Source organism: Psychrobacter sp. van23A, assembly GCF_030845275.1.
Classification (GTDB): domain Bacteria; phylum Pseudomonadota; class Gammaproteobacteria; order Pseudomonadales; family Moraxellaceae; genus Psychrobacter; species Psychrobacter faecalis.
Genome location: NZ_CP132595.1, coordinates 288,358 through 346,028, shown reverse-complemented (window position 1 = coordinate 346,028; position 57,671 = coordinate 288,358). Strand labels below are relative to the sequence as shown.

The following is a 57,671-nucleotide window of genomic DNA, read 5'->3' as shown; positions in this document are numbered from 1 at the left end:
CTGGTAGAAGAATATATTACCGTGCGTACCGACTATCAAGACGTACAGAGTCAGGATTTACTATCAGGTGATTATGATGATAAGGACATATTGCGTCATGTTGAGCCGTCGCTAGATAGTAAAGCAGTCGTGACCATCAATGGCAAGCAGGTTGAGATTGGTGACGCGCCGATTGAGATTATCTTATCGCGTCAGGTAGCGACGATTACCAAAGACACTCATGTGATCCAAGAAATAGAGATTAATAAAACCACGCATACCCATACCGATAGCATTCAAGTAGCGCTCCAACACGAGGAGCTAGACGTTAAAGAAGAAGGTTATCTAGCCCATGAGCAACAAAGCAATGCCGCTGATAAAAAATAGCGTTTATAAAAAATAGGCTGATAAAGCATTTTTGTAAGCAGTCGTAAGACCAAACCAAAAAAAAGCAACGTTAACGTTGCTTTTTTTATGCGAGGTATTTGTTGTTAGGCGGCTGTTTCTGCCGTTTTAGTTTCAGACGCTGGTGATGTTTTACATTCATAGGTACTGACGTTTTCTGAATCGGCACCAGCAGTACGCATCACACCAGTTTCACGATCTTCGTGCGCCACGCGCCACTGGATAAAGCCTTCACCACCGTCAAACGCTGTATCTAGATTGAAAACTTCAGGGTTGGTCGCATCATTGGTTTTGGTCAGAGTTACTGTACCTTGAGCAGTCTCAAGAATCACTTGTTTGTCAGCGTCTTTGTAAGTGGCTTCGACGGCTAGTGCCGGTGAACATGAGTAGCTCATTTGCTTGACGCCAGAATTAACAGACGCTACGGTATCCTCTTCCACATCGCTGACTGGCGCATCTACCACCACATCACTTGGCTCGGCAGGCTCAGCGGACATAGGCACCGATTGCTCTTCACTGATGCTGTCTTCTAGACTTGGTTCTGGCTCTTGCTGTTGTTGACAAGCACTAATTGTCATCGCGCCAGCGAGCAGACCGGTAACAACGACAGAGGTACGAAATTGTTTTAATAATTCTATATTCATGACACTCTCCAAAAAAATATGTTAAACACTATAGCGTGTATGTAAATTCACGCCTATGTTGAATTTGTAATTAATCACTACAAAAGCGCTGTTACTTTTATATTCTTAATAGTTAGACTATTTATTAATAGAGTTACAGTCACTTAAAAGTGCTAAAAAGAAAGGTAGAAGATATCGCCCGATAATTTTTCCTATCGAAATTCTTATGGCTATAAATCTTATCGCTATAAAAAAGTCCCTATCTAAATAAGACAGGGACTTTTTATCATAGCTTAACAATTTTTGATTATCAATATTTAGATTTTACCGTGACATTGTTTATACTTTAGGCCTGAACCACAAGGACATGGTGCGTTACGGCTGATATTCATCCCAGCGTATGGGTCAGGCTCACTGGCATTGTTGCTACCACTGCTCGCGATAGACCCTGCTGTTACGCCAGCAGCAACGCTACGGTTTTGCGCCGCTGGTCGCTCTACGCCGCCATCCATATTGTCGATATCACTGTGTTCAAACTGCATTTGCATATGCGCGGCGTTTTCACGCTGCTGAGCTTCTAACGCTTCTAACTCTTCTTTGGTTGGGATATGGACGCGTGATAAATCTTGTACGGTTTCAGATTTAATCGCACCAAGCATCATTTGGAACAGCTCAAACGATTCACGCTTATATTCTTGCTCAGGATTTTTTTGCGCATAACCGCGCAAATGGATACCTTTACGTAGCTGATCCATTTGGGTTAAATGCTCTTTCCAGTGCTTATCCAAACTTTGTAGCATAAAATGACGCTCGAGCTGGGCGGCATCTTTTTCGCCCATTTGCTCACGGCGAGCATGATAGCGATCCAGCGCAGTTTGGATAATTTTGGCACGTAAACCTTCTTCATCTAGGCGGCGGTCTTCATCCAGCCAATCGTTAATCGGCATGGAAATTTTAAACTCATCTTCAAGCTCGTCTTCTAAGCCGTCGATATTCCACTGATCATCAATAGAGCCTGGCGGGATAAACTGATCAATCATGGCATTGTAGACTTCATGATGCATGACTTCGATGGCCTCCAATAAATCCATCTCTGCCAGCAAGTCATCGCGCTGACCATAGATAACTTTACGCTGCTCATTGGCGACGTCATCGTATTTCAATAGGTTTTTACGGGCATCAAAGTCACGACTTTCGACTTTACCTTGGGCATTTTCAATCGATTTTGAAACCATTTTATGCTCGATGGCTTCATCTTCTTTTAGACCCATCGCCCGCATCATATTAACAACGCGGTCACCGGCGAAGATACGCATCAAGTCATCTTCAAGCGATAAGAAAAAGCGCGACATCCCAGGGTCACCTTGACGACCGGCACGACCACGCAACTGGTTATCGATACGGCGTGATTCATGACGCTCAGAACCAATGATATGTAGGCCGCCAGCCGCAACGACTTGGTCATGCTTGACCTGCCATTCTGCTTTTAGGCGCGCCATCTCTTCCGGACTGACCGCATCAATGTCTTCGATAAACGACTGCCAGTTACCGCCCAAGATAATATCGGTACCACGACCTGCCATATTGGTGGCGATGGTCACCGCTTTTGGACTACCTGCCTGCGCGATAATTTCTGCCTCACGTTCGTGCTGCTTGGCGTTTAGGACATTATGCTTGATGCCTTCTTGATCGAGCAGATAAGACAACTCTTCACTGGCTTCAATCGTCGCCGTACCAACTAAGACCGGCGCACCTTTGGCTTGGATCTCTTTAATCTCGCGAATGATACCTTTGTACTTTCCTAACTTGGTTAAGAAAATCTGGTCATCCATATCGATACGAGCAATCGGCTCGTGCGTTGGAATCACGATGACGTCTAAATCATACGTTGATTTAAACTCTGCTGCTTCGGTATCGGCGGTACCGGTCATACCGGATAGTTTGTCATAGAGACGGAAATAGTTCTGGAAAGTCGTCGTCGCAAGGGTTTGGTTCTCTGCTTGAATCTCGACGTTTTCTTTGGCCTCTACCGCTTGGTGCAAGCCTTCTGACCAGCGGCGACCGGGCATGGTACGACCGGTGTTTTCATCGACGATAATCACTTCGCCGTCGTCAACGATATAATGGACGTTTTTGACAAATACATGATGGGCGCGGATTGCCGCTTGTACGTGAGCGAGTAGCGGCAAACGACTCGGGCTATATAAACTTTCGTTTTCACCAAGCTCGCCCACTTCGATTAAGAAGCGCTCAATTTTCTCATAGCCTTTTTCGCTGATTTCGATTTGACGATTTTTTTCATCAATCCAAAAATCTTCGTCTTCATTATTTTTATTGGCTTCTTCATCTTTTGAGCGTTTAAGCCGTGGAATAATGGTATTAATCAGCGCATACATACGTGATGAATCTTCTGCTTGACCCGAAATAATCAGCGGCGTACGCGCCTCATCGATTAAGATAGAGTCAATTTCATCAATAATGCAATAATTTAGCGGACGCTGTTTTTTCTCAGCCAGGCTAAAGACCATGTTATCGCGCAGATAATCAAAGCCATATTCGTTATTGGTACCGTACGTGATATCCGCTTGATAAGCGTCGATTTTTTCTTGTGGTGGCTGCTGCGAATAAATAACGCCGACCGTCATACCCAAAAAGCCAAATAATGGGCGGTTTAACTCGGCATCACGCGCCGCCAAATAATCGTTGACCGTGACCAAATGCACGCCTTTGCCACTAATAGCGTTTAGATACATCGCCAAGGTACCCATTAAGGTTTTACCCTCACCGGTTTTCATCTCAGCGATTTTGCCTTCGTGCAAGGTGATACCGCCGATGAGCTGCACGTCGTAGTGACGCATACCATTGACGCGTAAGGAAGCCTCGCGGCAGACGGCAAACGCTTCTGGTAATAAGGCGTCTAAGCTTTCACCGTTTTGGTGTCTTTCTTTAAATTCTGCGGTTTTTTGTTGTAATTGCTCATCAGACAGGGCTTGAATGTCAGCCTCATATGCGTTGATTTTGCTGACCACTCTACGCATGCGCTTGAGTTCGCGGTCATTTTTGGTGCCAACGACACTGCCTATAATCTTTGATAACATAATTTTTTGACCTATGGAAATATTCGATAATTAGTGCGCATTCGCCAAGGGTTTATATACTGCCGCTTGGTCATTTCAATGCTGACAATCATCACTGACTAAATACCTTTTAATAACTTACTGATTAATAACGCCCTGATTGTCAAAATGCGGATTAACAAAGCACGCAATAATAAGGTACTGCCTAATGATGAGTCGCTTAATGAAGTATCGCCCAATTAAGTGTGCCGTCATTATATATGGTTATGACGCCGATGGATACAAGGGCAGCGAGTAGATATTTGCCGACGTAAAAAGGTCGCTGAACGTGTTAAAATAGTGCCTATATCCTTCATTTAGCAGCTGTTTCGCGATATCAATAAACGCAAATAACTGCCAACCTGCATCCCTGATTTATTCTAAAAAACAGCCATTGTTTCTAAGCAAACCCAATTAAGCAACATAAGAGATTCTGCATGACCGTAAAACCATCCGCGAAAAACCCTAACGCTTTAATATTTGATACATCTAAAACCTTAAAAGCTAAGCACGTAAAAACTGAGCATTTAAATAACGATCAGTTGCTAATCGGCGATGCTATTTATCATTTAGCCGACCATACGCCGATGATGGTGCAATATCTAACCATGAAAGCCAACTATCCACAAGCGCTACTGCTGTACCGGATGGGTGATTTTTATGAGTTATTTTTTGATGATGCTAAGCGCGCGGCGCAGATACTCGATATCACGCTCACTCGCCGTGGTACGGATAAAGCCGGCAATACCATTGCGATGGCAGGTGTACCGTTTCATGCGGCTGATAGCTATATGGCGCGGCTCATTGCAGCTGGGCAGACAGTGGTCGTTTGTGAGCAAATTGACGAGTCAGTTACTAGCAGCCCGTCCAATACACCGACAATGGGCGATAAGCAAAAGAAAGATAAAAGTAAATCTGCAACCGGCACTATCATGCGCCGTGAAGTAGTTAAAACCCTGACTGCCGGTACGATTACTGATGACGCCTTAATTGCACCCAACCACACCCCGACTGTCGTTGCCATTGATATCGAAACTCCTAAATCGAACAGCAAACAACCTATGCAAGCTGCTATTAGTCAAATGGATTTAGCCGCTGGAACCCTAACCACACAAACACTCAGCGCGCCTCATGGTGATATTGAAGGTTTGCAAACTCAAATACTGACGGTGCTGGCACGTTTTGCGCCGAGTGAATGTATTATTAGCGAGGTGCATGGAAACAGTTTTGACAGTAGTGGTAGTAATGGCGAAGATTGGCTGCTGTGGCTACGGCAAAATCTCGACTGTCCTATTATCGAAGTTGCGGCTAATGACTTTCATCGTGAGCATGCCAGCGAGACGCTTTGCCAGCAGTTTGACGTCCAACGCCTCGATGGACTTGGTATTAATGACTCGCCACTTGCCCAATCTAGCTGCGCCGCCCTTATTCATTATGCACGGCAAACCCAGCAACGCCACGTGCCACAAGTGAATCAGCTTATCGTTGAATATAATGATGATTATTTAATCATTGATGCCAATAGCCAGCAAAATCTTGAGCTGTTTACCCCCGTTAGTAGCAATGGTACATCATTAATATCAGTGCTCAATCATTGTCAAACGCCGATGGGACGTCGTTTACTCATGCAGCAAATGAAGCGCCCACTGCGTCAGCATTCACGTATTAATCTGCGCTTAGATGCAATCACTAGCCTTTTGCAGTCAGACAATAATTTTGGCGAAAATAAGCAGGTTAATGAAAATTTAGAAAAACATTCATTGGTCAGCAGTTTACGTGAAACCTTAAATGCTATCGGTGATATCGAACGTATCAGTAGCCGTATCGGTCTAATGAGCGCCAAACCGCGTGACTTGCGTAAATTGGCTGATGGTATTGCTAGTAGCAAGCTGCTTAATACCCTACTGAGCAATGCAGGTATCAGTCATAAGCGAGCAGGATTATTGCCCATGCTGATGCAGCAATTGCCAGACCAGCTACCGGCGGTGCAATCTGTCGCCGAGCTGATTGAGCGTGCCATTATCGCAGAACCGCCGGCGCATATCCGTGATGGTGGTATGCTAGCAGTTGGTTTTGATGCTGAGTTTGACCGCCTCACCCACTTACATGACAATATCCAAGTAACGTTAGATGAGATGCTTGAACGCGCGCGTCAAGACTACCAATTACCTAGCTTAAAAGTAGGCTTTAATAAAGTCAGCGGTTTTTATTTTGAACTGCCCAAAATGCAGGCAAAAAATGCCCCTGCGCATTTTATCCGTCGGCAAACGCTCAAAAGCAGCGAGCGCTTTATTACCGATGAGTTAAAAGCAGTCGAAACCGAATATCTAAGCGCACAAACATTAGCATTGACTCGTGAAAAACAGCTGTATAATGAACTATTGACCATATTAGGCGGTCATTTAGCGGAACTACAACAGCTGAGCGCGGCTATCGCGCAGATAGATGTGCTTAGCAATTGGGCACAGCTTGCGACCCTTTATAATTGGCAACGTCCAGTCATGAGTAATGATTCACAAGATGGCAATTATTCGAAAAATGGTAGCCAAACCAGTATTGATATTAAACAAGGTCGTCATGTCGTTGTCGAAGCGGCGCTCAACCCCGCCAACATTAACAATACTACTCAACAGAGCAGTACGAAACCTAGCAGCCATTTTGTCGCCAATGACTGTGCGCTCGGCAGCGATGCAGACCCTGAAAGACTTCTGATGATTACTGGCCCTAATATGGGTGGTAAATCCACCTATATGCGCCAAACTGCACTCATTGTTCTACTTGCGCATTGCGGTAGTTTTGTCCCAGCATCAAGCGCTCATATTGGTGATATCGACCGTATCTTTACTCGTATTGGCTCAGCGGATGACTTAGCAGGTGGCAAATCGACCTTTATGGTTGAGATGATTGAAACCGCGAATATCCTTAATCAGGCGACCAATAAATCGCTGGTACTAATGGATGAAGTCGGACGCGGCACCGCAACTACGGACGGTCTAGCAATCGCTCATGCTTGTGTCAATCGATTGGTCGAGATTGGTTGCCTGACATTATTTGCCACCCATTATTTTGAATTGACGCAATTGGTCAACCCTGCTGAGAGCCAACACGCCAGCATTCGTAATGTGCATGTCGCCGCCAGTGAAATCGATGGTCAACTACTACTACTCCATCAAATCCGCGAGGGCGCAGCAAGCTCTAGCTTTGGTTTACATGTGGCAAAAATGGCAGGGATTCCTACGCAGGTATTAAATGATGCCAAGCGCTATTTAGTAGATAACTTAGAAACTGAGAGTACCAAGACCATTGATGATAAAAATGAATTAGCTAAGTCGTTAAACGATAAACAGCAGCAAAATCATTACAATGAAGTAGAAAAACCAAGCTTACGCGACAATGTTCAACCTCAATCGATAAGTAATATTCCACAACAAAATCAATTGTTTAGCTTGCAAGATGAACTGACAGCAATTAATCCTGATAACCTGACGCCAAAGCAGGCGCACGATTTACTGTATCATTTAAAGGAAATCATTAGTCATTAAAGGGATTTGTCAAATAGTGGCAAAAGCGCTAAAATATGTCTTATTTTCAGCTATAGTACTTACAATTGTACTTTGCCAAACCAATAACAGGTAGACCACTATGACCTTTGTCGTTACAGATAACTGCATTCTTTGCAAATACACCGACTGTGTGGAAGTCTGCCCTGTGGACTGCTTTTATGAAGGCCCGAACTTCCTTGCTATCGACCCTGATGAGTGCATCGACTGCGCGCTATGCGAGCCTGAATGCCCTGCCAATGCGATATTCTCAGAAGATGAAGTACCAAAAGGCCAAGAAGTGTTTATTCAATTGAACGAGGAGCTGGCGCAAAAATGGCCAAACATCACTGAGATGAAAGGTCAGCTGCCAGAAGCGGCGAAGTGGGACGGCGTCGAAGGTAAGATTCAGTATTTAGAGAAGTAGCTAGTGTTTTAAAGCCGAACAACGTTGAGACAATAAAAAACCACCTATCTATTATTTAGATAGGTGGTTTTTTATGGCAAACGAATCTTTATAAGGACTTTAAGGTAATACCACACATGGCGTACCTTTAGGAATATTACATTCGATACGCGCGTTAGAAGGCGCTTTTGTAATTGCTTCAATCTTTTGCCAAGTGTTTAATGTCCAACCTGTAGCATCCGTAATAGATTGACAGGAATTCAAGATTAGTGATCTTGGAGTTGAAGCAGAGTCTTCATCGTTTAATACAATGAAAACTTCGTTACCATAGCTTTTTACTTCTGATAGACAAGCATTAACTTTTGCTTTATTTGAGTAAACCTGATACGCAGGTGTAGCAATGGCTGCTAATATGCCAATGATAGCAATCACTATCATCAACTCTATGTTCCACCCATTTTAATGCCATTCATATTGTTTTTAGATTTATCTGTTTGCGAGGCACTAACTAGACTAGTATCACTGGTCATAATCACACCAGCTAAAGGAGTGAAAGGGTTATTGGAGTCCGCCATACCTAAATTACTAAGCCTGATACTTTTCTCAATATTTTGAATACCAAAAATACTCGCTTCTAATATATCTGTACCACCGGACTGCACGCTACTGGTTTTTATACTTGTGAGATAAACCTGCATAACTGCTGCTGATATGAGAAGCCCTAGTGTGAGGGAAATCATGAGTTCGATTAATGAAAAGCCATCTTGAGTATGTTTAGCTTGCATTAGTATGACTCCATAATCAAACAGTCAGAACCTGCATAATAGACGCCAGATGTATCAGCACAAGCTTTATTACTGTCTGTATTAGCACCAAAGACTGGTTTAGTACCACTCCAGGAAGTAATAATACAGTGGCGTAATTGTTTGTTTGCTGTACCAGGACAAGTAACCATATTTAATAAAACACCATTATCACAGGCTTTTTGCATGGCATTCGAGCTATTATATTTTCCTAGTTCCTCTGCAGTGCATAAATCATTATCACAATTTTTTGTGACACTCGCAGCTTTATATGCTGCAACAGCAGTACAATAATCTTTTGTATCAGATACACTGCCTAAAACACTTTGAATATCCTGTTGATAAATTAATATATTGTCAGGATTCAATCGTAAGTCTTCAGATAAACCACGCATTACTGTATTGGCATTGGCAATTAATACACTATCATCTGTGGCTTTCACTGAAACCATATTTAATGCGCTGAATCCTAAAACCGCAACCGCTAATAATAATAGAGCTACCATAACTTCTATTAATCCTACACCACTTTGAGAGTTTGAATTCTTCATTAACATGTTCCTCCCAATTTAGTAGTGATATTAGCGATTTTATTAACCTCAATCTGGCGCGGCGTCGCATTATTACTGCTATCACAGATTGTGTAAGTACGTGCCGTGTTAACCCGTTTACTTGGCTCAAAGACAATAGTTACGGGTGTGTCTGGCTTGATAGTACTTTTAACGTTATAACTATAATTTGCGATAGTGTTTGAATCAGGGGCAGTAATCGTAATCACTTTAGGTGTGCTAGTATTGTTATAGCTCAAAGTAAGGTTCTGCCGACGAATAATGCTTTCAGCTTTCGCTTCTTTTAACGCATTAGCCAGTGTAGCCGTCGTCGACTTTACGCGCTGATTGGCAAGCTGAGTACTGATACTAGGTGCAGCAATACTGACAATAATAGCAAGCACGGCAATCGTTACCATCAGCTCAATCAGGGTAAATCCTGAGCTGGTCATTTGTAACTTTTGTGCTACCTTATTCGTAGATGCGTTCACATCAAATCCCTATCTATAGCTGTCATTGTCTTTGATAAATGCTAGGTCTGTCATAGTAATAATTACCGTACCTAGCCCTTCTAAAATCTATTCTCAGCTTATTATTTTTTAACTATATCCATTAAGATACATGCAATTTTTGTTCCAATAGAAACAATCGTCATACAGTAACGATACTTTTGTCCAATGTATTTTTTGATTTAAGCGTTTAGAACACGAATCGGAGTTATGGGATTTTATTTAAACGATAAAAATCGAAATATGTAGGTAAAATGTGTCAATAATATAACGTTAAGGCAACATATTAGCAACATATTAGCAACATATTAGTTATTTTAAATGAATAGAAGCAATTTTTTGATAGGAACAGATTTTACAATTGACTGCCGTGTGCTAACGCATAGGCTGATAGATGATATTGATGAGAGTTCTTAGAATTAATGACTGACAAGCCTGTAGATTGACTGCTTAAAGCATGACCTAATGCTTGTAGGCTAGCACCTGTAGTCGCGACATCGTCAAATAATAATAAGCGTTTAACCGGAGGGTTTTCGCTTAAAGCAAAGGCGTTTTCTAAGTTGGTTAAGCGTTCGGCACGTGTCAGCCCTTGTTGACTGATAGCATCATCGATACGTTCTACGCCTTGCCAAAGTGGAATGTGCCAATGCTTAGACAATTGCGCGACTAAAATACTGACCGGGTCAAAACCTCGTTTAATAAGGCGTTGCTCCGTCGTCGGCATCGCAACAATGACACTATTATCCTGATGACAGCCGTGCGGCCTAGGCAATTGACGTAATACATGTAGCAATAACGGCAACTTGGTCATATCTTCATGATGCTTAAAAGCACGAATAGCTTGACGTATCGGATAATCGTAATAGGTCGCTGCTTGAATAGAGAGAACAGTACCCGAAGCGATATCAACCTCAAAGGGTTTGGGTCGCCATGCGATACTGTTATGACAATCGGAGCAAAGCAAGCCGCTGTTAAAACGGTTATTAACTTGCTGGCGCAGTTTGGCAAAAAATGAATGCTTATTTGGCGGACTTGGTGAGGAATGAGTTGGTAGGTGTTGTGATTGCGACGCACTGCGATAAAGACGGCACAACTGACAGCGTATGTCCCCATACTCTGCCAGCCATAATCCAGTTTGATAAGGCGCTAAGTGTCGCATCACTCGATGCCCATCGCTGCGTTTATTCTAAAAACCTTTCCAGTCATTTAGCACGATACCAAAACCAATCGAAGTATTTTCATGGTTATAATCAATAATAGATTCGCCATAACCTTGGAATAATTGAATATAGCCGTTGACGTTTTTGGATAATGGATAGACATAGTCGATTTGGGCAGCACCCTTGTTGGTACTCGGATTATAACGCAAAGTACCGCTTAGGCTTTGCTGATCAGGCAAATCATATAAAAATTTGATATCGCCATAGCCCATGTAATCTTCGATATCTGGATTGTCCTCACTGCTAGAGCTCTCGTTATTGACGCGCGCCCATAGACGCGGTATGACCGACAATTTGCCCCACTCTGCCCCTGCCATCAGATAAGCACGGTTCCACGAGCGCGATAAGGGATCATCTTGCCCATTAGAGTGGTGAATCGCACCCGCTCCTAACATGCGCAGACGGCCACCAAAAGGCAGATCAGCTGTGACAGGCTGGGTCAAAAATATCTCTGGCTGATAATCAGTGGCGCGAAATGGTCGTGAGTTGTCTTCGTTATAAACCTGCCAGTGCGACTCTTGGGTATAACCAAACCATAAATCGGCACTGGTATCAAACAAATCCTCCATCACTTTGGTCTTTAGTGACAGCTGGAACTTTAGCTCTGTATTACGGGTGTCGTTAGAGGTAAATTCTTCTTTATCTTGCGACGGCGTGCTTGGTCCTAAATTGGGATCAAAAGTATAAAATAGCGGTAGCAAATAAGTTGGTCGGTGTGGTCTGACTGTCCAGGTACCTCGCTCGCTGTTTTTATCCAAATCATAAGCCAAACTTAACGGCGTGTATTTCTCGATATCAGCTTGGGTGACGCCGACGTTTTCTAATACTTCCGCCTCCCTTTGCGTCAATCCAACCGTATCCAAACTCTCGCCATTACCAGCTTCGTTATTTGCTGTATTATTACTGTTTGCAGAAATGGTGGTATTTTCTTCTACTAGGACAACTTGCGGATTACCAGCAAGGGTACTTTGTAGGGTTTTTGCCAAATCAACTGGTTGTTTAGTCGTGGTGTAACTCGGCGTTTTGCCTTGCTCGGCAACTTTATCAAAACAAGCCAAACGCGCACCACTGGTTTGTACTTGTGTACATTCATAAAACAGTCTTGCTTGTTCGGCGACAAACTCCTTACTAATCACCTTGTCGCTTTGAGCCGCCGCATTTGGATTGACCACGCGCTTATTGACAACTTTTGCCGCCTCATCAGTATCATACTCAAATGCGATACTCTCTACCGGTAGCTCTTCATAGCTTGGAGTGCCATTAGCGGCGTTGGCTTGTAAGGTAAAACAAGCAAGCGCTGTCCCAACCGCCATGGTTAAATAGCATTTGGACCGCTGACTGTTATTATTTTTGCCTGCTTTGTTAAGCGCTAAAGAGGGACGCTGCGGCGTAATAGGAGAAAACATAAGTGTCCTTTATCTAACTGGCATGAGCGCCAGCAGAGTCTATGAGATAATTGATATAACCATTAGCATGATTGCTAAAATAGAGTAAAAACCAAAGAAAACCAATAAATATGGACGTGTCAGGTAGCCATTACTCGTGGTAATGCGCCTTTCGCAATGTTGCTTTATTGTAATGAAAATAAGGGCACTATACTAGCGTTATTGCGAGCAAATTCTGATGTAAATAATAAGGTAAGTAGTTAAATGAATAGTAATAAATAACGTTAAACCAAGGATTTAGCGTCTATATTAAAAAAGCTATTTAGTAAGATTGAAAAAGCCAACGTCCTATTATCAAAGGACGTTGGCTTTTTAATGGGTAGAAATGATGTGGAATTTATCTACATTTAAACGATTAATTTAGCGCGGTTAAGGTTTGCTCAAACGCTGCGTGCCCGATTTCACCCACTTGCTGATTGACCAATTGCCCGTCTTGATAATACAGCAATGCTGGCGGACCAAATAGTTTATAACGCGCTAAGATTGCTTTTGAATCAGCCGTAGTCTCCGTGATATCAAGTCTGACCAATTGCCAATCTTGCATTTGCGCAGGGCGATTATGAAATAAGTTTTTATCCATAATCCGGCACTCAATACACCATTCGGCGGTGACATCGACCAGCACTTTAGGGTTGGCGGCGACAATAGCATCTAATTCAGCGAGCGTCGTGACCGTCTTATCGGTTGCATTACTGCTGGCTGGTTGACCAGCAGTCGTCTGCATCACTGGCGCGGCGCTTAATGACGCGAGCGGATGTAAGCTGTCGTCATTACCCAATGCGGCGCCGACGATTAAACACGTCGCCCAAATACCAGCGATTAAGCTTAATGCTTGGGTCAACATTCGACCTTTGCCTAGCCAGCTCCATGCCCACATCGCCACGACCATAAACCACAGGGCCCACACTATCAGCATTACAGGCGAGATAAAGACGCGCTCAATTAATAACAACGCCACGGCAAACAGCAGCAAAGCAAAGCCTTGCTTGACCCAGTTCATCCACTCGCCAGCTTTAGGCATGATTTTACCTTGGGTCGCGCCGATTAAGATAAGCGGCGCTGATAAACCAAAACCGAGCATAAATAAAGCGGCAAAGCCAAGGAGCGGACTGCCAATCGTCGATACGGCAAGCAGCGCCCCAAATAAGGGTGCCGAAACGCATGGCGATACCACGAGCGCCGATAAGAATCCCGCAATTAAACTGCCACCCGTACTACCAAGTTTGCTATCCCCCGCTTGGCTTAGACCCTGCATTTTACTACTGATGAATCTTGGCAGACGAATGCTAAATACGCCCAACATATAAAGGGCTAATAAGACAAAAACGATGGCAAACCCAATTAAAATAATCGGATTTTGTAGCCAACCGATAATGCCTAACGATTCGCCAAATACCGCAATGACCGCGCCTAAAATACCATAAGCGATGGCAACACCAATAGCGTAGCTGGTCGTTAAAATAACACCGCGTTTTACCGTTGGATTGTCTTCACGCGCGACGATATTGGCAACAATCGGTAGCATCGGTAACACGCATGGCGTCAATGCCAAGCCCAACCCTGCCAAGAACAATAACACCAATGCCAACCACGGATGCGAAGCTAAGCCAAAAGGGTCACTATTAATGGCGTTATCAACGACAACGGTATTGTTTGTTGCAGTTGTAGCGCTATCGTTTGCTGGCATATTACTTGTGACATTGTCGCCTACAACTTCTTCATCGGCACCAGAGATGGTATTGCTAGTACCAAGCTCTGCATCTAATGCTTCATCATCTAACAAAGCGTAATCAATCACCTCGTCATCTGGCGTAGTTTGCTCTGTAGCAAGACGATCAGTATCAGTCGCCTCTGTAGATGCTTGCGCAGTTTCTGCATTGCTGTTATTGCTCGCAGAAACTGTAGCAGTGCTACTTGAACTATTGGCTGCCGATTGTGACGCAGCAGCAATTTTGACCGTGGTTTTTATTTTCTCCGGTGGATAACAAAGTCCTGCTTTGGCACAGCCTTGCCAACCTATCGTCACGGCGGCATTATTTATCGCCTTGCCATTACTACTCAATATAGTGCTAGCAACCATATTGGCTTGGTCAAATACCAGTACTTTTCCAAAGGTCGGATCATCAATGGAGACAGGCTTTTGGCTAAAGGTAAAAGGCGCGGCGGTCACGCCAGCAGGCAGCGTTAGCTTAATTTGGTCTTTATAAACATAGTGCTCAGGCGTAATGTCAAAGTTAATCGCTAAGCGCGTGCCATTATTGGTCGGTTTGCTGCTACTGCTAACTTGAAACGCTTCGTTAACGGGTAAAAATTTCGGTTGGGTCGCGCTTTTATCACTGCTAAATAAATCGCCCAACCCTGCCGCTTGCGATGCCACTGGCACGGCCATCAGCCCAGTCGCTGCTAGCCCTGCCAATAATGAACCAGCGCTTAAAGCGAACGCCAACAGATAAGATTTTTTTGACGGTTTATTTTGCGTTAATGACAGAGACTTTTCTGCGCTCTTAAGGGACATGAAGGGCTACCTATTATTACCAAAATTCGAATTGACCAATTCACTGTCTGTATGGACTTTTCTATTTACATCATTATTTATTTACGAGCTGTGCCAATATTGACCGTGGTTTTAATTTTCTCGGGCGGATAGCATAAACCCGCTTTAGCACAGCCCTGCCAGCCGATGACAACGGGTACATTTTTGGCGCCTTTACCATTATTGGTACTCAGGGTGGTGGTAGCGATGATATTTTTTTGCGTAAAAACAGGCACTTTCCCAAAGGTAGGATCATTAATAGAAATTGGCGACTGGCTAAAGCGAAATGGCGTCGCACTGATGCCCTTTGGAAAGCTTAGCATCAGCTTGTCTTTATAAACGTAATGGCCGGGCGTGATATCAAAGGTAATCGATAACTGCGTGCCTTTAGACGTCGCTTTGGTAATACTATCTACTTTAAAAGCTTTATCGACTGGCAAAAACTTCGATTGTGCTGCATTATTATTGCCAAACAATTCACCAAGCCCTGCTGCCTGCGCGCTCATTGAAATTGTTGATAAACCTGTCATCAACGAAGTGCTTATAAGCGCCATTGCCAATAGATGAGGTTTTTTAGCAAGGCGTTTATTGATAACTGGGGTGGCTGTTTTGATAAACATAAATAACTACCTTTGATAGCGGGTTTTAAAGGTTACTTTTAACAACTGTTTGTAATGACTTTTAATTAAAAAGGCTAAACGTATATGGTGGCCGTCTGTTTAGCATGGTACTTACTAACATAGTACTTATTTTATGCTTTCATAAAAAATATCAACCAATAAAGCCTTATTGGTTGATATATAGAAATTTTAACGCCGCTTTAATCAGTAAAGTGTTAGAAAATGCTATGTTGCTCAGCGCTAATCACTTTAATCTAATCACTTTAAATCGCAGCTTACAACTGAGCATAAATATCAGCATCTTGCCCTTCGCCGCCTTGCTGCCCATCAGCGCCTAATGAAAATAAATCATAAGGACGACCTTCGCTACCTGGCGCAACATATTGCAACTCGTTTTCCCAACCATCGGTCGGATAGCCACCTTTGATATAACCGCCATCGGGATAGTTTTTGGCGTCAGCAGGCGGTGTGGTTAGGGCTTCTAAACCTTGCGCCGTCGTCGGATAACGTGAATTATCAACTTTGTACATATCAAGCGCATTGGATACCGTTGCCAGCGCCGTTTCTGTGGTTTTGACGCGCGCTTTATCACTTTGTCCGACCACTTTTGGTACGACTAGACCTGCGAGAATGGCCAAAATCACAATCACTACCATAATCTCAATAAGGGTAAATCCAGACTGGCTATGAGACATTGACGGACGACCTTTCAGAGCAGCGGGCATATTTTCATTCATGTTTTCTGCCTGCAACTTATCGTCATTCCTAGCGTTTTTTGGCATGGTATCTACTTGCATCGTGTCAATTATAGTCATCGCTTTGGTCATCGCTTTTGGTATCAGGTGATATAAATAATGAATGTACTGTTCAGAGCGTTTTAGTGGGTTGGCTTTAGATTAATGAACCCTCAACCGTTTATCACTATAAACCATGCTTTTATTTTTATCCAGCGCTGCAATGGATTGTTATGAATATCTACTTTTATGGATACATGCCGTGAAATGTTGGATAACCGCTATCCTTTATACTAAGCAGTTTATAAGCAAAGCTTTTGACTGGCGCTTACTATAGCCTGATGACTGGCTGCGCTCTAGTAAAAACATACCGTTGTCAACAATCTACAACACTAAGCAAGGCTTAAGAAATTTAGCGGAAGCTTTAGCAAGATAAAGGTAATGGATTTTGAGCCAGCTACAGAGAAATTAACAAAGCTTAAGCGTTTACTAACCTGCCAAATCATTCATATTCACTATCGGTAGCATCACTGCCATGACAATAATCATGACCACCACGCCCATCAATACCAACATGAGCGGCTCAAGTAACGACAGCAAGGTGCTGATAAAGTTGGTCGCTTCGGCTTCTTGCATATTGGCGGCGCGGCTGAGCATATTTTCAAGCTCGCCTGAGTTTTCCCCACTTTTAATCATTTGCACCATCATTGGCGGAAAGTAGGTAGATTTTCCTAACTGACTCGATAAGCTTGAGCCTTCGGTGACTCTATCGGCTGCGGTGATAATGGTTTTTTGAATGTGTAAATTGGTCGTCACCGCCGCCCCTATATGCAGCGCTTCAATCAACGGTACCCCTGAGCGCACCAATATCGCAAGCGTACTGGCAAAACGGGCCGCATTAAGCCCTTTTGATAAGCGCGCCAATATCGGTAGTCTCAGTACCATACTGTCTATGGCTAATTTGCCTGCTTGGGTTTGCGCAAAGCGATAAAACAAAAACGCCGCCCCTGCCAATACCAGAAGCATCAACCACCACCACTGGGTAATGATATTTGATAAGTTCAGGACGATTTGGGTAATCAGCGGCAGCGCTTGCTCAGATTGCTCAAAAACTTTGACAATCTTGGGAACCACAAAGCTCATTAGCCCCATAATGACCCCGACTGCCATTACCATTAATACAATTGGATAGACCATCGCCCCTTGGATTTTCTTTTGTAGGGCAAAACGGTTTTCGGTGTAATCTGCCAACTGATTAAGGATTAAATCTAAATGACCGGACTTTTCCCCTGCCGCAATGGTGGCGATATAAAGCGGCGGAAAACTAGCGGCTTGTTGCAGGGCGCGTGCGAGGCTTAAACCTTCTAGCACATGCGAGCGCACGGCAAGCATTAATGATTTAATATGGGTTTTTGGTGATTGTTTGGCGACGGCAGCCAGCGTTTCCTCTAAAGGAATACCGGCGGCAAGTAATACCGATAATTGACGAGTCAGCAGTGCTAATTCATAAGCCGATGGTTTTTTATAGCGGTTTTTACTTTGGCTTTGTCGGTCATTGACGGCGGTGACTTCGACGGGCGTCCACTGTTTATCACGCAGCTGCTGGCGCACTTGCCGCGCAGAATCGCCTTCAAGTAAGCCTTTTTGGACACTGCCATGGTCATCTAACGCTTTATAATGATAAGCGGGCATAGCAGCAAATATCCTAAGGTGAGCAATTTAACATGCTGATAAACAGAAGTTTTACAATAGATTTTAAAGAGTAAAAGTCTTAAAAAAGCGGCGTAGAATCACTGCTATCTGGCATTAAACCTTGTAACAGTAAAACATCTAGATGCTGTTGTTGCAATTTTTTATCAAAATCATTGACTTCAGCAATCAGCATGCGCTCGATACGCTTGTCACTGGCGAAGACGCTAAGGCGCGCGCAAATAACGGCCAATTGATAAATACGTTTTTTGCAATAACCATCCAAGCCTTGTAGCAGTCTTACCATATGTGGCGTCTCTAAACTAGCGTATTCATAGTCGCTCACGACCTGCGGACCAAGTGCGGTAACCCCATAGCTGATAGACAGATGAGCACAAAAATAGCAGCTAAATAAGTAACCAACTACATGACCAATATAATAAGCGCGGTCATAGGTAAAACTACTGACGCCAAAATGACCAAGCACATAACTGTTTAAGCTGCCTTGATCTACAATAGGCTTGTCATGTTTGAGCTTACCAACGGTAGGGAAACGCAGTGGATTATGACCATCTTGTGTCGTCAGCTGCCAACCGGCGGGCTGCTGTGCGGGCATATGACGCACGATATCTTCGATAATATCATCGACCACGTGCAACTGTTGCCATAAACGCTCTAGCCCATCGGTATCCATCAGACCACGTTTATCAAGCTGCTGCGCCAGTAAATATTGCTGATATTCTGCAAACTGCGTTTTTAGCGTTTGCACCAGATACGTAGGACGAGTAGCGGCGGAGGCCATATATAGCTGGCGTGTGCGCTCATGCTGACGACGATAAAGCGCTAACCGCTGCGTGGCGACATTGGTTTCGCTGCTGTTCGACTCACTGCTGCTAAGAGTATTTAGACTTGCTTGCTCAACGCCTAATTCAACATTTGACTCAGTATTTGATAACGTAAATAACGCGAGCAGCGCCGCTTTATCAAGCGCAGGCGTAATATTGGTTTTTTGCTTGTTTTTTGCCGTACGCGGTTTATTTTTCGCCTTACTTTTTACGTCTTTTTTATCAGCGTTGCCCGTCGGCGTAGCGGACGCAGTAGTACGCTGGCTATTTGAAGTCACGGTTGGCTTAGCGGTTGGTTCAGTCATAAAATACCATTAGCTGCAAAAATAAATTTTGCCCAAGTTATCCTAAATGAATAGTCTATCAGCGTTTAAAACCAACTACTTATCGATAGCGGCCAGCAGACAGTGCCATAAAATGCGCTAAAATCTCACTACTACGCTTGGGCAAAACATGACTCTATAGTACCTTAACCTAAGTGCATTGTCAGCTAGCCATCGCCGAAATACTCAGTATCGAAATCAGTGATAAAGGTGATGGTAAGTAATAGTTATGGTAAAAGGCGGGAGTTTTAATTAATAATGAGCATCGAGCAAAAAAGCGCTAAGGCCGATAAATAGCCTGAGCGCTTTTTAAAAAGGTATAGCAGTTAACAGCTAATTAAGAGAGCGTTTGTTGTTGATACTGCTGCCGATAAGCTTTAGGTGAGATGCCGTAAACACGCTTAAACGCTTGGCTAAAGGTTGAATCCGAGGCATAACCGACCAAACCGCTAATACGGCTGATACTGTTTTGCTGCAAACGCAAATAACGCGCGGCCAAGCGCAAGCGATAATCCATCAAATAGGTCAACGGCGGTATACCAACGACCTCTTTAAAGCGCTGAGCAAAGCTTGAGCGTGACATGCCTGCTACCTCAGCAAGCTTATTAATGGTCCAATTTTCGCTTGGCATCTCATGCATCGCAACCAGCGCTTTGGTCAAAAACGGATCCTTCATCGCTTTTAGCCAATTCTCAGTGGCTTCAGGCAGACTTTCAATATATACCCGCAAACATTCAATCATCATAATACTTGCCCAATGATTGATCACCGCGGTTTTACCCATGCGCTCGTGCTCAGCCTCTAGCGTCAGTAGCCTAATCTCAACATCAATCACCTCAAACCGGCCATCATCTTCATCATTGACTTCCGGCAGAATCGATGGCAGTACGGACAATAAAGGCCGAATCATCGCCTTATCATACTTACACTCGATTAATATCAATGACGCTTCAAAATCACCGTCACCCTTTAAATCCAGCGTATGATCTTTACAGCTCGTCAATAACTCATCTAACGGCTGCGCCTCATCACTATAATAATTTAGCGCATAACTCACGTGCTGATGCGCGCTTGGAATCATAATCATGTCACCGGCGCGCGTTTCTCGTGGGCCATTGCCGACGTCGATACAAAAACCACCCGACATCACCAAATAAAATAAAATCGTATCTTGCCTAGTGAGTGAATAAGACCAATTGCCCGTCACATTTAATCGATAATACTTCGTTTCGAATAAATGTACATTTTGTAGCAACACGCTTAGTGCGTCCATCCATCACTTCCTCAATCATGGGTAATTAATATAGAAAAATTTAAAAATAGAAACAAAGCACTGATGACTGCAAAATCTTTTAAAATAATGGGGCAAAAAATTTTATTTTTATTTGATAGGCATTTTATTTTGGATAAAATCAAAGCAAAAATTTGAATAAGAATATCGAGTAAATAATTTAATGTGATAGCTTAATTGAACAAGGCTTAACAAATGATAGAACAATCGCGAGCCTATCTATCATAAGAAAAATAGCGAAAAAAGGCTAGCAGATGTTTAAACATTAAATGCCTAGGAAGTTTATAACTTATTAGAATTAAAACAGCAGGCTAGTTCGCATATCATCATAACTTAAAAAGTATGCATTGATATAAAACAAACAGGCACAAAAAAATGCCAGTAAAGGCAAGCACTGTTATTTTGATATTTTTGAATTTAATAAGGAAGGAGATGCAGAATAAAATATGGGGCGACTGATGGGACTCGAACCCACGACAACCGAGATCACAACCCGGGGCTCTACCAACTGAGCTACAACCGCCATAACTATTGCCTGATAAGGCAAGATTGACAGGCTAAATGGTGCGCCTGGCAGGATTCGAACCTGCGGCCACCTCCTTAGAAGGGAGATGCTCTATCCAGCTGAGCTACAGGCGCTCTTAGAGGACTTTTATATATTTTGATTGGTTTATCATATCAGAAATATCTAACATAAAAACAATATCATCATACATAAAAAAAAGCCTGTAAGGCTCTTTAAATAGATGGTCGGAGTGATAGGATTCGAACCTACGACCCTCTGGTCCCAAACCAGATGCGCTACCAAACTGCGCCACACTCCGAAATTCTCTATTATCTCGATAATTTGTTACTTAACTTGTTGTTGGTAATACCGCTAACTTGTTAATGTTCCTCGCTATCGAGGTGCACATATTAAGGGGTAAAGCCGATTGTGTCAACACCTATTTTTGATTATTTTAAAGAATCGTTAAATTCTTTCAAAAATGCGCCATTTTTATAACAATGGCGGCGTCGCAACGTTGGTTTTTTACTGACCTTAATACTACATTGCCAACAGCGCTTATTATACTACATTCAAATCTGGAAGCAAGTCACCGTTTACTTTTCCGGTCAGCACATTAAAGGGTATCAGCCATAATTTGGCATGATTGGACGGCTTTTTGTAGCTTTTATCATTGTCTGCGTCATTATAAGCTTGTTGCTGGAGCAGGATTGGTTGTCTGCTATCGTCCTGTACCGGATAAACCAGCCAGCCCTGCTCGGCGTGATAAGCCTGCGCGTAACTGCTCAACTGATAGGCGTCGCCCGCACTTATCGCCCCTGCATGCGGTAAATGCTTCCATTTAATATCAATCACATGGCTATAATTGCCTGATTGGGGTGAGTGAGCAGAGGTATGCGTTTCTGATTTTACGTCATCCTCACCCAGCGCTTTAATGTTAGGTCCAGTCTGCAAATGAGCACTTTTATAAATCAATAAATCAGGACGAATGGACAAACACGCCTGCCCTTTTACATCATGTAGCCACACTCGCTGTGCTTGAAACAAAGGCTTATAAGCCAAATCAATTTGCTGAAACTGGGCCGCTATGCGCAGGCTTGTCCATTGCTCGAACGCTTGATTCATATCAATCAATAAACATAGGCGCGGTTGTGCGGCGTTTTGCTTGGCTAATGTTTGCGGCTTAATGCCATTGCCAGTATGAGCGTCAGATTGCTGCAAGAGCCAATAAGCTAAGTCCAATAACTGCTGCGCCGCTTGTAATTGCTGCCGAGATAAAGGCTGCAGTGCCAATTGCCGCTTTGCTTGCTGATAAAAAGACTCAAGCCGCTGCAACTCATAACGACTTAACACTGCTACTTGTCGCCACTGCTGTAATGCGGGCAGTGACATTGATGGCGGAGATAACGGAGTAAGTAAATTCAGCGCGCTTTTAATCAAGCGATTACACAGCATCTCTTGGCTCAGTACACTGCTTTCACAGACAAACTTATGCGGCTGCATGCTGTTATGGCGTAATTGCTCTTTAATCAGCAAACGACCTTGTAACGCTGCTTGGTTATGGATTTTCGCCTGATAGTGCTTCGTCGGCTGATAATGCGCCAAACGCTGTAAAAACTGCGCAATCAGCCAGTCAGATAATGGCATTGCTTTAGTCGGTAGCGCTGCTAACTGATTGCTAAATTGGCCAAAGTTTTTTGTATTAGGAAGCTTATTTTTATCATGACTGCTGGTTAAATCTGCCAGCATATTCTGCACCCATTGCCGCGTTTGATTGATGTCATTGGTTTTAGCTAAACCGTATGGCTGTGACGAATTATGTTTGCTAGACGTTTTTGCTATTAACTTGGGCAACATCTCAAGTGACATCCCACTTGGCAATAAAATAATACCAATATAATGGCCGACTTTTAGTTGCCATTGTCCTTGCTGACGTTTAATGCTAAAAACGGCAAACTCTTGCACCATTAGCCAATGAAAGTCCGCTACGTGCGCAAAATCATGGGCTGTTAAACGTTGATGCTCAAACACCGTAATAATATTAGCATTAAGTGCAGCCGCATTGACGTTATTAGCAATACTCGCACTATTACTATTGGCACTATTATTATTGCCACTATTAACGTTATGATTAATGTCGCTGCCTATCGCTTTGCTCTCAGACTGTAATACTCTACTCATCACAAGCTAGCCACCTTGTTAATATAAACGCTGATAGACAAACGGCTTGGCAAACTCAGCAGTATTATTGATTAAATCGGCATTAATTTTATAACTGCCACTACTCATAGACTGGCCGAGCAATGAATGCTGGTCGGCAAACATTGGATTTGAATTATTAGGACTGACTAAGTTATTGGCATTATCAAACAGCGCTTGGCTATCTTGTATAAACTTCGCGCTTAGGGGCTGCTGCTCATCTTGAAAGATATATTGCAAAACAGTGACTTGCCCGCCCGCTGCTTGTGCCAATTGCGGAATGATTTGTTCAATCAGTGCCGTTTGCAAGTGCTCAAGACTGTCTACTGACCATAAAAACGCATGACCTAATTGTGCCTCTGCACCAAGGGTTTGCGTAATACGGTGATTTAAACCGGTTAAGAGTTTCGCCAAATCTATTGTTTCTTCTGACTTAAACGCTTCTGTATTATCAGCTTTTAAGTCTTGATTGAGATAAATAACAGGTAATAATTCCGACTGCGGCGGACAATCAATAAAGCGAAAACGCCGCCGTAATGCCATATCAAGCGGCGTTAATGAATGGTCTTGGGTGTTCATGGTGGCATAAATATCAACGTTGGCAGGGACGCTAAAGGTTCGCCCTGAATACGCCAAATTAACCGTCATCGCATTTGCCATGCTAGCGCGTTTATCGGGTTCAATCAAACTTAATAGCTCGCCAAAGACCCGTGACACGTTAGCACGATTGACCTCATCAATCAGCATCGCATAACGCTGCTCAGGATTATTGGCAGCGCGTTGGCACAATTTCAAAAACGCACCATCTTGCACGTCATAACTCATTTGAGATGAGCTATTTTCTGTATGATCGGATAACGCCATCACCGGACGGATACCTTCAACAAATTCCTCATAACCATAGGCTTGATGAAAGCTGACCATACTAAAGCGCTGCTGACGGAACTCTTTATTTTGGCTATTATTCTCGCGCTGCGCCTGTTGAAACTCAGCTAATTGCTGCGCTAAATCACTTAACAAATCTATACTTTCTGGCAGTAAATACCATGCGCCGCTATTATCTTTATCAAAATAGGCTTGGCTGGCGCGGTTTTTATAACTCACCGTTTGTGAGCTCATAGACGTGTGCATTTGCAGCACAGACCAAGCGGTATTGCTTAAGTTTTTCTCGCGCGCATTTTGCGCCGCTTTATTGACAAAAAACTCATGATTGACAATTTCTGGTACCTTGACCAAGTCCTGTTTTTTCGACTTAAAATCCAAAAATATTAAGCAAACCACGTCACGCCAGCTTAACGGCTGCAAAAGTTGTCTCAATAATTCTTTGTCATTTATCTTTGGTAAGTAGTCAGTATATTGCTGTGCGATTTGGAGCAAGCGATAGGTTTTACCTGTACCAGCAACGCCTGTATAGATGATATTGGTTGGTTTGGAAGGAGACATATTTGGCATGACCTTATCTAGCATGGCATTGTCGAACATGAGAAAAAAACGGCAAAATAGTTGAAATGTGCTAAAACCTGACGATCATAACGTGGCTCGCTAAAATTAAACGAGCTAACAAAAATGGCATTATTTCTCATACCTAAGATACCGTTACGTTAGTCATATTTTATACGCGCGGCAGTTCATGTTAATAATGGTAGCGATACGGCACTTAATGTACCATAACTAACATCGTTGCTAAGATAAAAGAATTCGCTAACTTATCAATCATCTCAATATTTTTTATCGCACTAGTAAAACACTGTAAATCCCACTTTAACTTGAGGAATGTTGTATGTCAGGATTATTAAAAAAACTCCCTAGCAAATTGAGCAATAAACTGCCAACCAAAGTCTCTGACAACACCAAAATGCTAGACGAAAAACCAAATAGCCCATTAAAACCCATCAGCAACCAATTTACCAAACTGCTATCTGTCACCAAGTTTCTGCCTGCGGCCGCGCGCGCCAGCATTTTATCGAAAGCCTTTGGTAAAGTGGTGCCGTACGTGGGCACAACAGGTATTTATTATGAGCACGTCGATCCCAATCAAGTGGTGGTCAGCTTAAATAACACCAAAGCGGTGCAAAATCATATTGGCTCGGTTCATGCGGTTGCTATCACCTTACTTGCGGAAACCGCAACAGGGTTTATTTTGGGTTTAAACCTACCCTCTGATCGCGTATTATTGATTAAGTCTTACTCGGTGAATTTTTATCGCCCGATTAAAAAAGGTCAAATCGCCGCGGTGGCATCATTATCTGACGAGCAGCGCTTAGATATTTTAAATACGCCAAAAGGTGAGATGGTCATACCGTGCGTGATTCATGACCGTGAGTCCGATAACGACCGTGATCCTATCGTCGTTGAGATGACATGGGCTTGGATACCCAAATCTGAGCTAGAAGCGCGTCGTCAAGGTAAAGCTGCTAAAACGCTAGAAAATAAGCAAAATGACAATGAAAAAACTGAAAGTGAGCAGCCTAAAGCCGAGCTAAACGAAAGTGAAGCAAGCAACAAGCACTCAACGCAAGAACTAGAAAGCAATTAATTTCACTTTGTTAAAAAAGTAAGTAACTACCAAAAAATGGATTTAAGAAATACCACAATAATAAGGAGACAAGTATGTCTAGATATATCGATAAACTGACGACTCAATTATCTAAAGTAGTGCTGATTAGCGCCTGTTCGTTAGGCTTAGGTTTCGCCGTTAGTGCTAATGCCGCGCCAGCGACCAATAACGCAACCATTACCAAATCTAGCCCAGTATTTCTCGGCGACGGCGGTAACTATCCGTTTTCGGAAGCGGTACGGGTCGGCGATACGCTCTATATGTCAGGACAGATTGGTTTTAAAGACGGCAAATTGGTCAAAGGCGGCGTCAAAGCGGAAGCCAAACAAGCGCTCGATAATATCCATGAAACCTTGTTAAAGTACGGCTACCAAAAATCAGACATCGTCAAATGTATGGCGATGCTGACTGATATGGATGACTTTGATGACTTTAATAAAATCTATAAAGCAGAATTGGCTAAGCCTTATCCGGTACGCTCAGCTTTTGGTGTCGCAGAGCTGGCAGCGGGCGCAAGTGTTGAAATTGAATGTATCGCCGCAAAATAGCAGCGCTATTACAAATAAACCAAACTGACTTTTTGATTAGCGGTTATTGAGCCAATTGCACCGACTTTTGACTCAATAACCGTTTTGCTTTATACAATCGTTTTTCTTTATACTATCGTTTTTTTATACAATCATAGCGTCATCAGTTAGGGCGCTTTCTTTGGTTACCCGCAGCACTTCTTCTAACGTCGTCCGACCCTCTATGACTTTGCGTAGTCCATCAGCACGTATCGATGGCGTTTGCTGACGGGCGTATTCTTCTAGCTCGTACTCGGCAGTATTACTATGAATCATCCGGCGCAAGGTATCGTCAATCGGTATCACTTCATAAATTGCCGTCCGCCCTCTGAAGCCTGAATTATTACATTTATCACAGCCCACTGGTTTCGGCAAATTAATAATATTCTCTTTTAATTTTTCAGTAGCCGTATTTTTAGCATTTGCCGCAATACCAATTTCAGTAAATAATTTGGCTTGTTCATTATCGGCAGCTTGCCAGCTATGACAATGTGTGCATAACGTCCGTACCAAGCGCTGAGCGACGACACCAATCAGTGAGGACGATAATAAAAATGGCTCTACGCCCATATCCTGCAAACGCGTGACCGCACCGATGGCGGTATTGGTATGTAGCGTTGATAATACCAAATGCCCTGTCAACGATGCTTGCACGGCAATTTCAGCGGTTTCTAAATCACGAATCTCACCTACCATCACCACATCTGGATCTTGTCGCAACATGGCACGCAGGCTCTTAGCAAAGGTCATATCGACTTTATTATTAACCTGCGTTTGCCCAATACCATCGAGCTGAAATTCAATCGGATCTTCAGCGGTCAAAATATTACGGGTTTGATCATTCAAATCCGTTAGTGCCGAATATAACGTGGTGGTTTTCCCCGAACCCGTCGGTCCAGTCACCAAAATAATGCCATGTGGACGATGGATTAAGCGCTTAAGCTCGCTATAGTCATTATCAGATAGACCGAGATACGTCATATTGAGACGACCCGCTTGCTTGTCTAATAAACGCATGACCACGCGCTCACCAAAGCTCGATGGCAAGGTCGATACCCGTACATCGACCTCGCGCCCTGCCAGCCTTAAACTGATGCGACCATCTTGCGGCACACGCTTTTCGGCGATATCTAGCTTAGCCATGACCTTGATACGCGAGACCAGTAACGGCGCCAATTGACGCTTGGGGGTAATAATTTCTTTGAGCTCACCATCGACACGAAAGCGTACCACTAAGCGTTTTTCAAAAGTTTCAATATGGATATCTGAGGCATTTAGACGAATCGCTTCAGACAACAACGCATTAATCAGACGAATAATCGGCGCATCGTCTTGTTGATCCATCAAATCTTCCGTTTCAGGAACGCTATCGGCCAAGCTATCGAGGTCAGGATGGTCTTCAAGCCCAGCGGCAATATGCTGCGACTCACCCGTATTACCCGCATAAGCAGCATTCATGCGTTTTTCGAAATCTTCAATGCTGATACTTTCATAATTTGGCACACCGCGTACGCCTTGCTGCTGTAAAAAGCGCACCGCCTCATTAATGGCGGACAATGGCGTAGTTTTGGTCAACACCAAGGTCGGCGGCAACTCAGGATCAATAGCAAGAATGGCCAAAATTTGATGGCGTTTTGCAAAACTGTACGGCAGCTGCAGCATAAAGACGACCTAGTGAGTGGTTAATTTAAAAAAGAACTTAAAAAACAGCTTATAAAATAACTTTGAAAACAGTCTTGAAAACACAATCTAATACATGCCAAAAAACACTACTGACCTGACTATTTAAAGCCGCCTGCCTAAATCGTTAAACTGGATGAACTACCCACTACCTTAGAGGTAGGGTTTCTTAGGTAATACTCATACTTGTTACGGCATTCTGTATCAGCGGTTAGGTAAATTGACTAAGCTAACTCCGTCGCACCGACGGTTTTGAGTGTGGTCAGTTTCAAACCCTCATTGAGAATGTTGATACTGGCGTTAATGTCCCGATCATTGGTTTGCAAACAACTAGGGCAATCCCATGATCGCAATGACAAGGGTAATTCAGCCTTGGTCAACAAGTGGTTGCAGCCTGAGCAGATTTTAGAGGATGGATACCATCGGTCTATTTTAACAAGCGTTTTGCCATACCATTCCGCTTTATAAGCAAGCATGGTGGTGAATGTTGACCATGAACTGTCTGATATAGCTTTGGCGAGTTTATGGTTCTCAACCATACCCTTGACGTTTAAATCCTCTATGGCAATCACATCGTGGTTTTTGATGAGATTAAATGAGAGTTTGTGTAGAAAGTCAGTGCGGCTATTGGTTATTTTCTCATAAACTTTAGCAACTTTAAATTTCTGCTTTTGATAATTACGACTGTCACTCAGTTTGCGATTAGCAACTTTGGCAATTGCTCTACGTTTGGCTAAAATCTTTTGTGCGCGAGCTAATTTGTCTTGCAACTTCGATAAAAACTTAGGATTAGCTACTTTAGTTCCGTCCGATAAGACGATGAAGTCAATTAATCCTAAATCAATACCGATGTTAGAGTGTGTTTTTGGTAGTGGTGTGGCAATGGTTTTAACCAATAAGCTGACATAGTATTTGCCTGATGGAGTTCTACTGATGGTAGCGCTCTTAATCAAACCGTTTATTTTATTCGGGAATTTAGCGGAGATATGGCCAATCTTAGGCAGTTTAACGGTGTTGTTTGTGATCGCCACTGTGCCCTTTTGGTTGTTTGTGATGTAGCTATCGCGTTGCCCTTTTTTCTTGAACTTGGGAAAGCCTGTGCCGTTTTTAAAGAACGACTGATAGGCTTTTTGCAAATGACGCTCAACTTTAGACAGTGCCAGGCTATCGACCTCTTGTAGCCACTCAAACTCTTTTTTATACTGAGCAGGGTAGTTTTTGAGGGTTGTTTTAGTTTCTTTATAGTGCTCAATCTTATCGCTAAGCATCTTATTCCAAATAAAGCGCACACAGCCGAATGACTTGGCAAAGAATACTTGCTGGTCAATGGTCGGATATAGTCTGACTTTATGGGCTTTTAGGATTTGCTTTGGCATCGCTGCTTGTTGTTAATAAGTGGTATGATTATTAATTATAATACCATAGGTAGTAAGGACTGCTACCAATAACGCATTCATCTCGCTACTTTAGAAGTAGGGGCTTTCTGCGCGGTTTTTGGTAAAGATTGTCAGTAAGCGCGTATGAGTTTGTTATAATAACATTTTGTTTTAAGCAAGTAGCAAGGCTTTGCTTGGATTTATGACTTTGCTTTTAAAGCAGTTATATTATTAGCATTTAACATCGCAAGCCTTTGGCCACATAACGCCTATTTACGTTTTGCCTCTACTACTATTTAATAAAAACTCTCATTAAACACAGTAACAAACTTAATAACCTCGTTAGTCACTTTTGTCAGCCCGCTATTAGGATTATCCTTATGTCACAAGCCGCAAATACTCCTGCCAATGTTCAATCATTTTCACAAAATGCCTTATCGAATGATACCTTTACGGTTGGTAGTCGTACATTCTCTTCTCGATTGTTGGTCGGTACTGGTAAATATAAAGACATGGCTGAGACGGGTGCGGCGATTGGCGCGTCAGAAGCTGAGATTGTCACCGTTGCTATTCGCCGTACCAATATTGGTCAAAATAGCAATGAGCCAAATTTATTAGATGTGATTTCACCGGATAAATATACCATCTTACCCAATACCGCAGGCTGTTTTGATGCCGAAACCGCGATTCGGACGTGTAAGCTTGCTCGCGAGCTATTAGGCGGGCATAATCTGGTGAAGCTAGAAGTATTAGGCGATGAAAAAACCCTTTATCCAAACGTGATGGAAACTCTAAAAGCCGCCAAGGTGCTAATCGATGATGGTTTTGAAGTCATGGTTTATACCTCTGACGACCCCATCGTCGCTCAAGAATTAGAGAGCATGGGCTGTGTGGCGATCATGCCGCTTGGTAGCTTGATTGGTTCTGGTCTTGGTTTGCTTAATCGCCATACCTTAAGCCTTATTATTGAAAATGCTAAAGTACCCGTATTGGTTGATGCTGGCGTCGGTACCGCTTCTGATGCCGCGATTGCGATGGAGCTTGGTTGTGATGGCGTGCTGATGAACTCAGCGATTGCCAATGCACAAAATCCCGTGTTGATGGCGCAGGCCATGAAACATGCTATATGGGCAGGGCGTCAGGCGTTCTTAGCAGGTCGTATGCCGATGCGCAAAATGGCCGCTGCCAGTTCACCGCAGACCGGCTACTTCTTTCAGTAGTTTTTAGCTTAGATTTTTCAAGTTGAATCCTGCAGGGCAAACTTTCTAGCTTAAACCTTTAAAAGCACGGCTTAACACATAATGAAATAATAAAAATCCCGTGCGCCATGCTTTTTATATTAAGATATTTTTGTGACTACTTTTAGGTTTTTAATCGTTTTTGCTATATTTTTTAGTTTTACTATGCTTTACCTTTGCCTAACTGAATACTTATATAATTTATTGCCGTTTTTTATTCATCGTCATAAAAGGATTTATTATGCGACTTCTCACAGCAGTCGACCAGTTGTTCTTACTTCTTGAGTCGCGTAAACAACCCATGCATGTTGGGGGTCTATTTTTATTCGAATTGCCAGAAAATGCGGACAGCAGTTTTGTTTGTCAATTGGTCAAACAAATGCAACACTCTGAGGTGCCGCCGACCTTTCCTTTTAACCAAGTGCTTGAGCATTTGATATTTTGGAAAAAAGACAAACACTTTGATGTTGAGCATCACTTGCACCATGTAGCGCTACCACAGCCCGCGCGTGTACGCGAGCTTTTGATGTACGTATCAAGAGAGCATGGTCGCCTGTTAGATCGGGCAATGCCGCTATGGGAATGTCATGTTATTGAAGGAATTGAGCCAGAAAGCGAAGGCGCGCCTGAACGTTTTGCCTTATATTTTAAAATCCATCATTCGCTCGTTGATGGCATCGCTGCCATGCGCTTGGTCAAAAAATCCTTATCGCAATCGCCAACCGAACCGGTGACGCTACCGATTTGGTCACTAATGGCACGTCATCGTAACCAAGTCGATGCGATTTTGCCGAAAGAGCGTTCGGCGCGGCGCATTATCAAAGAGCAAATATCAACCATTAAACCGGTATTTACAGAATTGCTCGATAACTTAAAAAATTTCGGTGATGACAGTTATGTCAGTACCTTTGCAGCGCCGATGAGTGTGCTTAATAAACGCATTTCAGCCTCGCGGCGCATCGCCGCGCAGTCCTATGAGATACAGCGCTTTAATGATATCGCTGAGCGCTTAAATATCAGTAAAAACGATGTGGTGCTTGCCGTTTGTGCTGGCGCTATTCGCCGTTATCTCCTGTCGATAGATGCGCTACCAAGCAAGCCTTTGATTGCTTTTGTACCCATGTCATTACGTACCGATAATAGCGTGGCGGGCAACCAGTTGTCATTTGTTCTTGCCAATTTGGGCACGCATTTAGACGATCCACTCAGCCGCATCGAGCTGATTCATCGCAGTATGAATAACGGCAAACGCCGATTCCGCCGTATGAATCAAGCGCAGGTTATCAATTACAGTGTGATTTCTTATGCGTGGGAAGGTATCAATTTGGCAACTGGGCTGTTTCCGAAAAAACAGGCCTTTAACCTGATTATCTCCAACGTCCCTGGGTCAGAAAAGCCGCTATATTGGAACGGCGCGCGTCTGCAATCTTTGTATCCGGCATCGATTGTGTTCAATGGACAAGCGATGAATATCACTCTCGCCAGCTATTTGGATAAGATTGAATTTGGCATTACCGCTTGCAGTAAAGCTTTACCGCATGTACAAGATATGCTCGTCCTCATAGAAGAAGAGTTGCAACTATTAGAGCGCACCAGTAAAGAGCTTGAATTTCAAGGCATTACGGTGACAGATAAAAGTAACGACAAGAAAAGCGGCAAAACAAAAAAGCTGGCGCCATAATGGAACCAGCTTTTTCAATATTAATTTTCTAAATCTTTAATAAGTTAAAACTACAAAATATCGCCCCACGTTGGGACAACCACTTGCATTAACGGTTTTAGTAATTTAACGTTACAAGCAAAGATAGAGCCTGAGGTCATTGAGTTGTGCGCGCCTGTATGGTCAACGACCACGCCGCGTGCTTCGGTAACGATAAGCTCACCAGCAGCAATATCCCACGGCTTAATAGACATCTCAAAATAACCGTCAAAACGACCAGCTGCTACATAGCATAAATCTAGCGCGGCTGAGCCTAAACGGCGAATTTGACCGCCCGCTTCAGAGATTTTTTGTAAGCTTTCAAAGTGCTGCTTGGCATAAGAGATGACTTCACCATTACGTTTACGCTCAAGCGGATGACCAGTGGTAAATAAGCCGCCGTCGATGGTTTTACGCTCGCTCACTTGCATACGGCGATTGTTCAAGCGTGCGCCTTTACCACGGCTAGCCGAGAACATCTCATCACGTACAGGGTCATAGATGACGCCGTGCTGGGTCACGCCTTTATGTTGCACCGCGATAGAAACACAAAACTGCGGTACGCCATGGACGAAGTTTTTAGTACCGTCTAGCGGATCAATAATCCAGCACCAGTCAGCATCTTCGCCGCGACCTTGTTGCATACCAAACTCTTCACCCAAAAACGAGTGATTTGGATAGCTGGCTTTTAGGGTCTCAATCGTCAGCTCTTCACTGAAACGATCAATGCGCGTGACCAAACCATCAAGCCCTTTTGACTCGATATCTAGCTCGATTTTGTGGCGGTTTTGATGCGCATATAAAATCTCTTTACCGACTTTTTCAGCAGCACGCGCTGCGATAACGACCATGGGTTCCATAAATAACCTATTTGCTTGATGAATGAATACTACTTAAAAGATATAACTGATAAAATGTACGAAAAATAAAAGCCGCTTAAAATTAAATCGGTTTAATAACTCATGAAAACCATCGCCGCCTAGCGAACCAAATAAATGATTGCCAGCAGTAGTGCCGCCCAAGTTGTCAAATAATTCACACCTACAGCAAGTAGGCGAGGTTTAAACAAAAATGCTTTATTTTTCAATCCGCTATTTTAGCAATTTTTTTTGAGCGATAGGGTTTTATTTTAGCAACTGCTGCAGCTGGCTCACGACCCCTGCAACATCCAGACCACAATCAGCCATTTGCTCTGCTGGTGAACCATGAGCAATAAAGCGATCAGGAATACCGATATTACAGATTACTGGACGGCTATTTTTAAACGCTATTGATTCGTTAAGTAAATATTCATTTACTGCACTGCCCGCGCCGCCCATAATCGTATGCTCTTCCAAAGTGGCGATATGGGTAACGCCTTGCTTGATTAAGCTGTCAAGCAAGTGCGTATCTAAAGGTTTTACCCAGCGCATATTCACCACATGTACTTGGCAGTTTGAGTTTATATTATCGTTAATCAAGCTTTCTGCCGCTTGCTGAGCCGTCGCAACCATGGTACCAAAGGCTAATAATGCCAACTTATTAGGTGCGTTATCTTGACCTAAAACTGACTCTACTACCGCTTTACCAATGGAAAAAACCTGTGCGGGCTGGGTAATCGTCGCGCCAACGCCAGCCCCGCGCGGATAGCGCACAGCCGTACAGCCTTGATATTCATAGCAAGTATTGAGCAAGTGATAACATTCGTTTTCATCTTTTGGCGCGGCTATCAGCATATTCGGCACGCAGCGTAAAAAGGCAAAGTCGAACACGCCGGCATGAGTAGCACCATCTTCACCGACTAGACCGGCGCGGTCAACAGCAAACATCACATCAAGGTTTTGCAATGCCACGTCATGAATCAGCTGATCGTAGCCACGCTGCAAAAAGGTTGAATAGATGGCGACGATTGGCTTGACACCTTGGGTTGCCATGCCGCCTGCTAACGTTACCGCATGCTGTTCAGCGATGGCTACATCAAAAAAACGATTGGGAAATTGACGGGCAAACTCAATCATGCCCGAGCCTTCTTCCATGGCTGGGGTAATCGCAAGCAATTTCTCGTCAGTAGCAGCTTTATCACATAAGAACTGACCAAAGACTTGCGAGTATTTTAATAGCGGTGTACTCGGTGCTAAGTTAGCGGTTAGCGCTTTCTTCTCGCTATCTTCAGCAGGCAATCTACTGATAGCATGATAGCCAACTGGATCTAATTCAGCGGGCGCAAACCCTTTACCTTTGGTGGTATAGATATGCACCAATACCGGGCCTTTTAATTGCTTGGCAAGCGATAGTACGCGCAGTAACTCAGGGATATTGTGGCCATCAAACGGACCGAAATAAGTAAAACCAATGGCTTTAAACAGATTGTCCTCTAATTGTGGCACATCGCGCAGCTCGTTATGACGTTTACGGCGGTCGTAGGCTTGCATGTCAGGACGCTGGCATAATATCGGCTCGCCAGCATCAGAGATATCAACCTGATAGCCTGACTCCCACAATGTCGCTAAATGCCGTGAAAAACCACCAATCGAGCAAGATATCGACATGTCGTTGTCGTTTAAAATGACCAGCAAATCCGCATCTTGTTGGACGGCGTCATTCATCGCTTCAAACGCCATGCCGCCGGTCATTGCGCCATCACCTATAATACAGGCAACCGTTTGCGCGCGGCCTTGATAGCGTAGCGCCAGGCTCATTCCAAGACCCGCCGAAATAGACGTCGATGAATGCCCAACGCCAAAAGTGTCGTAAACCGACTCGGCGCGTTCTGGAAAAGCGGTCAAGCCATCCTTTGAGCGAATAGTTCCAAGCTTTTCACGGCGTCCTGTCAATACTTTATGGGCATATGCCTGATGACCGACATCCCAAACAATCTGATCTTGCGGCGCATCTAACAGATAATGCAGGGCAATGGTCAACTCAATGACGCCTAAATTGGCCCCAAAATGACCACCGCTTTGACCGGCTGAATAGAGCAGAAAAAGCCGTAGCTCATCCGCCAAGGTAATGAGCTGACTTTCGCTAAACGCTTTTAAATCAATCGGAGCGTCTACTGTATCAAGTAGCGGCGTATGTGGACGCTCACGTGGAATGACTGCATAAGTTTTTTGCAGGTGCGATAGCGGTGCAGCAGAATCAATGGCTGACGCAGATGATGACTTAGACTGTGGGGAATGAGGTGACTGCTGCATAAAACGTACGATACCTACCAATCTGCTAACAAGATGCTACCTTAGATACGGGCTATCACTAGCCAGCATCTAAGTGGCGTTAATAATAGTGCGGACATTATAAATCAACAAATGTCATCGACTATATGTTTATTGATACAGCGCTTAAAATAGCTGTGAATAACGATTTAAAATAAAAAAAACTTTAGAACTTTAGAACTTTAGAACTTTCAATTTTATAGGCATTTTAAAATGAGACTATGTCCTCATATAAAACACTATAGCGCCTGCTAATTTTGCTTTCATATTGGGCGCATATCGGGCGACAGTGACGACATAGTAATGCAAGGGCTAAGACTTGTCACTGTATCCGTCAAAATAGTATGGCATAATAGCATTTATTTTTAATTGTCGCTTTAATCATCGTGCGCCGTCTGTGAACTTTGTGTGTATTTCCACCAAACAGCTTTCGTATGCTATTTTAGTTAGCAGCGCTTATGTCACACCTTTATTATTATAAAACTTTAACCGACCGCTAGCGTCACGATGATCGGCTTATGCAGGACATTAATGTCATATCAATTTATCACCAATGCCAAACTACCGACTCGTCACGGCGAGTTTGATATTCATATCTTTGAAAATGCAGACGGTCAAGAGCATGTGATGCTTACCGTCGGTTTACCTGTGGCCAAGCAAACTGACGTTTTAAATCAGCAAGGCACGGCATTTAATCAAGACAGCGATGCGCTAAAAGAAGCGCCCATACCGCTCATTCGTATTCATTCGGAATGCTTGACGGGTGACGCTTTTAGCTCATTAAAATGCGATTGTGGTCCCCAGCTTAATACCGCGATGCAGGCGATACAAGAAACCGGCTGCGGGGCAATATTATACTTACGTCAAGAAGGACGCGGCATTGGCTTGACCAATAAAATCCGTGCTTATGCCTTGCAAGATCAAGGGCATGATACGTTAGATGCCAATCTTATGTTGGGTTTACCGGCTGATGCGCGCGTTTATGATATGTGCGGGCCGATGCTTGCTCATGTCGGCGTCGATAGCGTGCGCCTGATTACCAATAATCCCGATAAAGTGGCTTACTTAACCGAGCATGGTATTAATGTCGTCGAGCGCGTGCCGTTATTGGTTGGGGTGAACGATATGAATGCTGAGTATCTCGCGACCAAACGCGACCGCATGGGGCATCTACTCGATAAAGATTTCAATACCGCCTTACACCTTAATAAATAGTAAATAATTAGATATTTTATGACCATACCAAATATAGATAATCATGACAATTTGCCAGAGACGAATTCTGCCGTGACGCCAACCCACAATGACATCACGCGCGTGCGTGAGTTTTTGGTGGATCTGCAAGCGCGTATCTGTCAAGCCTTAGAAGCGCAAGAGCGCGACGGCAGCAGCAATGATCAGCCGGCAACCTTTGTGCCTGACGATTGGGAACGTCCTGAGGGCGGCGGCGGCCGTTCTTGCGTGCTCGCAGGTGGCGAAGTGATTGAAAAAGCGGGCGTGATGTTTAGCCATATTCATGTGCATAACCTACCCGCTTCTGCAACTGCGCGCCATCCTGATATCGCTGGCCGTAAAGCGCAGGCGATGGGCGTTTCATTGGTCGTGCATCCTAAAAACCCCAATGTGCCAACCAGCCATGCCAACGTGCGTTTATTCGTTGCTGAAGCCGAGGGCGAAGAGCCTATTTGGTGGTTTGGTGGCGGTTTTGATTTGACGCCGTTTTATCCGGTGCTTGCCGACTGCGTACATTGGCATCAGGTTTGTCACGACCTGTGCGCGCCGTTTGGCGACAGCGTCTATCCTGACTTTAAGCAGTGGTGTGACGAGTACTTCCATCTGCGCCATCGCGATGAGCAGCGCGGTATCGGCGGCCTATTTTATGACGACGTCAATACCGAGAGCCGTGGTTGGGATTTTGAGACTTGCTTTGAATTTATGCAAGCGGTCGGTAATGGTTATCTTGAAGGTATATTGCCAATTTTTGAGCAGCGTAAAAACACCTCTTATACCGAAGCACAACGTGAATTTCAGCTCTATCGCCGCGGACGCTACGTCGAATACAACCTTGTTTATGACCGTGGCACCCTATTTGGGCTACAAAGTAATGGACGCATTGAGTCCATCTTAGTCAGTATGCCGCCGCTTGCCAGCTGGCATTATCGCTTTGAACCTGCCCCCGGGACGCCTGAGTTTGAATTGACCGATTTTTATCTAAAACCGCGTGATTGGTTGACTTTATAGTCGTCATTGGCATAATAAGCCGCAGACAGCGTTTTGGTTCTTGGATAAACAGCCTATTTGCTCTCTTTAAAATTTCAGAAAAACACTATCAAGGTCAGCGTTACTGCTGACCTTTATTATTTACTATTTTTTATTTGAGAGCAGCCTAAGAGCAGCTAAACTGTTAAATAGGGCATTTTGACTTTTAGCTTATAAAACGCGCTTTGGCGAACATTCATAGCTGATTAAGATGCCATTACAAAAAGGTACTTTATTATCCTACTTTATTTTAGCCTGTTGAGGTTTAATTAACAGCAGTATGGGTTTAAAGCGTTATAGATTTACAGCTTTATAGGTTGAAAAGGCTATATGGTAAAAGACTAGAACTTAGCTGTCTTTAACATTTAGAACAACCACATAATATTCAATTCATAGTAGCAATATAACAGGTGGCGAGCATGCTAGTGCTTCGGCACCTTTTTATTAGCCACGTATAAAGGAGCAATACAGATGGCACAGGTTTCTAATAATAAATCATTCAAGTCTATCGTCGGCGTAACGTTGATGGCAGCCGCCTTAGGTCTAACAGCTTGTAGTACACCAGTTGACCCTGACGTCAAAGCGCGTCAAGACACCATGAAAAGCTGGGGCGATGCGATGGGTATCATGGGCGATATGGCTGAAGCGCCAGATACGTTTGATGCCGAAGTCTTTAAAGAACAAGCGGCATTTTTAGCAAAAGACTCTGCCAATCCTTGGAGCCACTTTGAAAACCAAGAAGCCGCAGGTAATGCTACTGAAGCGGTTTGGAGCAATGTTGACGATTTTCGCGCTGAAGCTGATGACTTCCAAAAAGCCACTGCTAACTTAAATGCAGCGGCACAAAATGCAACCAGTGTCGATCAAGTTTTACCTGCGCTTGGACAAGTCGGTGACAGCTGCAAATCATGCCATACCGATTTTAAAGTGAAAAAAGACTAACGAGTATTCGCTTTCAAATATAAAAAAGCCGCTATTGTTCATATAGCGGCTTTTTTATTGGTTAAAGAGTAACTTGTTTAACCCATTAAGTCGGCTTGGACGATTTCAATCCAGTAACCATCAACGTCTTTGATAAAGGCGATATTTTTCATACTGCCGTCTTCTGGACGTTTTTTAAACTCGACGTTGTTTTTATCAAACCAAGCAACCGCTTCGTCAAGACTTGGCACACTAAAGCAGATATGACCAAAGCCTTGTGGTTCACCATTGCCATCATGGTAACTAAAGTCCGCTTGGGTTTCGGTACCGTAGTTATGAGTCAGCTCTAAAATACCGCGCTGACGGAAGGCAAAAATTTCTAAGTCGTCACCCGCTGGCAAATTTTCCCGCTCGCTGTCAGTCAACTTGGCCAAGAAATATAAATCAAACCCCATCGTAGGGAACTTTTTTACCGCCAGTAACGTCATGCCCAAAATACCCGTATAAAAGGCCAACGATTTGGCTGGGTCTTTGACGCGTAGCATGGTGTGGTTAAAAGTATAACCTGCCGTCTGCGCTGAAATTGGCTGCACGCCTTCTGCTTTTACGCTGCTCTCAGGCTGAGTGATACTGTCTTTATTAGCATCTAAATTTTTTAAATCCGTCATAATTTTTCCAATATCTAAGTATTTTAATCGTCATTTATCCATTATAAATCATTGATAACGGGTACGTGCAAAATCAAATCGTATCCACCATTCCGAACGTTTAATGATAAATAGCTATTAAGTATCTAAAAAGCGTACTTTTCCAGTCTCTAAATTGTATTCAGCGCCAACGACGAGTAGCTGACCGCTACTGGTTAAGTCTTCTAGGGCGCGCGAACCATGCTTTAATTGGCTGACCGACATGCGCACATTGGCACGAATAGAGCGATCGACCAATTCATCCGCATCGACGTCTTGACCGTTGGCCGTTGCCAGCTCATGCAAGTTGTAAACACTTGGGCGAATACGATCGACGATTGATTGTAAATTTGGCGAATAGTTTTGCTCAGGATTGATCAGCGCATCGACGCAAGCGGTCACCGCTCCGCAATGCGAATGCCCAAGCACTACCACCAGTTTGGTGCCAAATTTTTCTGCCGCAAATTCAATCGAACCGATTTGAGATGGCGCAACCACATTACCCGCCACGCGTATGACAAACAAATCGCCCAAACCTTGGTCAAACACAATCTCAACTGGGACACGGGCGTCCGAGCAACCCAAAATAATCGCTAATGGATCTTGGTCACTGATCAGCTCAGGACGTTTTTGCATGCAAGGGTCAGTGCTGGTCAGACTTTCTACGTAGCGTACATTACCTTCTTTGAGTAGTGCCAGTGCTTCTTGTCCAGTTTTTGGGCGGTTACTGTTAGGCATAAGGGGTCCTTGTTTATCAAAATGGTTTAAATTATAAATTGCGCTAGCATTCTGTTTTCTACTTTAAGATACAGCTTTCAGCTATGCTTATCTTTTAAGCTTATCTCTTAAACTTAGCCGTTTGCTATTGCAAATATCCTTGTATTTAGCATACACAAAATTATTGTAGCGCAAGCAAGACAGAAAAACGGTAAAAATTCTTTATTGTATGAAGGAAGCATTGCAAGCAAAAGCATTGCAAGGCAAGAAATTGGCAGCCAAGCATTTAGCTCATTATTTTTTTAACGACCTAAACCAACCGATAACGAACTTGCACTGACTTATAACAAGGGTTTGTTATAATACCCAGCAACCAGACTTTATATATAGCCAACGCTTATCGCCAGACTTAACAACATGCAAATTGCTGCCAGTATCTACTATTTTAGTGCTGCTGCGCATTTGGTGTTTTAGGAATCAACCTTATGACCGAAACGAATGTAAACCTGCAAACCACGCCTTTGTCGCCTAATAGTGACAAGGCGCTGCTGCAACTGACTGGTCTCCAAAAAATTTATGATCAAACCGAAGTGTTAAAGGATATTAACCTTGATATTGAACATGGCGAATTTATCACCTTGCTTGGGCCATCAGGCTGCGGTAAGACGACTTTGCTGCGCTTAATTGCGGGTTTTGAGCAGCCAAATGCAGGGGCGATTTATCTTGATGGCATACAAATGGCAGGCTTGCCAGCGGATAAGCGTCCGGTCAATACTGTGTTTCAGCAATATGCGTTATTTCCACATATGACGGTGGCGCAAAACGTCGCTTATGGGCTTAAACTCAAAAAAGTGCCAAAAGATGAGATACAAACGCGGGTACGTGAGATGCTGGCGATGGTACAGCTTGAGCATTTGGCCAATCGCAGACCGCAAGATTTATCCGGAGGTCAGCAGCAGCGCGTAGCGATTGCGCGCGCGGTGATTAATCGTCCTAAGCTATTATTGCTCGACGAGCCATTATCGGCGCTCGATCATAAGCTGCGTTTGCAAATGCAATCTGAGCTTAAACGTCTGCAGCGCGAGCTTGGCATTACCTTTGTCTTTGTCACTCATGATCAAGAAGAAGCGCTGTCGATGTCGGACCGCATTGCGGTGATGAAAGACGGTAGATTTCAGCAAATTGGCACGCCGATTGAGATTTATGAAACCCCTGCCAATCTATTTACCGCCAAATTTATCGGTGAAACCAACTTGTTTAAAGCGGAAGTCAAAGGCGTTTACCCTGAGCAGCCCGATCGTGATGGGCGCGTGACCAATGGCCGTATTGAGGTCGAGGTCTGCGAAGCACAAGCGCAAGAGGGGCCGACGACCTTACGCAATCTGCGCCGCCCTGACTTTGCCAATGACGTGCAAGTTGGTGATATCGTTAACTTACTATTGCGCCCTGAAGATTTACGCATTTATGACCCCAATGATAAAGAACATGGCGGCTTACTGGGGCGGGTGATTGAAAGTAATTATAAAGGCAGTACCTTAGACTCGATTATTGAGCTAACCAACGGCCATATTATTAAAGCCTCGGAGTTCTTTGATGAAGACGACCCAAGTTTTGATTATAAGCTTAACGAAGGCGTTAAAGTATCGTGGGTCGATGGCTGGGAATGGGTGTTGCCAGAAGAAGATACGCTTGCTAGCGGCATTGATAACGGGATAAACAATAGCCCTAGTAAATTAGCTGCCCAAAAGGATATCAGCTAATGGCGCGTCCTAACGTAGGTAATAAAAAATCAAGTCATAAAAACTTGAGCAATAAAAGCCCTTTTCGTACCGCAACGCTATGGCTAATTTGGGGTTGGCTGCTCATCTTTGCGCTATTGCCAAATATACTGGTGATTGCCGTCAGCTTTTTGACCCGTGATAGCACCGCTTTTATTAGTTTACCGGTCACTCTCGACAGCTACGTGCGCATGATTGACCCGCTATATTTTGACGTTTTTGTGCATTCATTATGGATGGCGGGTATCACCACAGTCATTTGCTTATTACTTGGCTACCCGTTTGCTTGGTTTGTTTCTCGAGTAGATAAACGCTGGCAGCCACTGTTAATGCTCATGCTGATATTGCCATTTTGGACCAACTCTTTGGTGCGCACCTATGCGCTAAAACTATTATTTGCCAGCAATGGTTTGATTAATAAATCCTTATTAGCCATCGGTATTATCGATGCGCCCATAGATATTTTATATACCCAAGGCGCGGTCATTGCCGGTTTAACCTATTTGTTATTTCCGTTTATGGTGCTGCCGCTGTATGCGGTATTCAGTGATTTGCGCGATGATATGCTGCTCGCCTCGCAAGATTTGGGTGCTTCAAAGCGCCAAACCTTTTGGCACGTGGTATTACCCTTAACCACACCGGGGATTATCTCCGGGGTGCTGTTGGTACTACTACCAGCGATGGGGATGTTTTATGTCGCCGATATCTTGGGCGGCTCACGTAACTTATTGGTCGGTAATATTATCAAAAACCAGTTTTTGGATGCGCGTGATTGGCCATTTGGTGCCGCCGCCAGTGTGCTATTGACCCTTGCGATGGCGGTATTATTACTCGCTTATCGTGCCAGTAGCCGCCGTATTGGCAAGACTGATTTTAACGAGGTGGCCTAATGTCTGATAGTTCACTGAATAGTACTCCAATTAAAAATAAACGCTCTATCAAATTAGGTAATATTGCCGCCAAAGGCTATCTCAGTCTGATTTATATTTTATTATATCTGCCTATCATCGTTTTGGTGGTAATGTCATTTAATAAATCAAAAATTGGTTATAACTGGGGCGGCTTTAGTTTAAAGTGGTACGAGTCGCTACTGAATAATCAGGCGATGCTTGATGCCTTTTGGCACTCTATTGTTTTAGGCTTGGTTGCGGCTACGGTTTCGACCGTTATCGGTACATTAACGGCGCTTGCGCTGCATCGCTATGACTTTCGCGGTAAAGGGCTGCTCAATGGCCTGTTATTTGTGCTGATGATGTCACCTGAAATTGTCCTAGCAATATCGCTATTGACCCTGTTTTTATTAATCGGATTGCAGCTTGGCTTTGTCTCGCTATTACTAGCGCACATTACTTTCTGCCTACCGTTTGTCGTTATCACTGTGTTTGCGCGCTTAAGTAGTTTGGATGAGCGCTTGATGGAAGCAGCGCGAGATTTGGGTGCTAGCGAATCAACAATGGTACGTACGGTGTTGATTCCAGTAATTTTTCCTGCGGTGATGGCTGGCTGGTTACTTGCCTTTACCTTATCGCTTGATGATGTGGTGGTATCGACCTTTGTGACCGGCCCTAGCTATGAGATTTTACCGCTCCGTATTTATTCTATGGTGCGCGTGGGACTTAAACCTGAGGTCAATGCTATTGGGACCATTTTATTGGTCGCTTCATTAGTTTTGGTGGTTATCTCGCAATTGCTGCTGCGTCGGCGCTAGTTTTAATTTTTACGGTAAAATAATGGCAATGTAATTTTAGGCAAAAAGCGCCTATGATTTTTCAAGATTCTAAACACCTATTTTCCTATTTCTTTAACGTCAGTGGTTAGGTTATTTTATGCTAGAGCTCCGTCATCTTAATACACTAACTGCGCTGCGAGCCCATGGCTCATTGGCCGCTGCTGCCGATGAGCTGCATGTCACTGCCTCTGCGGTCTCCCATCAGTTAAAAGAATTGGAAAATTACTACGATATTAGCTTGGTCAATCGGCGCACGCGTCCGCTGACCTTTACCCCAGCGGGCAAAACAGTATTGGCGCTGGCTGATAGCATCCTGCCGCAGGTCACGCGCACCAAAGCCAACTTAAAGCGCTTGGCACATGGGCAGGCAGGCAGATTGCGCCTTGCGTCTGAATGTCACAGCTGCTTCGATTGGTTGATGCCGATTCTCAATCACTATCGTCGCGAATGGTCAGATGTTGAGCTGGATTTTGCCACTGGTTTTGAGCCTGAGCCACATCATTTACTGCAAGAAGGTGATATCGATTTATTGATTACCACCAGTAATTTACCTATAGAGGGCATCAGTTATCAGCCTTTGTTTGAATACGAGAGCCGTTTGGTGCTGTCGCCGACTCACGACTTGGCTGAGCAACCATTTATTCATGCCCAAGACTTGGTTGCTGAAACCTTGATTGCCTATCCGGTAGAAGCTAAGCGCCTCGATATCATTGCCAATTTTATGACCCCAGAAGAGGTCAGTTTTAAAGCAATTCGTACCACCGAGCTCACGGCGATGCTAATTCAATTGGTTGCTAGCGAGCGCGGGGTGGCGGCACTGCCTGATTGGGTGGTAAGCGAGTATGAGAAAAAAGGTTGGGTAGTTTCACGCCCATTAGGCAGTGGCGTCTACTGTCAGCTCTATGCAGCGACGCGCACCGCAAGCCAAGATATGGCTTATATGCAAGGGTTCGCCAGTCTATTAGAAGGGATTGTAAAACCGGTATAGCTAGTGCTTTTTTTAAAAAGTTGTTTAAAAAAGAGCCGTATTAAAAATTAATATGGCTCTTTTTTATTGCGACATTTTTATTATTACAAAACCAATTTAAAGAAATAAAACCCAATTGCCGTTGCCAGTAATGTCAGTCCCACATGTAACCACACTAAGCTCAAACCTGCCAGCAAGCGCCCTTCATTAATAAAAGTAAATACTTCAGCACTAAAGGTACTAAAAGTCGTCAGTCCACCCAAAAAACCAGTTATGACAAACAACCTGACATTGGGAGACAAGCCGCTACCAATACGCTCAAACCAAACTAATGCTAATCCTATTAAAAGTCCACCTAAGACATTGGCGCCAAGCGTACCGAGCGGTATCCAGCTATGCAGCGGATTAAAACGCGCCAACCAGCCGCGCAGGCAAGCACCAATGGCAGCACCTAATCCAATTGCAAGCCATTGCATAAGCTATCCTTGAGTAAGATAAAGTTTAATAGGTTAAGTATAAGATAGCATTTATAATAGCGCAGGCAGCTCGGTCATCGGCCAACGCGGGACGCAGCTAACAGCCAAATCATCTGCCTGACCGGCTTGCAGGCGCTCGTAACCGGCATAAGCAATCATCGCCCCATTATCGGTACATAAGGCTGGCGGCGCATAATGAACGCTAGCATTGATTTTAGCAAGCTCGCGCTCTAATGTCTCACGCAAATGGCTATTGGCACTGACGCCGCCAGCTATCACCAAGCGGCTCATCTCGACTTGTTTCAGTGCCTTGACGCATTTTTTCACCAAGGTATCAACTACTGCATGTTGAAAGCTTGCCGCAATATCGGCGCGCACTTTTGGATCGCTGTCGGAGCCATCAGTGTCCTTGATAAGATTATGCACCGCCGTTTTCATACCGCTGAAGGAAAAATCTAAACCGCGATGTAGCATCGGGCGCGGTAAGTCATAGGCATTTTGTTTGCCATTTTCTGCCAATTTAGCAATATTTGGTCCACCAGGGTATGGCAGACCAAGCATTTTAGCCGCTTTATCAAAACATTCACCCGCCGCGTCATCGATAGACTCACCAAGGATTTCATATTGCCCGATACCATATGCGGCAATCAGCAAAGTATGACCACCAGAAACCAGTAAGGAGACAAATGGAAACGCTGGCGGATTCGCTCCCATCAAAGGCGCTAACAGGTGTCCTTCCATATGGTGAACGCCAATCGCTGGCACATCCAAGCCATAAGCCAAGCTACGTCCAAATAATGCGCCCGTCATCAGCGCCCCTATAAGTCCCGGCCCTTTGGTATAAGCAATCGCATCAATCTCATTTTTAGTGATATCGCACTGCTCTAGCAATTCGTTGAATAACGGTACCAGCTTACGAATATGGTCGCGGCTGGCAAGCTCAGGCACTACTCCGCCATAAAGTGCATGCAGCTCTATCTGTGAATACAGCACTTGCCCAAGCAAGCCTTTATTATTGCTATCTATCTGCTCGCTATCAAAAATCGCCAGACCTGTTTCATCACAGGAGGTCTCTAAACCCAATACTTTCATCTATGTGCCTTTATATTTGCTTTGTAGCATTAATAAAAAACCGCCACTGTTAGCTTACAATGGCGGTCATTCTAGCAAATTTCAATACGTAATATTAGCGAGCGGCAGCAACCATATAATCAACTGCGGCATGAACTTGTGCTTCAGTGACGTCTCCAACCGCTTGCGCAGGCATTTTATTAAAGCCTTTAGCAGAATGCATGTGTAACGTTTCTATGTCTTTGGCAAGGTGCGGTGCCCAAGCTTCTTTATCACCAAATTTCGGTGCGTCAAGCAAACCATTCTCATGGCAAACTTTACACTGCTTTTCGTACAGCTGAGCACCAGCATCGGCCGCCAACACTTCTGGTTCAGCAGCAGCTTCAGGTTCAGCCTCTACGACAGGTACTTCCGTAGGCTCTGCTTCAACCGCAGGCTCAGGGGTGACCACTTCGGTTTCTGTTACAGGCGCTTCAGGTTCTATAGCCACCGTTTCAGTTTCATTGGTAGTAGCTGGCTCTTCAGCCGCTGTATTGTCGCCGCCACTACAAGCGCTCAATGCCAAAAGTGCACTTAAGCTTAGGCTTGTGAGCGCCAATTTAGCAACGGATTTTTTCTTCATTTTAGCAACGGATTTTTTCTTCATTGTATTTTGCTGCATAGTCATAGTTAATCCTTCATCTATAGTTTGTTAATATAAACTTAAATATCGTAGCTGGCATATTAATAGTCATCGCTGGCAATGATGAATCGCTATTATGAAATGAGCATGCGGCTTACTTACTTAATTACTCATAGCTACTAAATACTATTAGTTCGTTGCAGGCTCAGTCGTATCAGTAGTCGTAGCGGCCGCATCGGTATTTGTCGCCATGGCACTATCAGTAGTAGCCGCTTCTGTATCAGTACTTGTAGTAGCCATATCTCCTGCCGCATCTGTCGCTGCGCCATCTTCTGCTACTGCAGTGTCAGTACCCGTAGCACCCTCTTCTGTCCCTTCTGCCGTGTCAGCAGCAGGCATCGGCGCTGTTTCTGGGAAGTCCATATCTTCTGCTTCAGGTGCGTTTGCACGTGCAAGTTCTGAAGCTTCATCGACTTTATCTTTTGCTAAGACTTCACCTGATTCAGTGCTCGCTTCTTCCTTGTCAGTGCTACAAGCACTTAGACTGACGCCCATCGTCAGAAACAATGTCGCCCACAATGCAGTACCAATCGTTGTTTTCTTCATGCCATTTTTCATTCAAAAATCCTCAAAATAATAGCTATAAAAGCCTTGTAACGTCTATCTCGGCATATTTTTAAGCGTCTAGTTTCAATAGCTAAATCTTGAAATTTAAAGCAGCTTAAATATGAGCGACAGACTGAGTATAGGATAGGATAGGATAGGATACCATAGACTCCATATAAGCCGTTATTGCTAAACAGCTGTTTTGTCCACAATTTATTGATTATTTGTTAAAAGATTATTAAAAATATTAACACTCACGCCTTCAGTTAAATCTTATTATATTTGTACGGTGTAATTAAATTTTATTGTCTATTATTTGACCTCTATTTAAGCCCTTATCTTACATAAATACGCTAAAGCCTTTGACTTTACTGCAGTTTTTGATTAAAATAAGCGCCCTTGTGCTAGTGCGCAAGACTATCCTAGTTTGAGCTGATGCCGATAATCTTGAGATATTACGGCTAAATACTAATACACAGCCAAACTAATGCCCTTATATCTCATCCTAATCAAGGAGATTTCATGCCTGCAGTTAAGGTTAAAGAAAACGAACCAGTTGACATCGCTATCCGTCGTTTCAAACGTGCTTGTGAAAAAGCCGGCGTTCTATCAGACGTACGTAAGCGTGAATTTTATGAAAAACCAACGCAAGTACGCAAGCGCAAAAAAGCCGCTGCTGTAAAGCGTTATAAGAAAAAATTACAACGCGAAACTATTCGTACCACTCGTATGTACTAATCACCAATACGATTAGCTACCTACCAGCGCTACACTAACGCCACTGTTATCGATGAATAACAGTGGCGTTTTTTATGCTACAATTTTTGTTATTGCTGCTGATAAATGCTCAGCATATTTTTATTTAACACTTACCAAAAACTATTTTACCCATACTTATAAGGAATAATAACAATGAGCCAACTTAAACAGACGTTATCTGACACCATCAAAACCTCTATGAAAGCGCGCGAGCTTGAACGCGTCAAAGTGTTGCGCAACGTCCAATCTGTGGTCAAGCAGATTGAGATTGATCGCCAAACCGAGCTTGATGATGCGCAAGTGTTAGAAGTGCTACAAAAGCAGCTCAAACAGCGTCATGAGTCCTTGTCTATCTTTACCGAAAACGGCCGCGATGATTTGGCCAGTAAAGAGCAGTTCGAGATTGATATTATTAATGAGTTTATGCCAAAACAAATGGATGATGCCGAGCTTGCCGCTTTGGTCAATGCCGAAATCAAAGAGCAAGGCGCCACCTCAATGCGCGATATGGGCAGCGTGATGGGGGTGTTAAAGAATAAAACCGCAGGCCGTGCTGACCCTGCATTAATCTCTAAATTGGTAAAAGATGCTCTGCAAGGTTAATTGAAGTTAAAAAAAGTGGTGGTGTTCTAAAAAGTATGCTGGCGATAGAAGTCAATAAGAAATCTATGCTAAGTTCTCTGATTCTATAGGGCTTTCAAGGCTTCAAAATTGTTCAAGTTTTAATCAGCATACTTTTTGACACACCACCAAAAAAGTTATATATTCTTAATCTGCGTATCGACCCAAGCTAGCAAACAACCGCCTAAGGCTTAAAGTCTTTGGCGGTTTTTACCGCTTTGATTTCCGCATTAATACTGACAAGTAACGGTCGAGCGCTGCTCGCTTGCGCGGTTTTCTGCATTTGCTCGGTCAATTGCTTGGCTTGCGTTAAGGAAGTCAGCGCGCGCTCATAATGTCCGCTCCACAGCTGGTCATGACTGCGATAACGCAGTGCATTGATGGTGGCAATTTTTGCCAGTTGCGGCGACTCGGTAGTTTTGGCGATTTTTTCATTGGCCAATTGCAAGCTTTGCCACGCATAGCGGTCGCTTGGCTGCTGCTCGGTCAGGGGCTTAAGCAGTGCTTGCGCCTTGGCTGGCTGATTGCTATTGGTCAGCGCTTCCGCTAAATAAAGACGCAAGTCACGGCGTTCAGGATATAAGCGTTGCTGACTCTCAAGCAGTTCCGCCGCTTGCTGCCATTTATTTTGCTCAGTGAGAATTTGACTTTGGGTAATGGACAATAACGGCTCGAGTATTTGCCGCTGCGTTGCAGGTAGCGCTGACAGCTCGGTATATATCTCATTGGCCTCGCCAAAACGCTGCTGCTCGCCATACCAATACATCAGCGCCAATTTTGCGCCAACACTATTTTTTGCGGCGGTCGTCAACGCGGTTTCAGAGACATGCTCGCCGGTGCTTTGCGTGCGCCAATAGAGCAAATCAAACAACGCTTGATGGCGCTGCTGCTTGGATAAAGGCAGAGCATCATAACGCTGGGCGCGGCTTTGCGATTCGCTTAAACGCTCATTACTCAAAGGATGCGAGCGCACAAAACTGGGCAGGAATTGATTGGCGGTTTGGTTGAGCTGGCTTTTTTGATTCATGGTTGCAAAAAAGCGCGGCATGGCGCGTGGATCGTAACCCGCTTGGTTCATGATTTGCATGCCCACACGGTCGGCATCACGCTCATTACTACGGCTAAAAGCCATGCTGCTATTCATGGTAGCGGTTTGGCTGCCCATCATGACTGCCGCCGCCGCATCGCCATCGACCGCTGAGGCTGCAATCGCTGCCAGCATGCCGCCTATTTGCATCAGCAAGGCTTTTTTGCGCTCATCCGCGCCGCTCTCATAATGGTGCTGGCTAATATGAGCCACCTCGTGAGCAACGACGCTGGCAAGCTCATCCATGCTGCTTGCCGCCAGTATCGTTCCAGTATTGAGCCCAATTACCCCGCCGGGCGCTGCAAAAGCATTGATACTAGGGTTATCAATAATAACCAAACCTAGCGGCGCTTGCTGGCGAGCTTGCGCATTTAGCCGCCACGTCATCTCTTTTATGGTTTCATAAATCCAAGGGTCGTGCTCCATCTTCGCGCGACTATTGATGTTTCTTAATGACCACTCCCCAAGCAGTTTATTTTCATATTGCTCAGCAAAGCTTAACCCCTGCCCGCGCAAATTGGGTAAATCTAATTCTTCAGCACTTGACGTCTGCCAGGAACCGTAAGTAAATGGCGCGACTTGCGTGCCAGCACTATTGGCAGTAGTGGCCAGTGCCAGCAAGGTAGCCGATATACCCACCTTTAGTACAAAAACGCCTGTTAGCGTTTTTAGCGTTCTTTTAAACAGCGATTTTTTAAGCAATGCTGGTCTATGAAAATAATACAAGTGCGTATCCTATCCGAGTAATCCTAACGTCTTTTTGACTATACGAGCTTGTTTAGTTAAGGTCAATTGCCGTCTGCATCTGGCTACCAATAACGCTGCCACGCGTCACGCTTGTGCAACATGCTTGTGTAAACTGAAGCGTTATAAAGCGAAGTATTAAATGTAAAGTTTATCTTATCGCCCGGTTGTTATTAGATATACTGATTGACCAATGATTATGATAACTATATTCAACTGCAATTGAGTAGTGGCAATTTGCTATAATAGTAGGTCGTGGTAAGCGCTTGTTATCCATGGACTACAAGTGATACTTTCTCAAACATTGATATTTTAAAGGTTTATTTTATGTCTACTGATAACCAATCTGTCATTGTACGAGACTCATATCCTATTTGTTTTGTCGAAACCGTATCTGACGCGCAGCAGCAATCGATAACGCAGCTGCTTAATTTATTGCCGACAGATTCTTTTGACTTAGTAGAAAATTTTAACTCGACGGATAGCGCAGAGCAAAGACAGCCAATCATAATTAAAAATATGGTCGATGGGCGCGGTCTTGCCTGCCCTATGCCGCTATTAAAAACCAAAGTGGCGCTACGAGAAGTAGCGGTTGGTGAATCGCTATATGTCGTTGCCACGGACCCAAACTCACAAGCTGATATCAGCGCTTTTTGTCAGCAGAGCCAGCAAACAGGCACAGCAAATCCCTTATTATTGCTTATCAATCAAGCAACAGCGGCAAGTAGCGACAAAATGCTAGGAACAAAAACCAGTACTGCTGTTGATACAATATATCACTTCATCATTACCAAAACTGATAGCAACTAAGCGGCGCTATCCTTTACAATTATAACTATAAGATTTTTATCTGACTCATTGCTTATCTATTTAACCAAGGTCAAGAATATGGCTAATACTTCTAATAACGCTGCAAATACCCGTAAAAAAGACAGCGCAGCACCTGAAAAAAACGAAGCACGCGATGCGGCCTTGAAAGCCGCTGCGGCGCGTCCGCCTTACGATGCGAGCGCACTTGGCGATACACGTACCCGTGACTTAGTGCCTGCTATGCCAACACATTTATCGGCGCCTGGCGTAAACTTGGGCGCTTATATTAATACCGTGCATCAAATTCCGATTTTGACACCGACTCAAGAGCAAGAACTTGCTCACCGCTATTATGATGAGGGCGATGTTGAAGCGGCGCGTCTGCTGGTTATGTCGCATTTACGCTTTGTGATTCATATTGCCCGTAGCTACTCAGGCTATGGTCTGCCGCAAGCCGATTTAATCCAAGAAGGCAACTTGGGCTTGATGAAAGCGGTTAAACGCTTTGATCCTAATAAAGGCGTGCGTTTGGTATCCTTTGCCGTGCATTGGATTAAGGCTGAGATTCACGAATTCGTCATTCGTAACTGGCGTATTGTCAAAGTTGCTACTACTAAAGCGCACCGTAAATTATTCTTTAACTTACGCAGCCTGAAAAAGACCAACAACCAATTAACGCTCGAAGAAGCCGATGCCATTGCCAACGATTTAAATGTAACACGTAAACAAGTGCTAGAAATGGAGTCACGCTTGACCTCGTATGATGCGTCGTTTGAAGCGCAATCGAGCGATGATGACGATGGTCGCTACGCGCCGCAGCTGTTTTTAGAAGATGGTATCGACCCTGCAGAGATGGTTGAAGAGGATGACTGGGAAGAGAACAACTCATCGGCTCTACTAGCAGCGATGGATACGCTAGATGATCGTTCACGCGATATCGTTGAGCAGCGCTGGCTTTCTGAGCAAAAATCAACCTTACATGAACTAGCAGCGGTTTACTCTATCTCAGCAGAGCGCGTACGCCAAATCGAAAAAAACGCCATGGATAAAATCCGTGAAGCCATGACCATCGATAGCGTTATTTTGCCCGATGATATCCAATAAGCTTTAGTTTGTTAGTTAAAACTTACCTATGATAACAATCCTATTTATAACACGAGTTTTACCATGCTAAATTGGATAAGTATCGCTGCTATTAATATGGCTATCGCCGTCGCCTTGGGCGCGTTTGGCGCTCATGGGCTTAAAAATTCGGTCAGTATCCAGCAGCTTGAATGGTGGCAGACGGCAACTCTATATTGGTTTGTACACGGGCTTGGATTATTGCTCGTTGGTATTCTTATTCGCCTTAATTATACGACCCAAACCACAGCATGGCTGCTACAAATCGGCGCACTTATTTTTGCGGGCAGTTTATATGCCATGACGCTTGGGGCACCGCGCTGGCTTGGAGCGATTACCCCTATCGGCGGTATGCTGATGATTGCCGGTTGGCTATGGCTTGCGGTCTCGACATTTCGCTTAGGCCATACTGCTTAAGTTGAATAACAAAATGGGTCAATGGATGAGTAACAAAGGATTATTAGCTTTTAGGGAGCACATATTATGAGTAATATTAGTGTCAATGGTAAAAAATTGCAGACCACGCATCAAACCGTCCAAATGGTCGTCAATGAGCTTGGTCTTAGTAAAGGCCGCTATGCGGTTGAAATCGATGGTGAACTTATTCCAAAAAGTGAGCTTGATAAAATGCGTATTGTTGAAGGTATGAATATAGAAGTGGTACAAGCAGTTGGTGGTGGTTAAGCGAATATTAGCCCGCTAATTTTTTCATGGATAAAAATTAAGCAATAAAAAAGACCTCTTACGTTGATACGTTGAGGTCTTTTTTATTTGTCGTGCTCTTAACAAATAAAGCAACTTTACGAGCTATCATTCCAATATGATTACTTAGTAAATACGCCAATTATAATAATTATCTTATAGGCTATATTTATCAAACAGTCATAATAATAAAGTCAGCTACTATGTAGATCGGTTGCTGTAGTGAATACTACTTAGAGCAGTGACGAACCCATTACATGACAGGTGCTGCATCATCAACTGTCAGCTCTTCGTAGCGTTCATCGCGCCCTGGGCCTTGAGTTTTCTTACGATCCTGACGGGTTTTATATTTACGTACTTGTCTATCGAGCTTGTCTGCCATCTCATTAATGGCTTTATACATATCGTCTTCGCAGGCTTGGACGAACATTTCTTGACCTGCAACTCGCATAATCGCTTCGGCTTTATGGGTCTTTTTCCCACCTTCACTTGAGCCGCTATTATCTAGCGATAATTTTACCTGAATACTTTGAATCTGATCGAAATGACGTTCTACTTTTACAAGCTTTTCGCGAACGGCGTTGTCCATGGCTTCGGTAACACTGATATGGTGACCACTGATAGAAACATTCATATTATCGTCCTTTTATTATTGCTTATATTATTACGTACAATCAGCAGTGAGTTAGCTTTATAGCTTTTGTCATGCTGCCTTACCAATAATTCATCCAGTACCTTTCTTATCATAAAGTTTGGCTTGTCATTTTCTATTCGCTAACTGCTTTATTCTTCTACTCCTTTATTAAAATAAAAAATTAAAATACATTTTTATCATTTGTTAAATTAACTAAATCGGCCAAACCAATACTGGGTTTTCGTTGTTGGTATGACTCTAATTTGTCATGAAAACCAAAGAGTAGCAAGCCATCAAATTGTAAGTAAATGTAATAAAAAATGATGTTTCATAAATGTTTCTATATAATCAAAAAATTTTATTTTTTATTTACGTTTGAATTGGCTTAATTCTGGTGGTATGACATTTATAAGTCGTTGAATGACAACATTTAATATTTTCGTTTGCGCTGAGTGGATGATCCGATATTCATTGCTTCACGATATTTGGCTACCGTTCGTCTGGCGATATCAATGCCTTCTGCAAATAAAGAATCTTTTATGCGGCTATCAGATAATGGCTTTTTCGGGTCTTCATCTGCGATAAGCTGTTTAATCATGGCGCTGATGGCGGTCGAGGAGATGTCTCCGTCACTACTACTGACGTGAGATGAGAAGAAATGCTTCAGGGAAAACAACCCTTGGGGCGTCAAAATGGTTTTGCTTGTAGTCAGGCGCGAGACAGTCGATTCGTGCAAATCAACTTCTTCGGCAATCGCCTTTAAAATCAAGGGCTGCATGGCAGTTGCGCCATGTTGCAAAAACTCTTGCTGGTAGCGTACGATACTGGTTGCTACTTTTAAAAGGTTTTGATTACGCTCTTCGATACTGCGAATAAACAGGCGCGCATCGGTGAGATTTTCGCGCAGATATTGATTGTCAGGACTGTCATCGCCACGTTTGACCAAATTGGCATATTCTTGATTGACCTGCAATTTAGGCAAAGTGTCAGGATTAAGGCGCACTTGCCAGCCGTCTACTTGCGCAGTCGTGTCGTTTCCATTTTGGTTATCGGTGCTATTATTGCTATTGTGGCGGCGAATCGACGTGACCAATACATCAGGAATATCGTAGCTTTCTGACGGCTGCATATAATTGGGCTGACTGCTTTGAAATAGTAGGCCGGGTGATGGGTTTAACGTACGTAGCAGGTTAAGCGCTGGGGTAATTTGTTCAGGCGCAAGGCCGGTGAGTTCAGTCAAGGCTTTGATATTATTGCTGACCAAATGCTCACTGGCTGAGAGAAGCGCTTGGGCTTCTTTAAGATACTTTGTATTCGTATCAAGCTTGGACAATTGCAGCGCTAAGCACTCATTGAGGTTGCGTGCGCCAACGCCAAGCGGATCGCACGATTGGATAATGCGCAGTACCGCCATGACCTCATCGTACTCGACGCGCTCGTCCCATTGATAAAAGCTGGCGATGGTATCAAAGCTTTGTAACAACTCATCGATATCAAGGCGTATAAAGCCCATTTCATCCATAGAATCCATGAGATATTCGGCGATAAGTGTATCTGTTTCGGAGAGGCGCTTAAAGTTCAGCTGCCAGCGTACATGGTCTTGAATGGTGGCGCTGGTACTGCCCTGATAGCTATCAAAGTCCTCATTGTTGCCGTTAGCCGAATGAGCTGAAAGACTCCCTGAACCTATCGCGGCAGAGGCATAATTACCGCTGTCAAAACCGCTATAATCGTCGCCCTCTACGGCATAATTGTCGATTGCTTCATCATCAAAACTGGCTTGCTGTAATTTATCTAAGCTATCGCTACTGTATTCATCACTTATATTGGCAGCACTGCTATTGTCAAAATAGTCGAAACCATCATCTGAAGAATGGGTAGATTTAGCAAACGAATCAACGCTAGCATTTTGATTCCAACTATCTAATGTTAACGGCTCGCCATTATGACTGTCGTAACTATCACAATTAGCATAGTCATCTTCATCCTCTTCCACACGTTCTAGCAAAGGATTGCTATCAAGCTTCGCCTGTACCTCCTGCGCGAGCTCAAGACTAGAGAGCTGCAGCAATTTGATGGCTTGCTGCATTTGCGGGGTTAGCTTTTGCGAGGTATTTAGCGTGGTCGCCAATCCAAACGACATACTCATGGGTGACTGATTACCTTTCGATCGTGGTGAGATTCTATATGTTATGCTGGTTGAAGCCTGCGCTTATTAACGCTTATCATCATTAAAAAGCGCTTTAGCCTATCAGGTCATGACGATAGCATTTTTTGCTACAATGTTGCTATGATAATTTATATTCTGTTCAGGTAAGCTATTTTTTAGCTTTTGTTCACATTATAAAACTGCAATAGCTTTGCAGGGATGCTGAGCCTTTAAATATAACAGGATAAAAAATAAATAAGGGCAAAACCCTACAAAGCTTAAAAATTGAGAATAATATTATGAATGAGATTACTAAAAATGAACCGCTGACCGTTGCGGCTGTACAAATGAGCAGTCAGCAAGATATCGAAGCCAATTTAGCCGATATAAAAGCCGCCATTAGTGAGGCAAGTAAGCAAGGTGCGCAGCTAGTGGTTTTGCCAGAAAACTGCTGTAGCATGGGTCGACAGTTTGCTACTGCCGAGCGTTTTGATGAGTTATCCGACGCAATGGCCGAGTATGCACGTGCTTTTGGTATTTATCTATTAGCAGGCTCGCTGCCCTGCCCTTATCGCCCTGATGGCGTCATCGTGCCCGATGGTAGATTGCGCCAAGTCAGTCAGCTATTTGCACCCGATGGTACACGAGTAGCGCGCTACGATAAGATTCACCTATTTACCGCGACTGTCGCCGATAAACAAGGCAGCTATAATGAAGCGGCGACTTTTGAGCCCGGCACGCAAACGGTTGTGGTTCCGCTCGAAGCAAATGACACCGTTTATCAGCTTGGTATGATGGTCTGTTTTGATTTACGCTTCCCAGCCTTAGCGCAGCGATTACGGCAGGCGGGCGCAGAGGTGTTAAGTGCGCCATCGGCGTTTACTTATTTAACGGGACAGGCACATTGGTCGCTATTGCTACGCGCGCGGGCATTAGACAGTCAGTGTATGGTGATTGGTGCCGCACAAGGTGGTGAGCATCTTTATAAGAATGACGATAGTCGGCAAACATGGGGACATAGCACGATTACTGCTTATGACGGCACGATTATCAATAGCTATGAGGATAGTGACTTAAAAAACTCTGCTAATAAAAATTATGCCTTGGTATTAGCAAACTTAGATAAAGCAGGACAAGCGCAAGGACGGCAAAAGATGCCAATCTTTGACTGTCACCGTTTGGCATAAATGTAGGATTAAATGCTTAAGAAATAACCAGAACTTAAGTAACATCAACACCATTTTGCGTATGCGACGCACGCGGATGAGCGCGATCATAAACTTGGGTCAATTTAGCAAAATCAACATGAGTATAAATCTGCGTGGTACTAATGTCGCTATGACCGAGCATTTCTTGTACCGCGCGCAAATCGCCACTGCCAGATAGCATATGCGATGCAAAGCAGTGGCGCAATAAATGTGGATACATATTTTGCGCAATCCCAGCCCGCGTAGCCGCAACTTTGAGTCGCTGCTGCACCGCCCGCGTGGATAAACGTGTACCTAACTTTTCACTGATAAACAACGCATTGTCCATCTGCTCTACCCAAAGATTGCGGTGCGGTAGATAACG

General features: G+C 43.9%; 51 protein-coding genes and 3 tRNA genes (2 of these 54 only partly in view). 21 read left to right on the top strand and 33 right to left on the bottom strand.

Going from position 1 to position 57,671, the window contains the following annotated elements:
* On the top strand, positions 1–366 hold the end of the coding sequence (locus RAH45_RS01530; protein ID WP_198328751.1) for a YsnF/AvaK domain-containing protein. 372 nt of this gene lie to the left of the window's left edge; the window shows 366 of its 738 coding nt (coding positions 373–738); the start codon falls outside the window, past its left edge; the stop codon is at positions 364–366.
* Positions 367–470: 104 nt separating this feature from the next.
* Here the strand turns inward: RAH45_RS01530 and RAH45_RS01525 are convergent, their stop codons facing one another.
* Complete coding sequence (locus tag RAH45_RS01525; RefSeq protein ID WP_068406375.1) at positions 471–1,028, bottom strand: hypothetical protein; 558 nt, start codon at positions 1,026–1,028, stop codon at positions 471–473.
* Between the two features lie 296 nt (positions 1,029–1,324).
* On the bottom strand, positions 1,325–4,105 hold the full coding sequence (gene secA / locus RAH45_RS01520; RefSeq protein WP_289049633.1) for a preprotein translocase subunit SecA: 2,781 nt from the start codon (positions 4,103–4,105) through the stop codon (positions 1,325–1,327).
* Between the two features lie 455 nt (positions 4,106–4,560).
* Between secA and mutS the strand changes: the two genes are divergently transcribed.
* The gene (mutS, locus tag RAH45_RS01515) at positions 4,561–7,665 is read left to right on the top strand and encodes a DNA mismatch repair protein MutS (protein ID WP_082894338.1); all 3,105 of its coding nucleotides are present in this window, start codon (positions 4,561–4,563) and stop codon (positions 7,663–7,665) included.
* A gap of 100 nt (positions 7,666–7,765) precedes the next feature.
* Positions 7,766–8,089: a ferredoxin FdxA gene (fdxA, locus tag RAH45_RS01510; RefSeq protein ID WP_068406370.1), complete on the top strand. Its 324-nt coding sequence runs from the start codon at positions 7,766–7,768 to the stop codon at positions 8,087–8,089.
* 99 nt (positions 8,090–8,188) lie between these two features.
* On the opposite strand, the gene RAH45_RS01505 is transcribed toward fdxA, so the two are convergent.
* From RAH45_RS01505 to RAH45_RS01425, 17 genes are all read right to left on the bottom strand, one after another.
* Positions 8,189–8,506, bottom strand: a complete 318-nt coding sequence (locus tag RAH45_RS01505; RefSeq protein ID WP_068406368.1) for a hypothetical protein — start codon at positions 8,504–8,506, stop codon at positions 8,189–8,191.
* A gap of 5 nt (positions 8,507–8,511) precedes the next feature.
* Positions 8,512–8,853, bottom strand: coding sequence for a PilW family protein (locus tag RAH45_RS01500; RefSeq protein WP_068406366.1), 342 nt, complete (start codon positions 8,851–8,853; stop codon positions 8,512–8,514).
* Positions 8,853–9,428, bottom strand: a complete 576-nt coding sequence (locus RAH45_RS01495; RefSeq protein ID WP_145989809.1) for a type IV pilus modification PilV family protein — start codon at positions 9,426–9,428, stop codon at positions 8,853–8,855. Before RAH45_RS01495 ends, RAH45_RS01500 begins: the two co-directional genes overlap by 1 nt.
* A complete protein-coding gene (locus tag RAH45_RS01490) occupies positions 9,422–9,871 on the bottom strand; it encodes a pilus assembly FimT family protein (RefSeq protein WP_068406364.1) in 450 nt (149 codons plus the stop codon). Before RAH45_RS01490 ends, RAH45_RS01495 begins: the two co-directional genes overlap by 7 nt.
* A 412-nt stretch (positions 9,872–10,283) precedes the next feature.
* Positions 10,284–11,087: a ComF family protein gene (locus tag RAH45_RS01485; RefSeq protein ID WP_180952580.1), complete on the bottom strand. Its 804-nt coding sequence runs from the start codon at positions 11,085–11,087 to the stop codon at positions 10,284–10,286.
* A 27-nt stretch (positions 11,088–11,114) separates the two neighbouring features.
* Complete coding sequence (locus RAH45_RS01480; protein WP_193030074.1) at positions 11,115–12,554, bottom strand: phospholipase A; 1,440 nt, start codon at positions 12,552–12,554, stop codon at positions 11,115–11,117.
* Between the two features lie 394 nt (positions 12,555–12,948).
* A complete protein-coding gene (locus RAH45_RS01475; protein WP_068406354.1) occupies positions 12,949–15,108 on the bottom strand; it encodes a cytochrome c biogenesis protein CcdA in 2,160 nt (719 codons plus the stop codon).
* A 77-nt stretch (positions 15,109–15,185) separates the two neighbouring features.
* Positions 15,186–15,746: a protein-disulfide reductase DsbD domain-containing protein gene (locus tag RAH45_RS01470; RefSeq protein ID WP_068406351.1), complete on the bottom strand. Its 561-nt coding sequence runs from the start codon at positions 15,744–15,746 to the stop codon at positions 15,186–15,188.
* 275 nt (positions 15,747–16,021) lie between these two features.
* A complete protein-coding gene (gspG, locus tag RAH45_RS01465) occupies positions 16,022–16,483 on the bottom strand; it encodes a type II secretion system major pseudopilin GspG (protein WP_286796058.1) in 462 nt (153 codons plus the stop codon).
* A gap of 486 nt (positions 16,484–16,969) precedes the next feature.
* Positions 16,970–18,172, bottom strand: a complete 1,203-nt coding sequence (gene gspF, locus RAH45_RS01460) for a type II secretion system inner membrane protein GspF (RefSeq protein ID WP_068406348.1) — start codon at positions 18,170–18,172, stop codon at positions 16,970–16,972.
* A gap of 79 nt (positions 18,173–18,251) precedes the next feature.
* Positions 18,252–19,319: a hypothetical protein gene (locus RAH45_RS01455; RefSeq protein ID WP_068406345.1), complete on the bottom strand. Its 1,068-nt coding sequence runs from the start codon at positions 19,317–19,319 to the stop codon at positions 18,252–18,254.
* Positions 19,320–19,674: 355 nt separating this feature from the next.
* Positions 19,675–20,610: an AraC family transcriptional regulator gene (locus RAH45_RS01450; RefSeq protein WP_068406344.1), complete on the bottom strand. Its 936-nt coding sequence runs from the start codon at positions 20,608–20,610 to the stop codon at positions 19,675–19,677.
* 465 nt (positions 20,611–21,075) lie between these two features.
* Positions 21,076–21,151 (bottom strand) — tRNA-His (locus RAH45_RS01445).
* Positions 21,152–21,190: 39 nt separating this feature from the next.
* Positions 21,191–21,267, bottom strand: a tRNA-Arg gene (locus tag RAH45_RS01440).
* Between the two features lie 108 nt (positions 21,268–21,375).
* A tRNA-Pro gene (locus RAH45_RS01435) sits at positions 21,376–21,452 on the bottom strand.
* Positions 21,453–21,694: 242 nt separating this feature from the next.
* On the bottom strand, positions 21,695–23,314 hold the full coding sequence (locus RAH45_RS01430; RefSeq protein WP_082894337.1) for an McrC family protein: 1,620 nt from the start codon (positions 23,312–23,314) through the stop codon (positions 21,695–21,697).
* Between the two features lie 18 nt (positions 23,315–23,332).
* Positions 23,333–24,775, bottom strand: a complete 1,443-nt coding sequence (locus tag RAH45_RS01425; RefSeq protein WP_306495418.1) for an McrB family protein — start codon at positions 24,773–24,775, stop codon at positions 23,333–23,335.
* 337 nt (positions 24,776–25,112) lie between these two features.
* Between RAH45_RS01425 and RAH45_RS01420 the strand changes: the two genes are divergently transcribed.
* The gene (locus RAH45_RS01420; RefSeq protein WP_102077048.1) at positions 25,113–25,868 is read left to right on the top strand and encodes a DUF4442 domain-containing protein; all 756 of its coding nucleotides are present in this window, start codon (positions 25,113–25,115) and stop codon (positions 25,866–25,868) included.
* A 74-nt stretch (positions 25,869–25,942) separates the two neighbouring features.
* On the top strand, positions 25,943–26,437 hold the full coding sequence (locus tag RAH45_RS01415; protein ID WP_102077047.1) for a RidA family protein: 495 nt from the start codon (positions 25,943–25,945) through the stop codon (positions 26,435–26,437).
* A gap of 123 nt (positions 26,438–26,560) precedes the next feature.
* Here RAH45_RS01415 and gspE read toward each other — a convergent pair whose 3' ends face one another.
* Both gspE and tnpB read right to left on the bottom strand, forming a co-directional pair.
* Positions 26,561–28,117 (bottom strand): type II secretion system ATPase GspE, encoded by a 1,557-nt coding sequence (gspE, locus tag RAH45_RS01410; protein ID WP_193030072.1) that lies wholly within the window; start codon positions 28,115–28,117, stop codon positions 26,561–26,563.
* A gap of 242 nt (positions 28,118–28,359) precedes the next feature.
* Positions 28,360–29,511, bottom strand: coding sequence for an IS200/IS605 family element RNA-guided endonuclease TnpB (gene tnpB / locus RAH45_RS01405; protein ID WP_102077045.1), 1,152 nt, complete (start codon positions 29,509–29,511; stop codon positions 28,360–28,362).
* Positions 29,512–29,891: 380 nt separating this feature from the next.
* Between tnpB and RAH45_RS01400 the strand changes: the two genes are divergently transcribed.
* Positions 29,892–30,731 carry a thiazole synthase gene (locus RAH45_RS01400; RefSeq protein ID WP_193030068.1) on the top strand — a complete coding sequence of 280 codons (840 nt, stop codon included), beginning with the start codon at positions 29,892–29,894 and terminating at the stop codon, positions 30,729–30,731.
* Between the two features lie 259 nt (positions 30,732–30,990).
* Positions 30,991–32,430 (top strand): WS/DGAT/MGAT family O-acyltransferase, encoded by a 1,440-nt coding sequence (locus RAH45_RS01395; RefSeq protein WP_193030066.1) that lies wholly within the window; start codon positions 30,991–30,993, stop codon positions 32,428–32,430.
* A 50-nt stretch (positions 32,431–32,480) separates the two neighbouring features.
* Here the strand turns inward: RAH45_RS01395 and RAH45_RS01390 are convergent, their stop codons facing one another.
* Positions 32,481–33,308, bottom strand: a complete 828-nt coding sequence (locus tag RAH45_RS01390; protein ID WP_193030064.1) for an inositol monophosphatase family protein — start codon at positions 33,306–33,308, stop codon at positions 32,481–32,483.
* A gap of 264 nt (positions 33,309–33,572) precedes the next feature.
* Positions 33,573–35,621 carry a 1-deoxy-D-xylulose-5-phosphate synthase gene (gene dxs / locus RAH45_RS01385; protein WP_193030062.1) on the bottom strand — a complete coding sequence of 683 codons (2,049 nt, stop codon included), beginning with the start codon at positions 35,619–35,621 and terminating at the stop codon, positions 33,573–33,575.
* Positions 35,622–36,170: 549 nt separating this feature from the next.
* On the opposite strand from dxs, the gene ribA reads away from it, so the two are divergent.
* The 3 genes from ribA (at position 36,171) to RAH45_RS01370 (ending at position 38,840) form a co-directional block, all read left to right on the top strand.
* Complete coding sequence (gene ribA, locus RAH45_RS01380) at positions 36,171–36,854, top strand: GTP cyclohydrolase II (protein WP_193030060.1); 684 nt, start codon at positions 36,171–36,173, stop codon at positions 36,852–36,854.
* 18 nt (positions 36,855–36,872) lie between these two features.
* Entirely contained in the window at positions 36,873–37,880 is a 1,008-nt protein-coding gene (hemF, locus tag RAH45_RS01375; protein WP_305935777.1) for an oxygen-dependent coproporphyrinogen oxidase, read from the top strand.
* Between the two features lie 489 nt (positions 37,881–38,369).
* Complete coding sequence (locus RAH45_RS01370) at positions 38,370–38,840, top strand: c-type cytochrome (RefSeq protein WP_193030056.1); 471 nt, start codon at positions 38,370–38,372, stop codon at positions 38,838–38,840.
* A gap of 77 nt (positions 38,841–38,917) precedes the next feature.
* Here the strand turns inward: RAH45_RS01370 and gloA are convergent, their stop codons facing one another.
* Both gloA and RAH45_RS01360 read right to left on the bottom strand, forming a co-directional pair.
* Complete coding sequence (gloA, locus tag RAH45_RS01365; protein WP_068406321.1) at positions 38,918–39,487, bottom strand: lactoylglutathione lyase; 570 nt, start codon at positions 39,485–39,487, stop codon at positions 38,918–38,920.
* Between the two features lie 117 nt (positions 39,488–39,604).
* Positions 39,605–40,243 carry a carbonic anhydrase gene (locus tag RAH45_RS01360; protein ID WP_068406318.1) on the bottom strand — a complete coding sequence of 213 codons (639 nt, stop codon included), beginning with the start codon at positions 40,241–40,243 and terminating at the stop codon, positions 39,605–39,607.
* 464 nt (positions 40,244–40,707) lie between these two features.
* Here RAH45_RS01360 and potA point away from each other — a divergent pair, with 464 nt between their 5' ends.
* The 4 genes from potA to RAH45_RS01340 all read left to right on the top strand — a co-directional run bounded on the left by potA (position 40,708) and on the right by RAH45_RS01340 (position 44,717).
* Positions 40,708–41,982, top strand: coding sequence for a spermidine/putrescine ABC transporter ATP-binding protein PotA (potA, locus tag RAH45_RS01355; RefSeq protein ID WP_082894334.1), 1,275 nt, complete (start codon positions 40,708–40,710; stop codon positions 41,980–41,982).
* On the top strand, positions 41,982–42,890 hold the full coding sequence (potB, locus tag RAH45_RS01350; protein ID WP_068406315.1) for a spermidine/putrescine ABC transporter permease PotB: 909 nt from the start codon (positions 41,982–41,984) through the stop codon (positions 42,888–42,890). The genes potA and potB overlap by 1 nt, the downstream gene beginning before the upstream one ends.
* A complete protein-coding gene (gene potC, locus RAH45_RS01345) occupies positions 42,890–43,708 on the top strand; it encodes a spermidine/putrescine ABC transporter permease PotC (RefSeq protein ID WP_082894333.1) in 819 nt (272 codons plus the stop codon). Before potB ends, potC begins: the two co-directional genes overlap by 1 nt.
* A 118-nt stretch (positions 43,709–43,826) precedes the next feature.
* A complete protein-coding gene (locus RAH45_RS01340) occupies positions 43,827–44,717 on the top strand; it encodes a LysR family transcriptional regulator (RefSeq protein ID WP_068406314.1) in 891 nt (296 codons plus the stop codon).
* Positions 44,718–44,800: 83 nt separating this feature from the next.
* On the opposite strand, the gene crcB is transcribed toward RAH45_RS01340, so the two are convergent.
* The 4 genes from crcB to RAH45_RS01320 form a co-directional block, all read right to left on the bottom strand.
* Positions 44,801–45,172: a fluoride efflux transporter CrcB gene (gene crcB / locus RAH45_RS01335; RefSeq protein WP_068406312.1), complete on the bottom strand. Its 372-nt coding sequence runs from the start codon at positions 45,170–45,172 to the stop codon at positions 44,801–44,803.
* Between the two features lie 51 nt (positions 45,173–45,223).
* Entirely contained in the window at positions 45,224–46,264 is a 1,041-nt protein-coding gene (tsaD, locus tag RAH45_RS01330; RefSeq protein ID WP_068406309.1) for a tRNA (adenosine(37)-N6)-threonylcarbamoyltransferase complex transferase subunit TsaD, read from the bottom strand.
* Positions 46,265–46,358: 94 nt separating this feature from the next.
* On the bottom strand, positions 46,359–46,910 hold the full coding sequence (locus RAH45_RS01325) for a c-type cytochrome (protein ID WP_193030054.1): 552 nt from the start codon (positions 46,908–46,910) through the stop codon (positions 46,359–46,361).
* Between the two features lie 144 nt (positions 46,911–47,054).
* Positions 47,055–47,483, bottom strand: coding sequence for a hypothetical protein (locus RAH45_RS01320; RefSeq protein ID WP_226928764.1), 429 nt, complete (start codon positions 47,481–47,483; stop codon positions 47,055–47,057).
* 510 nt (positions 47,484–47,993) lie between these two features.
* Between RAH45_RS01320 and rpsU the strand changes: the two genes are divergently transcribed.
* Together rpsU and RAH45_RS01310 are read left to right on the top strand one after the other, a co-directional pair.
* The gene (rpsU, locus tag RAH45_RS01315) at positions 47,994–48,209 is read left to right on the top strand and encodes a 30S ribosomal protein S21 (RefSeq protein ID WP_010195908.1); all 216 of its coding nucleotides are present in this window, start codon (positions 47,994–47,996) and stop codon (positions 48,207–48,209) included.
* Positions 48,210–48,383: 174 nt separating this feature from the next.
* Positions 48,384–48,833 (top strand): GatB/YqeY domain-containing protein, encoded by a 450-nt coding sequence (locus tag RAH45_RS01310; protein ID WP_068406303.1) that lies wholly within the window; start codon positions 48,384–48,386, stop codon positions 48,831–48,833.
* 202 nt (positions 48,834–49,035) lie between these two features.
* Here RAH45_RS01310 and RAH45_RS01305 read toward each other — a convergent pair whose 3' ends face one another.
* The gene (locus tag RAH45_RS01305; RefSeq protein WP_306495417.1) at positions 49,036–50,577 is read right to left on the bottom strand and encodes a M48 family metalloprotease; all 1,542 of its coding nucleotides are present in this window, start codon (positions 50,575–50,577) and stop codon (positions 49,036–49,038) included.
* A 432-nt stretch (positions 50,578–51,009) separates the two neighbouring features.
* On the opposite strand from RAH45_RS01305, the gene RAH45_RS01300 reads away from it, so the two are divergent.
* From RAH45_RS01300 to thiS, 4 genes are all read left to right on the top strand, one after another.
* Positions 51,010–51,492 (top strand): sulfurtransferase TusA family protein, encoded by a 483-nt coding sequence (locus RAH45_RS01300; RefSeq protein WP_306495416.1) that lies wholly within the window; start codon positions 51,010–51,012, stop codon positions 51,490–51,492.
* A gap of 240 nt (positions 51,493–51,732) precedes the next feature.
* The gene (gene rpoH / locus RAH45_RS01295; protein ID WP_197488882.1) at positions 51,733–52,596 is read left to right on the top strand and encodes an RNA polymerase sigma factor RpoH; all 864 of its coding nucleotides are present in this window, start codon (positions 51,733–51,735) and stop codon (positions 52,594–52,596) included.
* 63 nt (positions 52,597–52,659) lie between these two features.
* Complete coding sequence (locus RAH45_RS01290; RefSeq protein ID WP_068406292.1) at positions 52,660–53,031, top strand: DUF423 domain-containing protein; 372 nt, start codon at positions 52,660–52,662, stop codon at positions 53,029–53,031.
* Between the two features lie 66 nt (positions 53,032–53,097).
* Complete coding sequence (thiS, locus tag RAH45_RS01285) at positions 53,098–53,298, top strand: sulfur carrier protein ThiS (protein WP_102077024.1); 201 nt, start codon at positions 53,098–53,100, stop codon at positions 53,296–53,298.
* Between the two features lie 271 nt (positions 53,299–53,569).
* On the opposite strand, the gene hpf is transcribed toward thiS, so the two are convergent.
* On the bottom strand, positions 53,570–53,950 hold the full coding sequence (hpf, locus tag RAH45_RS01280; protein ID WP_068406286.1) for a ribosome hibernation-promoting factor, HPF/YfiA family: 381 nt from the start codon (positions 53,948–53,950) through the stop codon (positions 53,570–53,572).
* A 430-nt stretch (positions 53,951–54,380) separates the two neighbouring features.
* Positions 54,381–56,099 carry an RNA polymerase factor sigma-54 gene (locus RAH45_RS01275; protein WP_373429172.1) on the bottom strand — a complete coding sequence of 573 codons (1,719 nt, stop codon included), beginning with the start codon at positions 56,097–56,099 and terminating at the stop codon, positions 54,381–54,383.
* A 299-nt stretch (positions 56,100–56,398) separates the two neighbouring features.
* Between RAH45_RS01275 and RAH45_RS01270 the strand changes: the two genes are divergently transcribed.
* On the top strand, positions 56,399–57,286 hold the full coding sequence (locus RAH45_RS01270; protein WP_306495415.1) for a carbon-nitrogen hydrolase family protein: 888 nt from the start codon (positions 56,399–56,401) through the stop codon (positions 57,284–57,286).
* A gap of 34 nt (positions 57,287–57,320) precedes the next feature.
* Here RAH45_RS01270 and RAH45_RS01265 read toward each other — a convergent pair whose 3' ends face one another.
* Positions 57,321–57,671: the end of a tyrosine recombinase XerC gene (locus RAH45_RS01265; RefSeq protein WP_286795958.1), read on the bottom strand. It continues 690 nt past the right edge of the window; the window shows 351 of its 1,041 coding nt (coding positions 691–1,041); its start codon lies beyond the right edge, outside the window; it ends in the stop codon at positions 57,321–57,323.

Coding starts and splice junctions, on each gene's coding strand:
- RAH45_RS01415 (WP_102077047.1), top strand. CDS start 25,943: ATGTCTAGATATATCGATAAACTGACGACTCAATTATCTAAAGTAGTG.
- RAH45_RS01425 (WP_306495418.1), bottom strand. CDS start 24,775: ATGTCTCCTTCCAAACCAACCAATATCATCTATACAGGCGTTGCTGGT.
- dxs (WP_193030062.1), bottom strand. CDS start 35,621: ATGCAGCAGTCACCTCATTCCCCACAGTCTAAGTCATCATCTGCGTCA.
- ribA (WP_193030060.1), top strand. CDS start 36,171: ATGTCATATCAATTTATCACCAATGCCAAACTACCGACTCGTCACGGC.
- RAH45_RS01340 (WP_068406314.1), top strand. CDS start 43,827: ATGCTAGAGCTCCGTCATCTTAATACACTAACTGCGCTGCGAGCCCAT.
- mutS (WP_082894338.1), top strand. CDS start 4,561: ATGACCGTAAAACCATCCGCGAAAAACCCTAACGCTTTAATATTTGAT.
- RAH45_RS01430 (WP_082894337.1), bottom strand. CDS start 23,314: ATGAGTAGAGTATTACAGTCTGAGAGCAAAGCGATAGGCAGCGACATT.
- RAH45_RS01270 (WP_306495415.1), top strand. CDS start 56,399: ATGAATGAGATTACTAAAAATGAACCGCTGACCGTTGCGGCTGTACAA.
- RAH45_RS01400 (WP_193030068.1), top strand. CDS start 29,892: ATGTCACAAGCCGCAAATACTCCTGCCAATGTTCAATCATTTTCACAA.
- gspE (WP_193030072.1), bottom strand. CDS start 28,117: ATGCTGCAGCTGCCGTACAGTTTTGCAAAACGCCATCAAATTTTGGCC.
- gloA (WP_068406321.1), bottom strand. CDS start 39,487: ATGACGGATTTAAAAAATTTAGATGCTAATAAAGACAGTATCACTCAG.
- thiS (WP_102077024.1), top strand. CDS start 53,098: ATGAGTAATATTAGTGTCAATGGTAAAAAATTGCAGACCACGCATCAA.
- RAH45_RS01490 (WP_068406364.1), bottom strand. CDS start 9,871: ATGACCAGCTCAGGATTTACCCTGATTGAGCTGATGGTAACGATTGCC.
- rpoH (WP_197488882.1), top strand. CDS start 51,733: ATGCCAACACATTTATCGGCGCCTGGCGTAAACTTGGGCGCTTATATT.
- RAH45_RS01360 (WP_068406318.1), bottom strand. CDS start 40,243: ATGCCTAACAGTAACCGCCCAAAAACTGGACAAGAAGCACTGGCACTA.
- RAH45_RS01480 (WP_193030074.1), bottom strand. CDS start 12,554: ATGTTTTCTCCTATTACGCCGCAGCGTCCCTCTTTAGCGCTTAACAAA.
- RAH45_RS01310 (WP_068406303.1), top strand. CDS start 48,384: ATGAGCCAACTTAAACAGACGTTATCTGACACCATCAAAACCTCTATG.
- secA (WP_289049633.1), bottom strand. CDS start 4,105: ATGTTATCAAAGATTATAGGCAGTGTCGTTGGCACCAAAAATGACCGC.
- RAH45_RS01485 (WP_180952580.1), bottom strand. CDS start 11,087: ATGCGACACTTAGCGCCTTATCAAACTGGATTATGGCTGGCAGAGTAT.
- rpsU (WP_010195908.1), top strand. CDS start 47,994: ATGCCTGCAGTTAAGGTTAAAGAAAACGAACCAGTTGACATCGCTATC.
- RAH45_RS01420 (WP_102077048.1), top strand. CDS start 25,113: ATGTCAGGATTATTAAAAAAACTCCCTAGCAAATTGAGCAATAAACTG.
- RAH45_RS01395 (WP_193030066.1), top strand. CDS start 30,991: ATGCGACTTCTCACAGCAGTCGACCAGTTGTTCTTACTTCTTGAGTCG.
- hemF (WP_305935777.1), top strand. CDS start 36,873: ATGACCATACCAAATATAGATAATCATGACAATTTGCCAGAGACGAAT.
- potB (WP_068406315.1), top strand. CDS start 41,982: ATGGCGCGTCCTAACGTAGGTAATAAAAAATCAAGTCATAAAAACTTG.
- RAH45_RS01370 (WP_193030056.1), top strand. CDS start 38,370: ATGGCACAGGTTTCTAATAATAAATCATTCAAGTCTATCGTCGGCGTA.
- crcB (WP_068406312.1), bottom strand. CDS start 45,172: ATGCAATGGCTTGCAATTGGATTAGGTGCTGCCATTGGTGCTTGCCTG.
- potC (WP_082894333.1), top strand. CDS start 42,890: ATGTCTGATAGTTCACTGAATAGTACTCCAATTAAAAATAAACGCTCT.
- RAH45_RS01275 (WP_373429172.1), bottom strand. CDS start 56,099: ATGAGTATGTCGTTTGGATTGGCGACCACGCTAAATACCTCGCAAAAG.
- tnpB (WP_102077045.1), bottom strand. CDS start 29,511: ATGCCAAAGCAAATCCTAAAAGCCCATAAAGTCAGACTATATCCGACC.
- RAH45_RS01475 (WP_068406354.1), bottom strand. CDS start 15,108: ATGTCCCTTAAGAGCGCAGAAAAGTCTCTGTCATTAACGCAAAATAAA.
- hpf (WP_068406286.1), bottom strand. CDS start 53,950: ATGAATGTTTCTATCAGTGGTCACCATATCAGTGTTACCGAAGCCATG.
- RAH45_RS01290 (WP_068406292.1), top strand. CDS start 52,660: ATGCTAAATTGGATAAGTATCGCTGCTATTAATATGGCTATCGCCGTC.
- gspG (WP_286796058.1), bottom strand. CDS start 16,483: ATGAATGAAAATATGCCCGCTGCTCTGAAAGGTCGTCCGTCAATGTCT.
- RAH45_RS01505 (WP_068406368.1), bottom strand. CDS start 8,506: ATGATAGTGATTGCTATCATTGGCATATTAGCAGCCATTGCTACACCT.
- RAH45_RS01495 (WP_145989809.1), bottom strand. CDS start 9,428: ATGTTAATGAAGAATTCAAACTCTCAAAGTGGTGTAGGATTAATAGAA.
- fdxA (WP_068406370.1), top strand. CDS start 7,766: ATGACCTTTGTCGTTACAGATAACTGCATTCTTTGCAAATACACCGAC.
- potA (WP_082894334.1), top strand. CDS start 40,708: ATGACCGAAACGAATGTAAACCTGCAAACCACGCCTTTGTCGCCTAAT.
- RAH45_RS01320 (WP_226928764.1), bottom strand. CDS start 47,483: ATGAAAAATGGCATGAAGAAAACAACGATTGGTACTGCATTGTGGGCG.
- RAH45_RS01325 (WP_193030054.1), bottom strand. CDS start 46,910: ATGACTATGCAGCAAAATACAATGAAGAAAAAATCCGTTGCTAAAATG.
- RAH45_RS01500 (WP_068406366.1), bottom strand. CDS start 8,853: ATGCAAGCTAAACATACTCAAGATGGCTTTTCATTAATCGAACTCATG.
- RAH45_RS01450 (WP_068406344.1), bottom strand. CDS start 20,610: ATGGACGCACTAAGCGTGTTGCTACAAAATGTACATTTATTCGAAACG.
- RAH45_RS01300 (WP_306495416.1), top strand. CDS start 51,010: ATGTCTACTGATAACCAATCTGTCATTGTACGAGACTCATATCCTATT.
- tsaD (WP_068406309.1), bottom strand. CDS start 46,264: ATGAAAGTATTGGGTTTAGAGACCTCCTGTGATGAAACAGGTCTGGCG.
- RAH45_RS01455 (WP_068406345.1), bottom strand. CDS start 19,319: ATGACTGAACCAACCGCTAAGCCAACCGTGACTTCAAATAGCCAGCGT.
- RAH45_RS01390 (WP_193030064.1), bottom strand. CDS start 33,308: ATGGAACCCATGGTCGTTATCGCAGCGCGTGCTGCTGAAAAAGTCGGT.
- gspF (WP_068406348.1), bottom strand. CDS start 18,172: ATGCCCGCTTATCATTATAAAGCGTTAGATGACCATGGCAGTGTCCAA.
- RAH45_RS01525 (WP_068406375.1), bottom strand. CDS start 1,028: ATGAATATAGAATTATTAAAACAATTTCGTACCTCTGTCGTTGTTACC.
- RAH45_RS01470 (WP_068406351.1), bottom strand. CDS start 15,746: ATGTTTATCAAAACAGCCACCCCAGTTATCAATAAACGCCTTGCTAAA.